General features: G+C 69.4%; 33 protein-coding genes and 1 pseudogene (1 of these 34 running past the window's edge). 20 read left to right on the top strand and 14 right to left on the bottom strand.

From position 1 onward, the window contains the following. Window positions 1-37 precede the first annotated feature (37 nt). Both G328_RS16885 and G328_RS15380 read left to right on the top strand, forming a co-directional pair. Window positions 38-151: pseudogene (locus G328_RS16885) on the top strand (hypothetical protein); the annotation flags it as partial. Between the two features lie 77 nt (window positions 152-228). Next, window positions 229-819 carry an IS30 family transposase gene (locus G328_RS15380; RefSeq protein ID WP_187325762.1) on the top strand — a complete coding sequence of 197 codons (591 nt, stop codon included), beginning with the start codon at window positions 229-231 and terminating at the stop codon, window positions 817-819. Window positions 820-853: 34 nt separating this feature from the next. Here the strand turns inward: G328_RS15380 and G328_RS0112485 are convergent, their stop codons facing one another. The 5 genes from G328_RS0112485 to G328_RS15375 all read right to left on the bottom strand — a co-directional run bounded on the left by G328_RS0112485 (window position 854) and on the right by G328_RS15375 (window position 5,795). After that, the gene (locus G328_RS0112485) at window positions 854-1,705 is read right to left on the bottom strand and encodes an ABC transporter permease (RefSeq protein ID WP_019619693.1); all 852 of its coding nucleotides are present in this window, start codon (window positions 1,703-1,705) and stop codon (window positions 854-856) included. Window positions 1,706-1,714: 9 nt separating this feature from the next. Continuing rightward, a complete protein-coding gene (locus G328_RS0112480; RefSeq protein WP_019619692.1) occupies window positions 1,715-2,641 on the bottom strand; it encodes an ABC transporter permease in 927 nt (308 codons plus the stop codon). Window position 2,642: 1 nt separating this feature from the next. Then, the gene (locus G328_RS0112475) at window positions 2,643-3,800 is read right to left on the bottom strand and encodes an ABC transporter ATP-binding protein (RefSeq protein WP_019619691.1); all 1,158 of its coding nucleotides are present in this window, start codon (window positions 3,798-3,800) and stop codon (window positions 2,643-2,645) included. Window positions 3,801-3,802: 2 nt separating this feature from the next. After that, window positions 3,803-5,071 carry an ABC transporter substrate-binding protein gene (locus G328_RS0112470; RefSeq protein ID WP_019619690.1) on the bottom strand — a complete coding sequence of 423 codons (1,269 nt, stop codon included), beginning with the start codon at window positions 5,069-5,071 and terminating at the stop codon, window positions 3,803-3,805. Window positions 5,072-5,243: 172 nt separating this feature from the next. Further along, on the bottom strand, window positions 5,244-5,795 hold the full coding sequence (locus G328_RS15375) for a TetR/AcrR family transcriptional regulator (protein ID WP_019619689.1): 552 nt from the start codon (window positions 5,793-5,795) through the stop codon (window positions 5,244-5,246). A gap of 164 nt (window positions 5,796-5,959) precedes the next feature. Between G328_RS15375 and G328_RS0112460 the strand changes: the two genes are divergently transcribed. Further along, window positions 5,960-7,228 (top strand): YibE/F family protein, encoded by a 1,269-nt coding sequence (locus tag G328_RS0112460; RefSeq protein WP_019619688.1) that lies wholly within the window; start codon window positions 5,960-5,962, stop codon window positions 7,226-7,228. A 78-nt stretch (window positions 7,229-7,306) separates the two neighbouring features. On the opposite strand, the gene G328_RS0112455 is transcribed toward G328_RS0112460, so the two are convergent. After that, a complete protein-coding gene (locus G328_RS0112455; protein ID WP_019619687.1) occupies window positions 7,307-8,392 on the bottom strand; it encodes a flavin-containing monooxygenase in 1,086 nt (361 codons plus the stop codon). Between the two features lie 191 nt (window positions 8,393-8,583). On the opposite strand from G328_RS0112455, the gene G328_RS0112450 reads away from it, so the two are divergent. After that, on the top strand, window positions 8,584-9,426 hold the full coding sequence (locus tag G328_RS0112450) for a hypothetical protein (protein ID WP_019619686.1): 843 nt from the start codon (window positions 8,584-8,586) through the stop codon (window positions 9,424-9,426). Window positions 9,427-9,639: 213 nt separating this feature from the next. On the opposite strand, the gene G328_RS0112445 is transcribed toward G328_RS0112450, so the two are convergent. Then, window positions 9,640-9,921 carry a DUF1540 domain-containing protein gene (locus tag G328_RS0112445; RefSeq protein WP_019619685.1) on the bottom strand — a complete coding sequence of 94 codons (282 nt, stop codon included), beginning with the start codon at window positions 9,919-9,921 and terminating at the stop codon, window positions 9,640-9,642. 358 nt (window positions 9,922-10,279) lie between these two features. On the opposite strand from G328_RS0112445, the gene G328_RS0112440 reads away from it, so the two are divergent. The 7 genes from G328_RS0112440 to G328_RS0112410 all read left to right on the top strand — a co-directional run bounded on the left by G328_RS0112440 (window position 10,280) and on the right by G328_RS0112410 (window position 20,350). Further along, complete coding sequence (locus tag G328_RS0112440) at window positions 10,280-12,550, top strand: ABC transporter permease subunit (RefSeq protein WP_019619684.1); 2,271 nt, start codon at window positions 10,280-10,282, stop codon at window positions 12,548-12,550. Window positions 12,551-12,560: 10 nt separating this feature from the next. Then, complete coding sequence (locus G328_RS0112435) at window positions 12,561-13,340, top strand: amino acid ABC transporter ATP-binding protein (RefSeq protein ID WP_019619683.1); 780 nt, start codon at window positions 12,561-12,563, stop codon at window positions 13,338-13,340. A 147-nt stretch (window positions 13,341-13,487) separates the two neighbouring features. Further along, a complete protein-coding gene (locus G328_RS0112430) occupies window positions 13,488-16,067 on the top strand; it encodes an esterase-like activity of phytase family protein (RefSeq protein WP_019619682.1) in 2,580 nt (859 codons plus the stop codon). Window positions 16,068-16,232: 165 nt separating this feature from the next. Beyond that, on the top strand, window positions 16,233-17,153 hold the full coding sequence (gene efeU / locus G328_RS0112425; RefSeq protein WP_019619681.1) for an iron uptake transporter permease EfeU: 921 nt from the start codon (window positions 16,233-16,235) through the stop codon (window positions 17,151-17,153). A gap of 48 nt (window positions 17,154-17,201) precedes the next feature. Continuing rightward, a complete protein-coding gene (efeO, locus tag G328_RS0112420; RefSeq protein ID WP_019619680.1) occupies window positions 17,202-18,413 on the top strand; it encodes an iron uptake system protein EfeO in 1,212 nt (403 codons plus the stop codon). Window positions 18,414-18,482: 69 nt separating this feature from the next. Continuing rightward, window positions 18,483-19,778, top strand: coding sequence for an iron uptake transporter deferrochelatase/peroxidase subunit (efeB, locus tag G328_RS0112415; RefSeq protein WP_019619679.1), 1,296 nt, complete (start codon window positions 18,483-18,485; stop codon window positions 19,776-19,778). 44 nt (window positions 19,779-19,822) lie between these two features. Next, window positions 19,823-20,350: an aminoacyl-tRNA deacylase gene (locus tag G328_RS0112410; protein ID WP_019619678.1), complete on the top strand. Its 528-nt coding sequence runs from the start codon at window positions 19,823-19,825 to the stop codon at window positions 20,348-20,350. A 31-nt stretch (window positions 20,351-20,381) separates the two neighbouring features. Here G328_RS0112410 and G328_RS15370 read toward each other — a convergent pair whose 3' ends face one another. The 6 genes from G328_RS15370 to G328_RS0112380 form a co-directional block, all read right to left on the bottom strand. Continuing rightward, window positions 20,382-21,401 carry an LLM class flavin-dependent oxidoreductase gene (locus G328_RS15370; protein WP_019619677.1) on the bottom strand — a complete coding sequence of 340 codons (1,020 nt, stop codon included), beginning with the start codon at window positions 21,399-21,401 and terminating at the stop codon, window positions 20,382-20,384. Continuing rightward, complete coding sequence (locus G328_RS0112400) at window positions 21,398-22,243, bottom strand: ABC transporter ATP-binding protein (protein ID WP_051082916.1); 846 nt, start codon at window positions 22,241-22,243, stop codon at window positions 21,398-21,400. The genes G328_RS15370 and G328_RS0112400 overlap by 4 nt, the downstream gene beginning before the upstream one ends. Then, complete coding sequence (locus G328_RS0112395; RefSeq protein ID WP_019619675.1) at window positions 22,243-23,298, bottom strand: FecCD family ABC transporter permease; 1,056 nt, start codon at window positions 23,296-23,298, stop codon at window positions 22,243-22,245. Before G328_RS0112395 ends, G328_RS0112400 begins: the two co-directional genes overlap by 1 nt. Continuing rightward, complete coding sequence (locus G328_RS0112390) at window positions 23,295-24,428, bottom strand: FecCD family ABC transporter permease (protein ID WP_019619674.1); 1,134 nt, start codon at window positions 24,426-24,428, stop codon at window positions 23,295-23,297. The genes G328_RS0112395 and G328_RS0112390 overlap by 4 nt, the downstream gene beginning before the upstream one ends. A gap of 100 nt (window positions 24,429-24,528) precedes the next feature. Beyond that, a complete protein-coding gene (fepB, locus tag G328_RS0112385) occupies window positions 24,529-25,557 on the bottom strand; it encodes a Fe2+-enterobactin ABC transporter substrate-binding protein (protein WP_019619673.1) in 1,029 nt (342 codons plus the stop codon). 155 nt (window positions 25,558-25,712) lie between these two features. After that, complete coding sequence (locus G328_RS0112380) at window positions 25,713-27,005, bottom strand: enterochelin esterase domain-containing protein (protein ID WP_019619672.1); 1,293 nt, start codon at window positions 27,003-27,005, stop codon at window positions 25,713-25,715. Window positions 27,006-27,151: 146 nt separating this feature from the next. Between G328_RS0112380 and G328_RS0112375 the strand changes: the two genes are divergently transcribed. Next, window positions 27,152-27,784: a class I SAM-dependent methyltransferase gene (locus G328_RS0112375; protein WP_051082915.1), complete on the top strand. Its 633-nt coding sequence runs from the start codon at window positions 27,152-27,154 to the stop codon at window positions 27,782-27,784. 92 nt (window positions 27,785-27,876) lie between these two features. Here the strand turns inward: G328_RS0112375 and hrpA are convergent, their stop codons facing one another. Then, on the bottom strand, window positions 27,877-31,818 hold the full coding sequence (hrpA, locus tag G328_RS0112370) for an ATP-dependent RNA helicase HrpA (protein WP_026339878.1): 3,942 nt from the start codon (window positions 31,816-31,818) through the stop codon (window positions 27,877-27,879). A gap of 87 nt (window positions 31,819-31,905) precedes the next feature. Here hrpA and G328_RS0112365 point away from each other — a divergent pair, with 87 nt between their 5' ends. The 8 genes from G328_RS0112365 to G328_RS0112330 form a co-directional block, all read left to right on the top strand. Continuing rightward, window positions 31,906-33,639: a dolichyl-phosphate-mannose--protein mannosyltransferase gene (locus G328_RS0112365; protein ID WP_019619669.1), complete on the top strand. Its 1,734-nt coding sequence runs from the start codon at window positions 31,906-31,908 to the stop codon at window positions 33,637-33,639. A 3-nt stretch (window positions 33,640-33,642) separates the two neighbouring features. Further along, window positions 33,643-34,491, top strand: coding sequence for a 16S rRNA (cytidine(1402)-2'-O)-methyltransferase (gene rsmI / locus G328_RS0112360; RefSeq protein WP_019619668.1), 849 nt, complete (start codon window positions 33,643-33,645; stop codon window positions 34,489-34,491). A gap of 10 nt (window positions 34,492-34,501) precedes the next feature. After that, window positions 34,502-36,061 (top strand): methionine--tRNA ligase, encoded by a 1,560-nt coding sequence (gene metG / locus G328_RS0112355; protein ID WP_019619667.1) that lies wholly within the window; start codon window positions 34,502-34,504, stop codon window positions 36,059-36,061. A 5-nt stretch (window positions 36,062-36,066) separates the two neighbouring features. Next, entirely contained in the window at window positions 36,067-37,014 is a 948-nt protein-coding gene (locus tag G328_RS0112350; protein WP_019619666.1) for a TatD family hydrolase, read from the top strand. After that, complete coding sequence (gene rsmA / locus G328_RS0112345) at window positions 37,007-37,846, top strand: 16S rRNA (adenine(1518)-N(6)/adenine(1519)-N(6))-dimethyltransferase RsmA (RefSeq protein WP_019619665.1); 840 nt, start codon at window positions 37,007-37,009, stop codon at window positions 37,844-37,846. The genes G328_RS0112350 and rsmA overlap by 8 nt, the downstream gene beginning before the upstream one ends. A 25-nt stretch (window positions 37,847-37,871) precedes the next feature. Then, complete coding sequence (locus G328_RS0112340) at window positions 37,872-38,819, top strand: 4-(cytidine 5'-diphospho)-2-C-methyl-D-erythritol kinase (RefSeq protein WP_019619664.1); 948 nt, start codon at window positions 37,872-37,874, stop codon at window positions 38,817-38,819. Window positions 38,820-38,842: 23 nt separating this feature from the next. Continuing rightward, window positions 38,843-39,907 carry a glutathione S-transferase family protein gene (locus G328_RS0112335; protein WP_019619663.1) on the top strand — a complete coding sequence of 355 codons (1,065 nt, stop codon included), beginning with the start codon at window positions 38,843-38,845 and terminating at the stop codon, window positions 39,905-39,907. A 94-nt stretch (window positions 39,908-40,001) separates the two neighbouring features. Next, window positions 40,002-40,975, top strand: partial view of a dynamin family protein gene (locus G328_RS0112330; protein WP_019619662.1) — the 5' portion only. 886 nt of this gene lie beyond the right edge of the window; only the first 974 of its 1,860 coding nucleotides appear in the window; it begins with the start codon at window positions 40,002-40,004; its stop codon lies off the right edge, out of view.

The following is a 40,975-nucleotide window of genomic DNA, read 5'->3' as shown; positions in this document are numbered from 1 at the left end:
CCAAACCGCGGCCAGGTGGCGGCGGAAGTATGTCGGGATGACCGCTATCGAGTTGCGCGACTACGCCCCGTTCACGATCGAGCACGACGAGATCGGGCGGGGCTTGTCGTTCGAAGAACGCGTCGTGATCCAGGCCGGGATCCGGGACGGGCGCACTCAGTCCCGGATCGCGGCCGATATCGGCCGGGACCGGTCCGTGGTGGGTTACGGCAGGACCTGGCGAAACAGTTGTCGCTGGGCCGCACCCACCGCAAGTCGCGCTCGTCCACGGACCTGCGGGGACGAGCGGTGTATGCGGACGCGTTCAAGATCAGTGAACGCCCGCCCGAGGTCGACGACCGTGCCGTGCCGGGACATTGGGAAGGCGATCTGATTGTCGGGCCAGGGAGCAAGTCCGCGATTGGCACGCTCGTGGAACGCACGACCCGGTTCGTGATCTTGCTACACCTGCCGAACGGGCACACCGCGGCTCAGGTCGCAACGCAAATGCTCCGGCAGATGCGGCATCTGCCGGAGCATTTACGTCGATCGATCATGTGGGACCGAGGAACCGAGTTAGCGGAGTACCGGCGGATCGAAACCGAGCTGGTCGAGGCCGTGTATTTCGCGGATCCGCACTCGCCCTGGCAGCGCGGATCGAACGAGAACACGAACCGGTTGTTACGGCATTGGTTCAAAAAGGGCAGCGACCTGTCCGGGTACACGCAGCAGGATCTGGACGTGGTCGCGCGCAAACTCAACACGCGACCCCGCCCGACCCTGGACTACGACACCCCAGCCAAACGCCTCAACCAGCTCCTTGTTGCATCCACCGGTTGACACCGCCACGCTCAAAACAGCAACTTCAGACCACTCAACTGGTACTAGTAGAGGCGAGGGCGCGGGCCGTTCGGCGCTTGCGCAGCCACGGCACGACCTGGCCGATGACGACGACGAGTACCGCGATGAGGAACATCGCCGAGCCGATCACGTTCGCCTCGGCCGGGATGCCTCGGGCCGCGGCGACGTACACGAACTTCGGGAACGTCTCGACCGTGCCCGAGTTGAAGTTCGTGATGATGAAGTCGTCGAAGCTCATCGCGAACGACAGCAGGCCCGCCGCGAGGATGCCCGGAATGAGCTGGGGGAGCGTCACCCGCAGGAACACCTGCGCAGGCGAACCGTAGAGATCGCGCCCCGCCTCCTCGATCGCCGGGTTCAGCGTCGCGATGCGCGCCCGAATCGTCACGATCACGAACGACATACAGAACACCGAGTGGGCGATCACGATCGTCCAGAACCCGAGCTCGAGCCCAACATTGAGGAAGAACGCGAGCAGGGAAGCGCCGAGCACGACGTCGGGCGTCGTGAGCGGCAGGTAGATGAGAAAGCCCGTCGCGTCGCGGAACTTGAACGCATACCGGTCGAGCCCGTACGCGAGCAGCGTGCCGAGCACGAGCGCGATAAGCGTCGCGACGAGGCCGATCTGCAGCGACACCCCGACCGACTGGCACACGCCCGGCGCGCCGCAGGGGTTCGCCCAGTTCTCGAGCGTGAACCCGCGCCACGTGAGGTTCGTGCGCGCCGGCTCGTTGAACGAGAACATGAAGATGTAGGCGATCGGCAGCAGCAGGTAGAGGAATGCGGCACCGCCGAGCACCGGAATCGCCCAGCGCCCGATCGCCGCGCCGATTCGCGCGCCAGTTCCGTGAGTATTCGTAGCCATCGCCGCCTCCTACACGAGATCCCGGGTGCCGAAGCGCCGCACGTAAAGCGTAACGAGCAGCAGAATCGAGAGCATGAGGATGAACGACAGCGCGGCCGCGCCGGGGTAGTCGAGCACCCGCATGAACCGCGACTCGATCACCTGGCCGATCATCGTCGTGTTCCGGTTGTTGCCGAGGATCGCGGCGCTCACGTAGTCGCCCGCGGCGGGGATGAACGTGAGCAGCGTGCCCGCGAGCACGCCCGGCACTGACAGCGGGAACGTCACGGTGCGGAACACCGTCGAGCCGTTCGCGTAGAGGTCGCGGCCCGCCTCGAGCAGCCGGCCGTCGAGCGCCTGCAGGTTCGCGAAGATCGGCAGCACCATGAACGGCAGGAAGTTGTACGTGAGGCCCGCGACCACGGCGAAACTCGTCGCGGTGAGTGTCGCCTCCTGCGGCATGAGGTGCAGCACCTTCAGCGTCTGCACGACGAACCCCTCGTCGGCGAGCACCTGCCGCCACGCCTGCGTGCGCAGCACGAACGACGTGAAGAACGGCGCGATGAGCAGCACGAGCAGGATGCCCTGGAGCAGCCCGTGCCCGCGCAGCCGCACCGCGATGAGGTAGGCCATGGGGTACCCGATGACGAGGCAGAGTACGGTCGCAATCAGCGCGAAGCCGAACGAGCGAATGAGCTCTGGCCAGTAATCGCCGAGCACGATCGCGTAGTTGCCGAACTCGAGGGCCGGCGCGAACTGCCCGATGTCGGCGCCCGGCGGCTTCACGTATAGCGAGGTCGCGAGCAGCGTGAAGACCGGCACGACGAAGAAGACGAGCAGGAACAGGATGCCCGGGGTAACGAGGCCGTACCCCGCGCGTCGGGGCCGGGGCGGGCGCACCTGCCCGCCGGAGCGCACCGCGATTGCGGTGGTGGAGTCGGGGTCGGTGCGAGCCACGTTACGCTCCCTCGCCCGCTTCGGCGTCTTCGCGCCCGTCGAGTCCGAACGCGTGCTCGGGGCTCCACGAGAGCGTGACGGCGTCGCCCGGGCGCAGCGTCGCGGCACCCCGATTCTGCGCGAACACCGAGAAGTTGCCGAGGCCCGGCACCTCGACGCGGTACTCGTTCGACATGCCGGCGAACGCAGTGTCGGTGACGGTGCCCGCGAGTGTGTTCTCACCCGTCGGCGCCGCGTGGTCGCCGGGGCGGGCCTCGAGAATGTCGAGCTTCTCGGGTCGGATGCCGACGAGCACGTCGCCCGAGTCGGCGGCCGCGCGCGCCGGGTCGAGCAGCAGGCGGTGACCCGCCGCATCCACCTCGAGGTGCTCGCCGTGCCGGCCGACGACACGGCCTGGCATGAGGTTCGAGCGGCCGAGGAAGTTCGCGACGAACGCGGTGCGCGGCAGATCGTAGAGCGTCTGCGGGGCGCCGAGCTGCTCGATGCGGCCCGCGTTCATGACCGCGACGGTGTCGGCCATCGACATCGCTTCCTCCTGGTCGTGCGTGACGTGCACGAAGGTGAGGCCGACGTCGGTCTGAATGCGCTTCAGCTCGGTCTGCATTTGCCGCCGCAGCTTCATATCGAGGGCGCCGAGCGGCTCGTCGAGCAGCAGAATCTCGGGTTTGTTCACGAGCGCCCGCGCGAGCGCGACGCGCTGCTGCTGTCCGCCCGAGAGTTGGCCCGGTTTGCGGTCGGCGAGGTGGGCGAGCTCGACGAGCTCGAGGAACTCCTGCGCGCGCGCCTTCCAGTCGCCGATCCGGCGACGCTTCAGCCCGAACGCGACGTTCTCGAGCACCGACATGTGCGGGAACAGAGCGTACGACTGGAACACCGTGTTCACGGGCCGCTTGTGGGCCGGCAGGTCGGTGATCTCGTCGTCGCCGATGCGAATCGAACCGGCCGACGGCGCATCCAGGCCCGCGACCATCCGCAGGGTCGTCGTTTTGCCGCAGCCCGACGGGCCGAGCAGCGCGAAGAACTCGCCGGCGGGGATGCGCAGGTCGAGCGGGTGCACCGCCGTGAAGTCGCCGTAGTGCTTCTCGAGCTGCTCGAGGTGCAGGGTCGAACCGCCGGCGTCGCGGCCGGTGTCGCGGGTGCGGGTTTCGGTCGACGTCATGGCTAGTTTCCGATCGCCTGCTGGAACATCTGGTTGTACTTCGAGTCTTCTTCGGGCGTGAGCGGCCGGATCGTCTGCGAGTTCGCGAGGTACTCCTCGGTGGGGAAGATGAGCTCGTTTTCGGCGAGCTCGGGGTCGATCTTCTCCATCTCCTCGCGCGCGCCTTCGACGGGGCAGATGTAGTTCACGTAGGCCGCGACCTCGGCGGCGACGGCGGGCTCGTAGTAGTAGTCGATCATCGTCTCGACGTTCTTCGTGTGGCTGCCACCCATCGGCACGAGGAAGTTGTCGGCCCAGAGGTCGCCGCCCGACTCTGGCAGCGCGAAGTCCCAGCGGTCGCCGTTCTCGAAGTTGAGCTGCGTGATGTCGCCCGACCAGGCGAGCACCGCGACCGCGTCGCCCGAGATGAGGTCTTCCTTGTACGAGTTGCCCTTCACCTGGCGAATCTGGCCCGAGGCGATGTGCTTCTTCAGCACCTCGAGGGCGTCGTCGAACTCGTCGTCGCCCCAGTCGCTCGCGATGTCGACGCCGTTCGCCATGAGCAGCAGCGCCATGGTGTCGAGCATCTCGTCGAGCACGATCACGCGGCCCTTGTACTGCGGATCCCAGAGGTCGTCGAGGGTGTGCAGGCCGTTCGGCACCTGCTCCTTGTTCCAGGCGAGGCCCGTGAACCCGCCCTGCCAGGTGACCGAGTATTTGCGGCCCTCGTCGAACGTCGCGTTCATGTACTCGGGCAGCATGTTCGCCGTGACGTTCGGCATATTGTCGTGGTTAAGCTCCTGCACGTAGCCGAGGCGCATGAGGCGCGCGGCCATCCAGTCGGTGAGCGTCATGACGTCGGCGCCGATGTCCTGCCCGTTCGAGAGCTGGTTCTGGTACTTGCCGAAGTACGAGTCGTTCGAGTCGATGTCTTCCGTGTACGTCACGTCGATGCCCGACTGCTCAATGAACTTCTCGAGGGTCGGATACGTGCCGGTCGCGTCGTCGTAGTCGAGGTAGAGGGTCCAGTTCGACCAGCGCACGAGCTTCTCGGTGTCGGAGAGGTCGGTTGCGGGGCTCAGCGCCCCGCCGGTTTGGCCCCCGCCCGACGGCGTCGTGCCGCCGGTGCCGCACGCGGCGAGCAGCGAGAGGATGCCCGCGGCGCCGGCCCCGGCGAGCAGCGAGCGGCGCGTGAGGCCGGTGCCCGCGGCCTGGCGGCTCATGCGCACGAGGGAATCGATGACCGGATCACGAGGGGCGTCGGCGTCGGGAAATGCGAAGTCACGAGACATGTCGGCTCCTGGTTGCAGGACGCCTCAGGGTGCGCTCCCCGCCCTCGCCGCTGGTGGCACGAGCCGCGACGTCGGTGTCGCGGATGTGGTTCGTGCCGGGGTGAGGTTGGGATTACGGACGCCTCGGCGTCGATTCGATTGCCCCGAGACTACACCGACCGGTCGGTATATCTCAACGGTCGTCGCGCCGCAGCTGCGCGACGTAGTCGAGCATCCGCGCCGCCGTCTCGGGGCTCGTGAATTCGGAACCCTTCTCGCCATACGTGTCGATGTGGTAGGCGATGCCGTCGCCGAGGAGAATGACGGCGCGGGCCAGCGACTCGTCGCCCACGTCGTCGAGCACCATCGCGAACCACTGCTCGCGGGCGCGGCGCAACACGCGGTGCACCGTCTGCTCGTTTGTCGGGGCGAGCCGAATCAGCGCCGCCATCGTTCGCTCGAGGGGCGACCGCGTGTCGTTCGAGGTCTGCAGGTACCACTGCGCCGCAGTGAGGCCGCTGCGGGGGAGTCCCGCGATATCGGCGGCGACGAGGTCGGTGAACCGCTCGCAGAGGGCGTCGATCAGCGCGGCCTTTGACGGGAAGTGGTGGAGCAGCCCACCCTTCGAAGCACCCGCGCGCTTCGCGACGGCGTCGAGCGTCGCGCCCCGTTCGCCGAGCTCGAGCACGAGCTCGCGGTAGGTGTCGATGAACTCGACGCGACGATTCGTGGCCTTCGGTGGCATGACCGTTCCTTCCTGGCGACGACCGCGCGACGACGTTGGGGCGCGGTTGCGACGAGTGTACCGGCCGGTCGGTTCTTCGCTATCGTTCGGGTTCCCGCCAGCCGGTCCACGGCCCCGCGGCGAGGCAATGCCAGCCCGCGCTCGTGCGGCCCTAGGATCGCCGCATGGGCACCTCCCACACGCACGTGCACACGACGGGTGAGCAGGCGACCGCCGCATCCCGCGCCTCGACCATCACCCTCGGCGCGATCGCCGTGGCGCTGCTGCTTGCGACGATCGTCGGTGTCGTCGCCCTCTGGCCGAGCGCTTCCCAGGTGCCGCGCGCGCAGCTGCTCGCCCCGGGCGTCGAGCTGCTCGAGGCGACCGTCGACGACGTGCCCACCGACCCGCAGAGCGCGATCGTCACCGCGACCGGCGTATCCGACCCCATCGCCGGCGAGTCGATCCAGGTGCAGGTGACCGCCGATGTGCTGAGCGGGATGCGCGCGGGCGACCGGATTCGCGTGCTCTCGTTCACCGGTGCGGCCGACCCCGGTGCTGCTGACCCCGGCGCCGTCGACGAGGGCGCCGCCGACCCCGCTGCGACCGACGCCCCGACGGCGCAGGCGCCCACCGGGCAGACGTACGCCTACTTCGACCACGAGCGAAAGCTGCCGCTCGGCATCCTCTTTCTGCTCTACCTGCTCGTCGTTGCGCTCGTGGCCCGCGGCCGCGGGCTGCGCGCAGTGCTCGGCCTGAGCGCTGGCGTCGCCGTGGTCGCGTGGTTCCTCGTGCCGGCGCTGCTCTCGGGCGCGAACCCGACCCTCGTCGCGCTCGTCGCCGCGGGAGCGATGATCTTCCCGAGCGTGTACGTCGCGCACGGCATCTCGATTCGCACGACCACCGCCGTCATCGGCACGTGCGCGGGCATCGGGTTCACGCTGCTGCTCGCGTTGCTCGCGAGCGGGCCAGCCGGTATGACCGGCGCCGACGATGAGAACGCGCAGCACCTCTTCACGACGCAGCCGGGCATTTCGCTCAGCGGGCTGTTCCTCACCGGTGTCATCATCTCCAGCCTCGGTGCGCTCAACGACGTCACGATCACGCAGGCGTCGGCGACGTGGGAGCTGCGCGCCGCGATGCCGGGGGAGTCGCGGTGGAAGGTGTTCGCCGCGGCGATGCGCATCGGTCGCGACCACATCGCCTCGACCGTCTACACGCTCGCGTACGCGTACATCGGGTCGGCCCTGCCCATCCTGCTCGTCGCCGCGACGATCGATCGCGGGTTCCTCGACACGATCACGTCGGGCGAGATCGGCGCCGAGGTGTTCCGCACGCTCGTCGCGTCGATCGGGCTCGTGCTCGCGATTCCGCTCACGACCGGGATCGCGGCGATGCTCGCGAGCACCGTGGAGCGCCGCCCCCGCTTCGACGCCGACCGCGCCGTCTGGTGACCCCGCGCATCCCCTCTCGCCCACCCCTCAAACCCTCAGTCCACTCAACTGAGGGAAATCTCAACTGAGGGAAGCCGGTTAGGTGGCGAGGGCCTGGATGGGGGCCCGGGCGGGGATGCGCGCGAGGGCCGCGAGGGCGGCACGGCGGCCCGCCCGGGTCGCGCCGACCGTCGAGGCCGAGGCGCCGTAGCCGACGAGCAGCACTCGCGGATCGCGCACCACCTTGACGACGTCGCGCGTCTTGATGCCGCCGCCGGGCTCGCGCAGCCGCAGCGGCGCGAGGTGATCGAGGTCGGCGCGGAACCCAGTCGCCCACAGGATCGCGTCGACCGGCATGACGCGGCCGTTCGCGAACTCCACGGCGTCGGGGCGGATGCGCGCAATCGGCCCGTCCGACACCAACCGGCCGCGATCGCGCGCGGCAAGATACTCGGGCCAGGGCGGGATGCCCGTGTTCCGCACGACCGAGTGGGGCACGAGGCCTGCGCTCGCGCGGGCATCCACCCGCTGCTCGACCGCGACGCCCCAGCGCTCGTCGAACGGGTCGTCGACCCAGTCGGGGTCGCGCCGCGTTGACCACACCGTCTCGGCACCCGCCTGCTCGAGCATGAGAATGAACTGCACGGCGCTGAGCCCGCCCCCGACGACGGCGACGAGCTGCCCACGAAACTCCTCGGCATCCCAGAAGTCGACGGTGCGCAGCTGTCGGCCGCGGAACGACTCGATGCCGGGTACGTGCGGCACGAACGGCTTGGTCCACGTGCCGGCCGCCGAGATCACGATGCGGGTACGCCAGCTCCGTTTGCCAGCGCGCACGATGAGTGGCGCATCCTCGCCGGGCCCCTCGGGCTCGACGGTGTCGACGCGCACCGGCCGCTCGACCGGCAGCCCGAACTCGCGCTCATAGCGCTCGAAGTAGTCGGCGACGAGCTCGCTCGCCGGGGTCGACGAGTCGACCTCGCCGAGCGGCAGGCCGGGGAGGTCGTGGATGCCGTGGGCGCGCCCCAGCGTGAGCGCGGGCCAGCGATGGCGCCAGGCCCCACCGGGGCCGGGGTTGCGGTCGAGCACGATGAAATCGCGCCAGGGGCGCAGGCCCCGGCGCTGCAGCCAGTACGCAGCGGTGAGGCCGGCTTGGCCCGCACCGATCACGACGACCTCGAACACGACGACTCCTCGGCGCTCGCAATACCCCGCGAGCGATACTTCCTGACGGGCAATGATTTCATGAGAAGTAACGCAACGGCGGTCGGATTATGCCCGGAGCGAGCTGCGCGACGTCACCGGCATCGCGCGGGCCGGTCGGCGTAGGTTAGGCTGTACTAACTAACTTGTCCCAGGGTCAGCGAAGGATACGCATGAAGAACGTCTCGGAGTCTACGCAGACAAAGCAACTGCTCGACAACCGGGCGATCTCACTCACCCACCGCATTCTCACCGGCGCAGGCAGCGCGACGATCGTCGCGTACAGCGCCGAAGAGCAGCCCCACCTGCACGCAGTTGCGCACGGCCTCGCGAGCGACGGCACCCTCGTCGTCGCCGCGAACCTCGAGCACCCCGACGTGCACTCGGCGTTCCGCACCGGCGAGCAAGAAGAGGTGCGCGTTGACTTCATGAAGGAGTCGCCCGAGTTCGATGTGCGCATCATCTCGGCGACGAGCCACCTGCTTGGCATTCTCGACTGGCTGACGATGGCCGAGGCCGATGTCGCGTTCCGCGATGTCCTGCTCCCCGCCCACATCGTCGACCTCGCCTCGCAGCCCGGCGGCCGCCTCGGCATCGTGACGACCGACCGCGTCGTCACGCACACGAGCAACGGCATCACGGCCGTGCCGTTCGCGGAGCTGCAGGCCCGCCACCGCACCTGCGACGCACTCTTCGCGCAGCGCGTCGACGACATCTCGACCGAGCTCTGCCTCATGGCCGACGACGACCGCCTCGGCATGTTCGCCGCTGGCCTCGCCGAGGGATGGTTCGACGGCGTCACGCTCTCGCGACGCGAGACGACCGACCCGTGCGCGCCGGTCATGAACCGCACGTTCGTCGTTGACGTCGACCAGTCGGGCCTCACGCTCATGCACGTCGGTGTCGACGACACACTCGTGCTCTTCGCGCCGTTCGACGAGACGGCGCGCACCGAGGCCGAGCTGCGCACGAAGATCTCGTCGCTCCTCGACATTGACATCACGGCCGCCGCGTAGTCTTTCCGCTCGTTCGCGAATTCGCGGGCCGCCACCGCGTATTCGGTGAGAACTGAATATCGCCAGCAGAACCCCCGCAGAAAGAATTCAGGTAACGCTTACCTATATTTCGGGTCGAATTGCGGCGAATTTTGTGATGCAACGCGAGAACGCGCCGAGCGGTGTGCTCGACGCGTTCTCGAAACGGATACGCGGGGCGATACCCCGGGCGCGTTACGCGACCTCGTAGCTCGCGCAGTTCGCGGTGTCGCCCGTGATGGCGACGGCGGCAGCGGTGCACATGAGGTCGGTGTTGTGCACGCACTCGAGGCGCTGGCAGGCGCTCACGTGCGAGTCGGCGACGGGCAGGCCGCCGCGGGCGTCGAGGGTGATGAAGGTCGCGCAGCTGGCGGTGTCACCGGTGCCGCCGACCGTGATGCCAGCCGCCGTGCAGCCGCCGTTGTTGTAGGAGCAGGCGGTTGCGCTGCAGGTCTGAATCGCGGTGAGTTGCGTCATTGGAATCGCCTTCCATGCAAGTGCGCGAATCGGATATCTCGCGCCGAATACTGAAAAGCTATGCCCATTCTTTTTGCAATTCCAGCTAGGTAAGGCTGCCCTGGTATTTGAATGCGCCGTCCGTCGGCTAGACAAACTCGCTCAAAGTCGCAGCCGTCGTGCCCCGGCGCCGTGCGGGTCACGATCGGCGCTCGATGCCGCGTATCCCTCCACCGGGCGCGCGCGACCGCCTAGGATTGCACCGTGAATTCCCAGTGAGTGATCAACAACTTCACAACCTGGGGTCAACGAAGACCAGAGGAAGACAATGAAATCGTTCCAGCAACGACTTGACAGGTGGCGTCACCATCGGAATCCGGTGCTTTCGACCCTCGCGGTACTGCTCGTACTGCTGCTCACGGTCGGCACTGCGGCGGGTGCCGCGCAGGCGATCACCGGCACGAACGCCCAGTCGGTCGACGAGCCGAGCGCCGTCGAGGGCCAGACGTTCGTCATCGCCACCGACACGACGTGGGCGCCGTTCGAGTTCGAACAGGGCGGCGAGCTCGTCGGCATCGACATGGATCTGATCAACGCCATCGCCGAAGACCAGGGCTTCGACGTCGACATTCAGGTGCTCGGCTTCGACGGCGCACTGCAGGCGGTGCAGTCGGGCCAGGCCGATGCGGTCATGGCCGGCATGAGCATCACGGATGAGCGCAAGCAGTCGTTCGACTTCTCGAACCCCTACTTCGACTCGGGCATTCAGATGGCCGTCGCCGAGGGCGACGATTCGATCGCGGGCTACGAAGACCTCGAGGGCAAGACGGTCTCGGCGAAGACCGGCACTGAGGGCTACGACTTCGCGGAGCAGCTTGCGGAAGACTACGACTTCGAGGTCACGGGCTTCCAGGACGCGGCCGACGCGTACAACGACGTCACGTCGGGCAACTCGGTTGCCGTGTTCGACGACTACCCGATCCTCGCCTACGCGATCGCGACCGGGAACTCGGGCCTGAAGACGGCCACCGACCAGGAGAAGGCCTCGAGCTACGGCATGGGCGTGCAGAAGGGCCAGAACCCCGAGCTCGTCACCGCCTTCAACGAGGGCCTGAAGAACGTTATCGAAGACGGCACCTACCAGGACATCCTCGACGAGTACCTCGGCGAGAACGCGCCCGACGCGGCGACGATCGGCAACGGTGCGGCCGCGCTCGGCAACGAGCAGCTCAACCCCGGCGAGCCGGGCGAGCTGCCCGACAACCCGAACTTCGCGACCGACACCCCCGTCGAGAACGGCAAGTTCACAGTCGCGACCGACACGACCTTCGCCCCGTTCGAGTTTGAGTACAACGGCGAGATGGTCGGCATCGACATGGACCTGCTCAAGGCAATCGCCGCGAACCAGGGCTTTGAGGTCGAGATTCAGTCGATCGGCTTCGACGGCGCGCTCGCCGCGGTGAACTCGGGCCAGGCCGACGCGATCATGGCCGGCATGAGCATCACCGAGGAGCGCAAGCAGACGTTTGACTTCTCTGACCCGTACTTCGAGTCGGGCGTGCAGATGGCCGTCTCGGAAGACAGCGACATCTCGTCGTACGCCGACCTCGAGGGGCAGACCGTCGCGGTGAAGACCGGTACCGAGGGCTACGCCTTCGCCGAGGAGCTCTCGAAGGAAGTTGGCTTCGAGCTCAACTCGTTCCAGGACTCGGCCGACATGTACAACGACGTCGCGACCGGCAACTCGGTCGCGGCCTTCGAGGATGCGCCGGTGCTGCAGTACGGCATCGCGTCGGGCAACGTTCCGCTGAAGATCGTGACCGACCCCGAGCCGGGCGCCGACTACGGCGTCGCCGTGCAGAAGGGCCAGAACGCCGAGTTCATCGAGATGTTCAACGCGGGCCTGCAGGAAGCGATGGAGTCGGGCGCCTACCAGCAGATCCTCGACCGTTACCTCGCGAGCGAGCAGGAATCCTCGGGCACGTCGTTCTTCGAGCTCGTCGCTGCCGCCATGCCGTCGCTGCTGCAAGGTCTCGGCTTCACGATGTGGGCGACGCTGCTGTCGATCGTCTTCGCGATGATCCTCGGTGTTGTCTTCGGCATCCTGAAGCTCTCGGGCAACTGGCTGTTGCGCGGCCTCGCTGGCGCGTACGTGAACATCTTCCGTGGCACCCCGGTGATCGTGCAGGCGTTCTTCTTCTACTTCGGTGTGCCGGCCTTCTTCCAGCAGTTCCTGGGGCAGAACGTCACGCTCGACGCGCTCACGGCCGGTGTCATCACGCTCTCGCTCAACGCGGGTGCGTACATCACCGAGATCGTGCGAGGCAGCGTGCAGGCGGTTGACCCGGGCCAGATGGAGGCGGCGCGTTCGCTCGGCCTCGGCTGGGGCCCGTCGATGCGTCGCGTCGTGATGCCGCAGGCGTTCAAGATCATGACGCCGAACCTCATCAACCAGTTCATCATCACGCTGAAGGACACGTCGCTGCTCTCGGTGCTCGGTTTCGCCGAGCTCACCTACCAGGGCCGCATCGTGATCGCCTCGACGTTCCGCTCGTTCGAGATCTGGATCGTCGTCGCGTTCATGTACTTCATCGTCATCTGGCTGCTCACGGTGCTGAGCAACTGGGTCGACCGCAAGCTCAACAAGTAAGGCGACACTCATGACTAACAACGATTCGCTCTACACGAAGCCCGTGACGACGGCCGACGTGCCGCCCATTCAGGTGCACGACCTGCACAAGTCGTTCGGCAGCAACGAGGTGCTCAAGGGCATCGACCTCGAGATCGAGAACGGCGAGGTTGTCGCCGTCATCGGCCCCTCGGGGTCGGGCAAGTCGACGCTGCTGCGCTGCCTCAACCGGCTCGAAGACGTCACGAGCGGCGAGGTGCACATCACGAGCGAGAACATCGCGACCGCGAAGGGCGCCGCGCTCGACCGCGTGCGCCAGCGCATCGGCATGGTGTTCCAGCACTTCAACCTGTTCCCGAACATGACCGTGCTCGACAACGTCGCGCTCGCGCCGACCGAGCTGAAGAAGATGTCGCGCGCCGATGCCCGCAAGCGCGCGAAGGAACTGCTCGAGCGCGTCGGCCTTGCCGACAAGGCGGATGCGCGCCCCGCGCAGCTGTCGGGCGGCCAGAAGCAGCGCGTCGCGATCGCTCGGGCGCTCGCGATGAGCCCGCAGATCATGCTGTTCGACGAGGCGACCTCGGCGCTCGACCCCGAGATGGTGGGGGAGGTGCTGCAGGTTATTCGTGACCTCGCCGCATCCGGCATGACCATGGTGCTCGTGACCCACGAGATGGGCTTCGCCCGCGAGGTTGCCGACCGCGTCGTGTTCATGGCCGAAGGCAAGGTCGTCGAGCAGGGCGACCCGAAGGTGCTCTTCGACTCGCCGAAGGAGGCCCGCACGCAGGACTTCCTCTCGAAGGTGCTCTAGGTGCTCTAAGGGCTCGGATACGCGCGAGGGCCGGTGGTGGGGCGACACCCGCCGCCGGCCCTCGGCGTTTACCCGGAGGTCGCATCGCGTTTCCCTCGGGCGACAACAGTGACCGGCGACACTCGTTGATCTTCGCAAAGGAGCCCCATGCGCATCCGTCGCATCGCTCCGGTCGCCGCACTCGCCGCCACGGGCCTCGCCCTGAGCTGCTTTGCTGCCGCCGGACCCGCCCTCGCCGCCGACTCGGCGTTCACGCGTACCGCCACGTATCCCGTCTACCTCAACGTGCCCGAGGGCGTCGACCCGGCCGACGAGACCGTCGCCGAGATCTCGACGATCACGCCCGACGGCCAGACGATGATCTACACCGACGCGCTCGGCCAGCGCATCGGGTTCGTCGACGTGAGCGACCCGAACGCGCCCGTCGGCACCGGCACCGTCTCGCTCGCCGAGCTCGGCCACGCCGATGACCAGCCCACCTCGGTGGCGGCGATCGGCGACTACGTGCTCGTCGTGATCGACGAGACGGGCGGCGACTTCGAGCACCCGAAGGGTCGCGTCGACGTGCTCCGCGTGAGCGACCGCGAGCGCGTCGCCTCGATCGATCTCGAGGGGCAGCCCGACTCGATCGCGATCTCGGGCGACGGCCAGTACGCCGCCATCGCGATCGAGAACCAGCGCGATGAGGAGCGTGAGGACGTCGACGGTGGCCTCCCGCAGCTCCCCGCGGGCTTCGTGTCGGTCATCGACCTCACGGGCGACGCCGCCGAGTGGCAGGCCGAGCGCATCGACCTCGTCGACGAGTCGGGGGCGCCGATCGAGGTCATGGCCGCCGCCGGTCTCGACACGCCAGAAGACCCCGAGCCCGAGTACGTCTCGATCAACGACGAGAACGTGCTCGCCGTGACGCTACAGGAAAACAACGGCGTCGCGATCATCGACCTTGCGACCCGCACCGTCACCGACGCGTGGAGCACGGGCAACGTCACCGCATCGGGCTTCGACACCGAGGACGACGCGGTTATCGATGCCTCGGGCTCGATCGAGGAGACGCCACGCGAGCCCGACGCGATCGGTTGGATCGACAACGACACGCTCGCGACCGCGAACGAGGGCGACTGGAAGGGCGGCACCCGCGGCTGGACCGTGTTCGGCATCGACGGCACCGTGCAGTGGGACGCCGGCAACTCGTTCGAGCAGCTCGCGATTCGCCACGGCCTCTACAACGACGACCGCGCCGGCAAGAAGGGCCCGGAGCCCGAGGGGCTCGCGATCGCCGAGTACAACGGCGTGAACTACGCGTTCGTCGCCTCGGAGCGCTCGAACTTCGTCGCCGTCTACAACGTGAACGACCCCGCGAACCCCGAGTTCGAGCAGCTGCTGTTCTCGACGAACGGCCCCGAGGGCATCCTGCCCGTGCCCGAGCGTGGCCTGCTGCTCGTCTCGAGCGAGGAAGACGACGCGGGCGCCGGCGTGCGCAGCGCGATCAACATCTACCAGCTTGGCGACGAGACGCCGTCGCAGCCGAGCATCATCTCGGCCGATGACGCCGACGGTCAGGCCATCGGCTGGTCGGCACTCGGCGCGCTCGCGGCTGACCCGAGCGACGCGAACATCATCTACTCGGCGACCGACGCCGCCCTCGCGAACAACCGCATCTACACGATCGACGTCTCGGCGCAGCCCGCGGTGATCACGGATGCGGTCGAGGTGCGTAAGGACGGCGAGGTCACCTCGTACGACATCGAGGGGCTCGCGGCGAAGGACGACGGCGGCTTCTGGCTCGCCTCGGAGGGCGCGACCGGCGCCGAGAACCTCCTCGTCGAGCTCGACGCTGACCTCAACGTCGTGCGCGAGGTCGCCCTGCCCGAGGACGTCTCGAGCCACATCGGCAAGTGGGGCCTCGAGGGCGTCGACGTCACGACCGACGCGAACGGTGACGACCTCGTCTACTTCGCCGTGCAGCGCCCGCTCTGGGTCGACCCGGCGGCCTCGCCGCTCGAGCCGCTCGAGGGCGAAAACACGACCCGCATCGGGCAGTACAACACCGCGACCGAGGAGTTCGCCTGGTTCGGCTACGAGCTCGAGTCGACCGACACCGAGGGCGACTGGATGGGCCTTTCGGAACTCACGGTCGTTGACGAGAACACCCTCGCGGTGATCGAGCGCGACAAGCTGAACGGCCCGAACGCCGCGATCAAGCGGGTCTCGACCGTCGAGATCCCCTCGGCCGGCGAGATCGCAGCCGCTGACGGCGCCGTAATTCCGGTCGAGAAGGAGCTCGCGATCGACGTGCTGCCCGAGCTCGAGGCAACGAACGGCTGGACGCAGGAGAAGCTCGAGGGCTTCACGATCGCGGCCGACGGCCAGCTCTACGCCGTCACCGACAACGACGGCCTCGAGGACGCGACCGGCGAGACGGTGTTCTTGCGACTCGGGACCGCCGATGAGGCCTTCGGTGCGACGTCGCCGACCGAGCCGACCGACGGCGCGGAGCCGACCGACACGGCCGCGCCGACTGACACCGCTGCGCCGACTGACGACGCGACGCCGACCGAGACCGGCGCACCGACCGAAACCGGTGCATCCGGTTCGGCTGACGATGCGGACGGCAGCCTCGCGACCACCGGTGCCGACGCTGGCACCCTGACGCTGCTCGGCGTACTCGCCGCAGGCGCCATCGCCGCGGGCTCGGCGCTCGTGCTGCGCCGCCGCAACCGGGCGTAGCGCGCCCGAGCACCAAGTGGCCGCCCCGACTCTCGTGGTCGGGGCGGCCACTTTCGCGTTTTCGCCCTCCACGATCACGCCTCGCGTGTTCTATAGTTCCTAAGGTGAGGCTTACCTGAGTTGGGCACGGCTGCCTCCGCGTGACAGATAGACCTACCGCCACCAATGCTCGGAGCATTCCTCATCGGCCTTCGTGAGGGCCTCGAAGCCGCCCTCGTCGTCGGCATCCTGCTCGCCTATGTGCGCCGCATCGGCCGCCGCGACCTCGTTCGTCCCATCGCCATCGGCGTCGGCATCGCGATCGCCATCAGCCTCGCGGTCGGCGCGATTCTCACGTTCGGCGCCTACGGGCTTTCGTTCCAGGCGCAGGAGATCATCGGCGGCTCGCTCTCGCTCGTCGCGGTGGCGATGGTGACCGGCATGGTGTTCTGGATGGGCGCCTCGGCCGCGAATATGAAGGCCGACCTCGAACACGAAATCGATGCGCGCATCGATCGGGGCTCGGGCTGGGGATTCGTCGTGCTCGCCGTCGTGTCGGTGGGCCGCGAGGGCCTCGAGACCGCGCTGTTCGTCTGGTCGACGACCCGCGGCACGGGCGACAACGCCTGGTACACCGGCTTCGGCTCGGCGGTGCTCGGCATCGTGGCGGCCGTCGCGATCGCGTGGCTGCTCATGCGCGGCATGCTCCGCGTCGACCTCTCGAAGTTCTTCCTCATCACGGGCGTCGTGCTCGTCGTGCTCGCGGGCGGCGTGCTCGCGTACGCGATCGGCGACCTGCAGGAGGCCGCGGTCATCGCCGGACCGTACCTGGCCGCCCCCGACGGTGCGCCCGCCTGGCTCGCCGGCTGGTACGGGCAGGAGGCCTGGGCCTTCCAGCTGTCGGGGAGCATCCCGCCCGACGGCCTCGCCGCCTCGCTGCTCAAGGGCACGATCGGCTTCGTGCCCGACATGTCGAAGCTCTCGGTGCTCGCCTGGGCGATCTACCTCGCCGTCACGATGACGCTGTTCGCCCGCCAGTACCGCCGCAACCGCGCCCGCCGCGCCGCCCGCACCGCCGCGAAGGCGACCGCGCCCGAGGCCGCGTAACCGCCCGCATCCTTCCCTCCTCCCCACTCAGAGCAGAACAGGAACCCCATGCCCAAATCACGAATCGGGCTCGTGCCCGGCATCGCGGCGCTCGCGCTCGTGCTCACCGGCTGCGTGCCGAACGCCGGCACCGACGGCGCCGGTGAGGCGATCACCGTCTCAAGCACCGAGACCGAGTGCACGGTCGGCGCGGCCGAGGCGACCGCCGGCACGCTCACGTTCAACGTCACCAACGACGGCGACCGCGTCACTGAGTTCTACCTGCTCGCCGACGACGGCCTGCGCATCGTCGGCGAGGTCGAGAACATCGCCCCCGGCACCGAGCGAACCCTCACCGTGACGGCGCAGCCCGGCAGCTACTTCACCGCCTGCAAACCCGGCATGATCGGCGAGAACGTCGGGCAGACCGAGTTCACCGTCTCGGGCGAGCGCGTCGAGCTGACGGGCGACGAGGCCGAGCAACAGCAGACCGCGATCGACAACTACAAGGCGTACGTGCGCGACCAGGTGTCACAGCTCGTGCCCGCCGCCGAGGAGTTCGTTGCCGCCTACGTCGCGGGCGACGACGAGACCGCGCGCGACCTGTTCGCGAGCACTCGCGTCTACTACGAGCGCATCGAGCCGACCGCCGAGGCCTTCGGCGACCTCGACCCGAAGATCGACTACCGCGAGGTGGATGCGCGCGAGGAGGGCCTCGACTGGACCGGCTTCCACCGAATCGAGAAGGACCTCTGGCCGCCCGCCGACGGTGACCTCAACTCCGACGACACCGACGCGCTCGACGGCTGGGCGCCGTCGACCGACGCCGAGCGTCAGGAGCTCGGCGACCAGCTGCTCGCCGACATCGGTGAGCTGAACGACCTCGTGACCTCCGACGACTTCGAGCTGCAGCTCGGCGACATCTCGAACGGCGCGATCGGGCTGCTCGACGAGGTCGCGACCGGCAAGATCAGCGGTGAGGAAGACTGGTGGTCGGGTACCGACCTCACCGATTTCCAGGCGAACGTCGAGGGCGCCGAGGTCGCGTACGGCATTGTGCGCGACATGGCGCTCGCGCAGGGCGACGAGGGTGAACAGCTCGTCGCCGACATCGACGCCGGCTTCGAAGAGCTGAACGCCGAGCTCGCCGAGTACGGGTCGATCGACGAGGGGTTCACGAACTACCAGGACCTCACTGACGAGCAGATTAAGGGGCTCAGCGACAAGGTCTCGGCGCTCGCCGAACCGCTGTCGCAGCTCACGGCGCTGCTGCTCGGCTAGTGTGCTCGCTGGGCCGGGACAGCAGCCCCGGCCCAGCCCGCATCGCCCACCACCACCACGAATCACCGAATGCCCCACGACGACCAGGATCCCGAACCGCCAGCCGCCCACGGCGTCAGCCGCCGCGGGCTGTTCGGCGCGCTCGCGGCGGGCGGCGCGATGGGGCTGCTCGCGGCGGGTGCGGGCGCGCGACTCGGCGCCACGATCGCCGACCAATCGCAGCCCGCCGCGTCGACGTATCCGTTCTTCGGTGAGCATCCGGCCGGCATCACGACCCCCATGCAAGACCGGGTGCACTTCGCCGCCTTTGACCTCGACGCCGACGCGAGCCGCGACGACCTCATCGACCTCCTGCAGAGGTGGAGCTACGCCGCCTCGCGGCTGCAGCTCGGGCTCGACGTGTCGGCATCGGGCGCCGTCGGCGGCTCGGAATACGCGCCGCCCGACGACACCGGCGAAGCGCTCGGGCTGCCGCCGTCAGGGCTCACGATCACGATTGGGTTTGGGCCTGGGATATTCGAAGACGCCGACGGGAACGACCGGTTCGGCGTGAAGTCGCAGCGCCCCGACGCGCTTGCGCCGCTGCCCGCGTTCGCCGGCGACGACCTCTCGGCCGCGATCTCGGGTGGCGACCTCGCGGTGCAGGCGTGCGCCGACGACCCGCAGGTTGCGGTGCACGCGATTCGCAACCTCACGCGCATGGCGTTCGGCACCGCGACCCTGCGCTGGAGCGCTCTCGGCTTCGGCCGCACCGCCTCGACGAGCCGGGCGCAGGCCACGCCGCGCAACCTGTTCGGCTTCAAAGACGGTACGAGCAACATCATGGTCGAAGACACGCAGGCGTCGAACGATCACGTCTGGGTGCAGCCCGGCGACGGCCCCGACTGGCTCACGGGCGGCTCGTACATGATCATGCGGCGCATTCGCATGATCATCGAGTCGTGGGATCGCGTGCAGCTCGGCGAGCAGGAGCAGATCTTCGGGCGCGACAAGGGCGAGGGGGCGCCGCTCTCCGGTGGTGACGAGTTCACTGCCCCGAACTTCGCCGCGACCGACGCCGCGGGCGCACCGCTCATCGACGTGAAATCGCACGTGCACCTCGCGCATCCCGAACAGAACTCGGGCACGCGCATCCTGCGCCGTGCATACAACTACGTCGACGGCAACGACGAGCTCGGGCGGCTCGACGCGGGGCTCCTGTTCATCTGTTTTCAGCGCGACCCGCAGCAGTTCATCGACATTCAGCGGAACCTCTCGCGCGACCTGCTCAACGAGTACATTCGCCACGTCGCGAGCGGGGTGTGGGCCGTGCCGCCGGTCCTCACCGAGGGGAGCTACGCCGGCGCCGCGCTCTTCGGCGACTGACGGCGCCCGGGAATACTCGGGCGGGCTCGGGCGTCGACTTCACTATGACCTCTGCGCCGAACCCTGCCCTCGACCGCAACCCCGATCTCGACCCAGCGAACAACCCGGCGGTCGCCGCCGTTGCCGCCTCGGGCGTCCGCCACGAGGTGCGCGAGCACGGCCGCGCGTCGTCGCTCGCGGAGGCGGCACGGATGCGCGGGGTCACGCCGCGCCAGATCGTGAAGTCGATGGTCGTGAAAGACGGCACGGGGGAGTACCACGTCGTGCTCGTGCCGGGCGACCGCGTGATCTCGTGGCCGAAGCTGCGGGGCGTGCTCGGCGTGAACAAGGCGGCGATGCCGTCGGCCGAGGAGGCGAAGGCCGTCACCGGCTTCGCCCGCGGCACGATCACCCCGTTTGGCACCGCGACGCCGCTCGACGTTGTCGCCGACGCGCTCGTCGAACCGGGCCCGATCACGGTTGGCGGCGGCGCACACTCTGTGGCGATCTATCTCGACGGCGACGACCTGCTCGCGCACTTTGGCGCGACGCGCGTCGACATCACTGACCCCGACCCGGCCTTCGCCGAGTGAGCCCCGTCCGTAGCGGGCCCCGCCGCGGGAGCTAACCGAGCAGCTCGCGAACGCGGGGGAGCACCTCGTCGACGGTGCGCTCGAGGCTTTCCCAGCCGCCGAACGGCAACGCGATGAAGCCGGGCACACCCGCATCGTGGAGGAACTCCGCGATGCGCTCGGACGCGTCGGCTGGCGTTCCCGTCGCGACGAAGTGGCGGGCGCCGGCCCCGTCGGCGGAGGGCAGAGGCGCTGGGCCGCCCTCACGCACCGAGACGATGACGCCGGGATGCGGGCCGACCGCGCCCGCTGGTCGACCCGCGGCCTCGGCACGCCGCGCGAGGTCGTCGGCGACCGCCCGCGCCGCCCGCGCGTCGGGCGTCGCCGCGAACACCGCATCCGCCCAGCGCGCGGCGAACTCGAGCAGCTGCGGCGAGCCACCCGCGGTCAGCATCGGCAGGCTCGGGCGCCCGGGCAGCGTGAGCGGCCCGGCGACGCCCGCGGCGACCTGCGCCGCGCCCGCGGTGAGCCCCGCCACGCGCACGAACTCGCCGGTTCCCGCGTCGGCGACGAGCGCCGCATCGTCGAAGCCGGCCCAGAGCTCGTGTAGCACCTCGAGCGCGGCGTGTGCGGCCGCGAGGCGCGCCTGCGCGTCGCCGTCGAGCTCGACGCCGAAGTTGCCGTGGCCCGCGAGCGACCACACGGCGTTCCAGCCCGCGCGACCGCCGCTCAACGCGTCGAACGAGCGCAGCTCCCGCGCGAGCTGATACGGGCGCGAAAACGTCGTCGAGCAGGTGGGGAACAGCCGGATGCGCTCGGTCGCGCCCGCGATGACGCTCATGAGCGTGAGCGGGTCGGGGCCGACGAACTCGGGGCCGCGGCCCACGCGGTCGAGCGGGAGCTCGGGCACGTCGGGCTTGAGGAGGTAGTCCCAGCCCGCGTCCTCGGCGCGCCGGGCGACCGCGACCGCGCCGGCGCCCGCGACGTACTCGCGGGCCCGCTCCGGCGCATCCCGCCACGCGTCACCGCGAAGCCAGGTCGGCGAAAGCGAGAGCCCCGCGAGCGGCGTCACACGCGCGCCTTGACGCTCTCAATCGGAATCACGAGGGGCCGCTTCGATACCGGGTCGTCGATGATGTGCGAGGTGATGCCGAACACGTCCTCGAGCAGGCGTTCCGTCAGCACCTCGCGGGCCGGGCCGTGCTCGACGATCTCGCCCGAGCGCATCACGATGAGGTTGTCGGCGTACCGTGCCGCGAGCGTGAGCTCGTGCAGCACGACGACGATCGTGCGGCCCTCCTCGCGGTTGAGGCGCTGGCAGAGCTCGAGCACCTCGAGCTGGTTCGCGATGTCGAGGTAGGTCGTCGGCTCGTCGAGCAGCATGACCGGCGGGTCCTGGGCGAGCAGCAGCGAGATCCACACGCGTTGGCGCTGCCCGCCCGAGAGCTCGTCGACGGGCCGGTCGACGAGGTCGAGCAGGTCGGTCGCCCGCAGCGCGCGCTCGACGGCGGCCTCGTCGTCGACGGTCCACTGCTGCAGCAGGTTCTGATGCGGGTAGCGGCCGCGTGCCGTGAGATCGCCAACCGTGATGCCGTAGGGCGCGTTCGACTGCTGGGGGAGCAGTCCGAGGCGGCGCGCGAACTCCTTCGCCGGCAGCCGGTGCGCATCCTTCCCGTCGAGGTACACGTGCCCCTGCTTCGGGGCGAGCAGCCGCGAGAGGGCGCGGAGCATCGTCGATTTGCCGCACGCGTTCGGGCCGATGATGATCGTCACCTTGCCCTCGGGAATCTCGACGTTGAGGTGCTCCGAGACGAGGCGTTCCTCGTACGAGAGCGAGAGGTCGTCGCCTCGGAGGATAGGGGTTGCGGCAGACACGGTGGGGTGGAGTCCTTCGTTGGGTGTGGGATGCGACATCAGAGTTGCTTCGAACGCGTGAGAAGCCAGGCGAGGTAGACGCCGCCGATGAGGCCCGTGACCTGCCCGATCGGGAGGTTGACGCTGACCGGGAGCACGGCGGTGACGACGTGCGCGATCATGAGCAGGCACGAGCCCATTGCGGCGGCGCTGAACACTGAGAATGTCTTCGAGCGGGTGAGCAGCTTCGCGAGCTGCGGCGAGGCGAGCGCGATGAACGTGATCGGCCCGACGGCGCTTGTCGCGACGCCCGCGAGGATGACGGCGAGGAGCATGAGGATGCGCCGGGTGTGCTCGGCGTGCACGCCGAGCTGGCGGGCCATGTCGTCACCCATCTCGAGCAGCGTCGCGCGCTGCGCCGCGAGGGCCACGAGCGGCACGACGATGAGCGTCACGATGAAGGCCGGGAGTGCCTGCGCCCACTTGATGTCGTCGAGCGAGCCCGAGATCCACACGTTCGCGGTGAAGGCGTTGTCGACGTCGCCGCGCACGATCATGAGGCTGTTCAGTGACGAGAGGAGCGCACCGACGCCGATACCGATGAGCACGAGGCGGAACCCGCCCGTGACGCCACCCTTCAGCGAGAGCAGGTAGATCGCGAGCGCCGTGCCGACGCCGCCGATGAGCGCGCCGATCGTCACCTGAATCGGGCCAGCCTGGAAGAAGATGATCTGGCTGATCGCGCCCGTCGCGGCGCCCGTCGTGAGTCCGATGATGTCGGGGGAGCCGAGCGCGTTGTGCGACACCGACTGGAACACGGCGCCCGAGACCCCGAGCGCGGCGCCCGCCGCGAGCGCCGCGAGCACGCGGGGGAACCGGATGTTCTGCACGACCGAGTTGTGCTTGCGCTCCTCCGACAACCCGAACATCGAGGGCAGCAGGTCGTCGAGCGGCACGCCGACCTTGCCGAGCGTCATCGCGAGCGACGCGAGGGCGAGCGCGATGAGCAGGAGGATGAGGGTGACCGTGACCGCGCGCGGGTGGACGAGCAGGGATGCGTGCGACAGGCGCACGGGGCGCCCGCTGACGAGGCGGGCCGGGGTCGTTTGGCTCATAGCTGGGCGATCTTCCGTCGGCGCACGATGGCGATGAAGGTCGGCGCGCCGATGAGCGACACCATGATGCCGACGCCGATCTCGCCCGAGGGCACGATGAGTCGGCCCGCGAGGTCGGCGACGAGCACGACCGCGGCGGCGATGAGCGCGGTCGCGGGAATCAGCCTGCGGTGGTTGAGGCCGACGAGGAGCCGCCCGACAAACGGGGCTGTGAGCCCGACGAAGCTGATGGGGCCGGCGGCGGCGGTCGCCGAGCCGCACATGACGATGATCGAGAGCGCGGCGAACGAGAGTACGACCGTCGGGTTCGCGCCGAGTGCGCGGCTGAGGTCTTGGCCGAGCACGCTTGCGTCGAGCGCGCCCGACAGCGCGAAGGCGATGAGGAAACCGACGAGCACGGCGCCGCCCGTGGGGAGCAGCAGCTCGACGCCGCGGCCCTCGAGCGAGCCGACGGTCCAGGTGCGGAACCGGTCGAAGACGTCGGTGTCGACGTTGACGAGAATGATGCGGGTGCTCGCGAGCAGTACGACGTTGACCGCCGCTCCCGCGAGCACGAGCCGCACGGGGCTCGCGCCCTTGTGCACGCCGCCGAGCACGTAGACGGCGGCGCCCGTGAGCCCGGCGCCGAGGAACCCGAAGACCATCGACGCCGTGAGCGTGCCGAAGCCGAAGTAGGCGATCGCGACCGCGACCGTAAAGGTGACGCCGGCGTTCACGCCCAGCAGGCCAGGCTCGGCGAGCGGGTTGCGGGTAATCGCCTGCATGACGACGCCCGCGGCGCCGAGCGCGACACCGATGATGATCGCGAGCACGGTGCGGGGCATGCGCACCTCGCGCACGAGCAGGTGGCTCGTGTTCGTCGCGTCAAAGTCGAAGTAGGCGTTCCAGGCGTCGGCGAACGAGACGTCGACCGTGCCGACGACGAGCGAGACGGGGAAAAGCCCGACGACGAGCACGCCGATCAGCAGGAGCCAGCGGCCCGGATGCTTCGTGGCAGCACCGCTGCCGGGCGCGCTGCGGCGGGTTCGGGCGAGCGGGCTCGTGCGGCCTGCGTCGTGGTTGGCCGGGCCCTGGGCGGCCGGGCCTTGGCCGTCTGGGTTCGGTGCGTCGGAATCTTGTGTGGACACCACGGCACGGGGCACCGCCTCATTGGCGGTGCCCCGTGCGGCGGTTGTGCGGTGCGAGTTCGTAGCTCTGCGTTTCTCTTCGCGGGTACGGTGCTCGGCGCCGCTACTCGGTGCCGAAGTTTTCGAGCACGCCGTCGACGATCTCGGTGGCCGAGTAGTAGTCGATGCGGAACGAGTTCTCGCCGAGGCCGTAGACCTGGCCGTTCTGCACGCTCGGCAGGTTCGCGAGCACGGTGTCGTCAAGGAACGCCTGCGCGCCCTCGTTGCCCTGAGCAAGGATGAACGTCGTGTCGGCGGTCAGCTCGGTGAGGTTCTCGTAGCTCGCCCAGACGAAGTCGTTGCGCAGGTTGTCCTGGTTGTGCCACTCGGGGTTCGGGTCTTCAATCGTGAAGCCGAGTTCGTTCAGGAGCTCCGCGTGCGGGCCGCCGTCGCGAGCGATCGGGTTGTTCTCGCCGGGGCCGTTGAACGAGATAACGTTCGCCTCGCCTTCGGGCACGGTGATCTGCTCCTTCACCTCGGCGACGTGCTCCTCAAAGCCGCTGATCGTCTCTTCCGCGGCCTCGGTCAGGCCGGTCGCCTCGGCGAGCTCGAGCGTCAGTTCCTGCCAGGTCTCCCCGCCGTAGTCGACAACGATGGTCGGGGCGATGTCCTGGAAGTCGGCGAGGTTGTCGACCGCCGAGTCGGCACCGCTCGCGGCGACGACGATGAGGTCGGGGTCGGCCGCGATGAGCGCCTCGAGGTCGACCTCGCCCGCGGGCCACAGGGTCTCGACGCCGGCCGACTCAGCCACGTCGGCCCACTGCGGGAAGAACTGGCCGTTTCCGGCCGCGCCCGACGACGTGACGGGCGCGCCGAACGAAAGGAGCGAGCCGGTGATCGTCACCGCGGTCGACGCGATGTTCGTCGGCTGCTCGGGAATCTCAGTGGTCGTGCCGTCCGCGTTCTCGAACGTGATGGGGAACTCTGCGCTCGACGCGCCGCCCTCGGCACCCTCGGTCGACCCCTCGGTCGAGCCCGCCTCGCCGTCTGCGCTCGCGCATCCGGTCAGTGCGAGCGCGGTCACCGCGACGCCGACGAGCGCGGCGCGCAGGCGCCCCGAAATTCCTTTGGTGTGCTTCGCACCAGTTGTCACTGTGCATCCCTTCGTAGTGATCCGCGCCACCCCGGCGCAGTCGCACGTCACCGTGGCGAGGCTCAGGAAGCTCGCATAGATAGGTGAGGCTTACCTACTTTATTCGTACAGTGTTGAATTCAGCAACCGGGTCGGCGGCCGGGTGGGTGCCGGTTTCAGCGAGTGGAACGCGCGAGGACGGCGCAGATCGCGTCGGGCAGCGTGCGGCGCCACCAGGCGACGTCGTGGCCGCCCGTCACCGCGTCGCCGGGCGTCTCGACGAGCCGATCGAGCGCCCGCAGAAACTCGCGCGCGTGGAGTACTGCGCCTTGCAGCAGCCACTCCGTGTGGCCGACCTGCACGGCGCACGGGGCGGTGTCGCGCGCGGCGCCGAGCTCCGCGAACCAGGCGCCGGGACTCTGGTGCGGCGGTTCGAGCGTCGGCCACCACAGCGACGGTGACTGGCCGACCGCGGCACGCACGAGTTCGGGGAACCGCACCGCCGCGAGCATCGAGAACAGGCCGCCGAGGCTCTGGCCCGCGGGGACGAGTCCGCCGTCGTGGCCCGGCACGACGGCCTCGAGCACGCGGCGAATGCGCGCGAGCAGCTCGCCCTGCTTCCGCGCATCCGCGGGGTAGTCGAGCTGCCGTGAGCGGGGGCCAGCCGAAGGGAGGTAGACGAGGTGTACGGGCGGGCAGTCGCCCGAGGCGATGCGGGCCGCGAGCGCGCCGACGAGCAGGTCGTCGTCGAGCCACACCTCGCCGTCGAGCAGCAGCACCGCGGGGCTCGCGGCAGACGCATTCGGATGGCTGCGCACCGTCACCGTGACACGTTCGCCGCTCACCGGCAACGTCAGGAGGCGCTGCTCCTGGCGCCAGTCGGCGTAGGGGGCCGTCTCTGGCTCTCGGGGCGCCCGTTCGAGTGCGACAATGCTGTGCGGCGCGTGCGGCACGAGCTTGTTCGGCCGCTGGTTCGGGTTGCGTGGGTCGCTCGTGAGCACGCCCGCCTGGCCGAGCACTTCGCGCATCGTCAGCCGACCCTCGGCCTCCTCGAAGGGGGAGTCGGGAGTGAGGAAGTGGTACGAGCACAGCCAATCGGCGGGCATGCGCACCGAGATCGTCGCGAGGTCGCTGTTCACGACCCGGTGCATCCGGCCCTCGGCGGGGGCAAAGACGTCGGTGAGCTTGTTGGCGACGAGGTAGACGTGGGGCGCCGGGCCGAAGTATGCGAAGGTGACGACGCGGTGATCGGGCCCGTCGGCAGGCTCGATGAGGGGAGCGCCGCCCGCTTCGAGTTCGGCGAGGAACTCCTCGACGAGGGTGTCGCGCGCGGCGGCATCCGCGGCCTCGAGCGCGGCCGTGAGTTCGCGGATGCGCGGCGACTCGACGATCGGAAGCGGCCAGGGCCGCGGCGCGTGCGGCGGGGTCGTCCGTCGAAGGTGAGCGTCGAGGTCCGTATCAATATCCACGCCCGCACCCTACCCTCCCCAAACCCCAGTTGAGTGGTCGATTTTTGCTGTTCTGAGGCCTCAGAACAGCAAAAATCGACCCCTCAACTGCGGATAACTGGGGGGGTACTCGACCGGGGTACTCGGGCGTGCGGGATACTAGGGGAATGCCTGCTCCCCAAGAAAATGTCTGGCTCGCCGCCGTGCGGGCAAACCCCGACCACGCGCAGAATTACGCGAAGCGCTGGCGCACCTTCGTCGAGCTGGGTCGCGATATCTACGGCGAAGCTCGGCTGATCGACGCGATGGCCGAGCGCGGCAGCCGCATCCTCGACGCTGGCTGCGGAACCGGGCGCATCGGCGGGTGGCTCGCCGAGCGCGGGCACGAGGTCACCGGCGTCGACCTCGACGAGTACCTCATCTCGGTCGCGCGCGAAGACTATCCGCAGGCGCGCTGGGAGGTCGGCAACCTCGCGTCGTTCTCGATCGACGACGAGTACGGCGACCTGCAGGAGTTCGACCTCATCGTGTCGGCCGGCAACGTCATGACGTTCCTCGCCGAATCGGAGCGGCTGCCCGCGCTCGAACGACTGCGCGGCCACCTCGCCCCGAACGGCCGGCTCGTCGTCGGCTTCGGCGCGGGGCGAGGATACGAGTTTGTCGATTTCGCGGCCGACGCGTTCACAGCGGGGCTGGTGCTTGAGCAGCACTATTCGACGTGGCAGCTGCACGCCCCGGCCGAGGATTTCCTCGTCGCCGTGCTCACGCGCACCCCGGACGCCCCCGAACAAGACGAATAAAAAACACCAGTTGAGTGGTTGATTTTTGCTGTTTTGAGGCCTCAAAACAGCAAAAATCAACCACTCAACTGGTGGGGTTCAACTGGAGGGGTTTAGCTGGGAGTGCCGGCGAGGAGCTTGCGGAGGCGCTTGAGGGAGGCCGGCTGTGCCGTGCCGAGCTGCTGCGCGAACAGGCTCACACGGAACTCCTCGAGGAGCCAGCGCGCCGCCACGAGCTGCTCCGGCGCATCCACCGCGAGCGGCAGCTCGCCGCCCGCGTCGCGGTAGAGCTGCAGCGCCTGCTCGAGCTCGAGCGCACCCGACCGCTCGGTCGCCGCGCTCACGCTGAGCCGCTCGACCCGCGCGGCGGCCGCGCGCAGATAGCGCGGCAGGTGCCGCAGCTGGTCGAGGCCCGTGCGCGACACGAACCCGTCAAACACGAGGGCATCGAGCTGCCCGCGCACGTCGGTGAGCGTCGCGAGGTACGCCATCGCGTTCGTCGACTTCACCACCTTCAGCGCCGCGCGCTGGCTCGTGAGAATCTCGGCGACGAGCCGCACGACGTCAAACATCGCGTCAACGAGCCCGGCGTTGAACCGCTCGCGCAGCGCATTGAACGCCGCCCGCGTGCGCACGGGCGCGCCCACCTCGGCGACCGCCCGGTCGGCGAGCGCGACGACCGCGTCGGCAAGTAGCTGCTCGGTCGAGTGGTAGGGGCTCGCGGCGAGCGCGAGTTTCTCCTGTGAGGTGAGGTGCGCGAGCACGTACGTCGCCGGCGATGGCACCGAGCGGGCGAGCAGGGCGGCGACGGCCCGCGGATGCTCCCGGGCCTGGTCGGCGCTCGTCGTCGCGAGCGTGAGGTCGAGCTTGCTCGTGGCCGGATGCGCCGGGTCGCGCAGCTGCAGCGTCGGCCACGCGCGAATCACGCCGTGCTTTCGGCGGATCTCGAACGTCTCGGGCAGGTCGCGCTCGGGCCACGCGGTGAGGTCGCGCTGCTCGGCCACGGCGTCACCGCCGGCACTCGTGCCAGCACCGCCAGCACCGCCGGAACCCCGACCATCCACGCCCCGACCACCCGCGCCGTTCGAGACACTGCCTCGCCGCGACCCACCGCGCCCGCCGGGCACCGCCGGCCCCGCGCTCGCGCGCACGAGCGCCGCCTCGGTCTCGCGCTTGAGCCGCTGCTGCAGCGCGATGAGGTTCGACCCCTCGCCGAGCTCGCGGCCGCGATCGTCGAGCACGAGGAAGCGCATCCGCAGGTGGGCGGGCACGCGCTCGGGCTCGAACTCGCTGGCGTCGAAGCGGATGCCCCCGAGCCGCTGCAGGTGCCCGTGCAGTACCTCGGTGAGCGGCCCCGCGACGTCGTCGCCACGGTCGGGCCGCACCTCGCCGACCTCGGCGAGCAGCTTCGCCGCCCAGTCGGCGGCGGGCACGAAGTTGCGGCGCGTCGCCTTCGGCAGGGTGCGCAGCAGCGCCGTCACGAGCTCGGCCCGGAGCCCCGGCACCTGCCAGTCGAACCCGTCGGGCGTGAGCATCGCGAGCAGCTGCACCGGCACGACGGCCGTTACGCCGTCGTCGGGCGCCTGCGGGTCGAACTTGTAGCGCAGCCGCAGCTGCTGCTCGCCCTGCCGCCAGGTGCGGGGATACGCGTCGGCATCCTCGCCCGCGGCCTCGTCGTCGAGCAGGTCGGCGCGGCGCAGGTCGAGCAGCTTCGGCGAGCGCTCCTCTTCGGCCCGCCACCACTTGTCGAACGTCGGCTGCGAGACCACCTCGGCGGGGAGCCGCTCGTCGAAGAAGTCGAACTGCACCTCGGTGTCGTCGTGGCGCGAGCGGGTGCGGGTGCGCTCCTCGATCTCGCCGATTTCGCGCAGCAGCTGCTGGTTGCGGCGTACGAAGCGGTAGCGGCCGGTCCAGTCGCCCTCGACGAGCGCGTGCCGAATAAAGAGGTCGCGGCTCCAGGCGGGGTCGATTTTCGCGAACCCGACGCGGCGCCCGGTCACGATCGGCACGCCGTAGAGCGTCACGGTCTCGAGCGCGACCGCCTGCCCCTGCTTGCGTTCCCAGTGCGGCTCAGAATGCTGCCGCTTCGCGAGGTCGCCCGCGAGCGCCTCGGCCCATTCGGGCTGGATCTTCGCGACCGTGCGGGCGAACAGCTGCGAGGTCTCGACGAGCTCGGCCGCCATCACGGCCTCGGGGTTCGAACCCTTGAGCCCCGACCCCGGGAATACCCGAAAGCGCGTGTTGCGTGCCCCACGGTAGTCGCGCCGCTGCCGGTCGTAGACACCGATGTGGCTGAGCAGTCCGGCGAGCAGTGCGCGGTGCACGGCGTCGGCGTTCGCGCCCGGCTCGGCCCCCGCATCCGGCCTCCGGATGCGCAGCCCGAGCGGCTTTGCGAGCTCGCGCAGCTGCCGAAACAGGTCTTGCCACTCGCGCAGCCGCACGTAGTTGAGGAACTCCGCCTTGCAGAGGCGACGGAACGCTGACGAGCCGAGCTCGCGCTGCTGTTCTTCGAGGTAGTGCCACAGGCGCAGCAGCGACATGAAGTCGCTCGTCGGGTCGCGGAAGCGGGCGTGCAGCTGGTCGGCCTGCGCGCGACGCTCGAGCGGGCGTTCGCGGATGTCCTGCACCGTGAGGCCCGCGACGATGATGAGCACGTCGCGGGCGACGTCGAGGTGCTTCGCCTCGATCACCATGCGCGCGAAGCGCGGTTCGATCGGCAGGGTGGCGAGCTGTCGGCCGATCTTCGTGAGCTGCGGCACACCGCCCCGGCCCGAACGAATTGCGCCGAGTTCGCGCAGCAGGTCGACGCCGTCGCGCACGCCGCGCGGGTCGGGCGGGGTGAGGAACGGGAAGTCTTCAATCGCGCCGAGTCCGAGCTCGAGCATCTGCAGCAGCACGCTCGCGAGGTTCGTGCGCAGAATCTCGGGGTCGGTGAATTCGGGCCGCCGCTCGAAGTCGTCCTCAGAGTAGAGCCGAATCGCGATGCCGTCGCGCGTGCGGCCGGAGCGCCCCGAGCGCTGGTTCGCCGACGCCTGCGAGATCGCCTCGATCGGCAGCCGCTGCACCTTCGCGCGCACCGAGTAGCGCGAGATGCGCGCGAGGCCGGCATCGATGACGTAGGCGATGCCCGGCACCGTGAGCGAGGTCTCGGCGACGTTCGTCGCGAGCACGACGCGGCGGCGCGTGTCCGGGCGCCCACTCGGCTCGAATACGCGGTGCTGATCGTGGGCGCTGAGGCGCCCGTAGAGGGGGAGGATCTCGGTCGCGTCGAGCTCGCGGCTGCTGAGGGATGCGCGGATCGACTCCTCGGCCTCGCGAATCTCGCGCTCGCCGGGGAGGAACACGAGCACGTCGCCGGGGCGCTCGGCGGCGAGCTCGCGCAGCGCGGCGACGATGCCCTCGCCGAGGTCGCGGTCGTCGGCGACCGACTCCGCGTCGTCGGCATCGCCGTCGGCGTCGAGGTCCGCCTCGCCGACGAGGGGCCGGTAGCGCACCTCGACGGGATACGTTCGGCCCGACACCTCGATCACCGGAGCGTCGTCGAAGTGCTTCGAGAACGACTCGGGGTCGATCGTCGCCGAGGTGATGATCACCTTGAGGTCGGGGCGCTCGGGAAGCAGTCGCTTGAGGTACCCGAGCAGGAAGTCGATGTTGAGCGAGCGCTCGTGCGCCTCGTCGATGATGATCGTGTCGTAGCGCCGCAGCAGCCGGTCGCGCCGCAGCTCGCCGAGCAGGATGCCGTCGGTCATGAGCTTGATGCGGGTCGACTCGCTCGAGGCATCGGTGAACCGCACCTGGTAGCCGACGAGGTCGCCGACCTCGGAGCCGAGCTCCTCGGCGATGCGTTCGGCGATCGTGCGAGCCGCGATGCGTCGCGGCTGCGTGTGGCCGATCGCCTCGCGGCCGAGCTCGAGGCAGATCTTCGGCAGCTGCGTCGTCTTGCCCGAGCCGGTCTCGCCCGCGACGATGACGACCTGGTGGTCGCGGATGGCGGCCGCGATCTCCTCGCGTCGCTGCGACACAGGGAGCTCGGGTGGGAAATGCATGGCGACCATCGGCGGCCAAGTCTAGTTCGCGCGCGAGCGGCGCCGCGGCCAGCCAACACCAATGGGCGCGCATGACGCATCCCCTACGATGTCAGGGTGACTGCCCCGACGACTGCTCGACTCGACGGCGCCAGCAGTTCGGCGAAGCCCACCGGGTCTTGGGCCGACGACCTCTGGCAGCGGTGGACCGCGACCCCCGAGCTCCGGCGGCGAACCGAGTGGACCATCCTCGGGCTCGTGACGCTCGTCGCGGTGCTCGTGCGCTTCGTGCGCCTCGGGCAGCCCGACCGCATCGTGTTCGACGAGATCTACTACGTGCCCGACGGGTGGACGATCACGAACAACGGCTACGAGTCGGAGTGGCCCGAGAATAAGGATGAGCTCTGGGCCTCGGGCCAGCAGGGCGCCTACCTCGACCAGGCCGAGTACGTCGTGCATCCGCCCCTCGGCAAGTACCTCATCGGCATCTTCATGCACCTGTTCGGGGCCGAGCACGTGTGGGCCTGGCGCTTCGGCGTGGCGCTGTTCGGCGCGGCCGCGGTGCCGCTCCTCTACTTCGTCGGCAAGAAGCTCTTCGGCTCGATCGCGCTCGGCGCGATCGCGGCCGGGATGCTCGCGATCGACGGCCACGCGATCGCGATGAGCCGCACGGGCATCCTCGACATCTTCGTGATGTTCTTCGTGCTGCTCGGGTTCCTGTTCCTGCTCTACGACCGCGACGACCAGAACCGCAAGCTCTCGGCCTGGGTGGCTGACTGGCGTCGGCGCGAACACGCGATCGATCCCTCGGTGCCGCTCACGAGCACGCCGAGCCGGTGGCGCACGACGATCCACCCGCCGAAGAGCCGGCCGACCGGGCCCGACTGGGGCCCCGTGCTCTGGCGTCGGCCGTGGTTCGTCGCGATGGCGTTCTCGCTCGCGCTCGCGACGAGCGTGAAGTGGTCGGGCCTCTACTACCTCGCGCTGTTCTGCGTGCTCTCGATCGGGCTCGACGCGTACGCACGCAAGCGTGAGGGCATCACGCTGTGGCTCTCGGCCGCCGTGCTGAAGCAGGGCCCCGCGTCGTTCCTCCTCGCGATTCCGCTCACGCTCGTCACGTACGTCGTGAGCTACGGCGGCTGGTTCCTCACGGGCCGCGGCTACAACGGCATTGTCGAGTCGGGCGTGTGGCAAGACGGCCGCTTCTTCGACGAGTCCACGGCGACCTGGCGCGACGGGTCGCTCTTCGACTGGCTGCGGCTCTCGTTCTCCCACTTCGTCGACTACCAGCAGCAGGTCTACGAGTTCCACTCCCGGCTCGCGGCGGGGCACTCATACAACTCGGCACCCTACGAATGGCCGTTCCTGCTGCGCCCCACCGCGTTCCAGTACACGTACATCGACCCGGCCGACGACCCGAGCTGCCACGCGAATCAGTGCGTCGAGGCGGTCACCTCGCTCTCGAACCCGCTGCTCTACTGGCTCGGCACGATCGCGATCGTGTTCCTCATCATGATGCTGTTCGTGAAGCCGCGCTGGCCGTACGTCGCGATCCTCGTCTCGTACGCCGCTGGGTATCTGCCGTGGCTGCTCACTGGCCGCACGTCGGTGTACCACTTCTACGTCATCGTCTGGCTGCCGTTCATGTTCCTCGCGGCCGCGCTCGCGCTGCAGACGGTGGCGGGCGACGCCGACGATCCGCGCAAGCAGCGAACGCTCGCGGTGAACCTCGTCACGGGATTCTTCGTGCTCGCGATCCTCGTGTCGATTTTCTTCTACCCGGTATGGACCGGCCTGCAGATTCCCGACTGGTACTTCAACCTCACCCACTGGCTGCCGGGCTGGTACTAGGCCATGCTCATCCTCGCGGGAACCCCGATCGGCAATCTCGGCGACGCGTCGGCGCGGCTGCTCGAGACGCTGCGCACCGCCGACGTCGTCGCGTGCGAAGACACGCGCACGACGGGCCGCCTGCTGCAGCTCCTCGAGATCGACGCGCGGCCGCGGCTCATCGCGGTGCACGAACACAACGAGCAGGATGCGGCGGTCGAGCTCGCGCGCCTCGCCGAGTCGCAGACGGTCGTGCTCGTGTCAGACGCGGGCATGCCGGCGATCTCCGACCCCGGGTACCGCGTCGTGCGGGCGTGCGCCGAGGCGGGCGTTGACGTGACGAGCGTGCCGGGGCCGTCGGCGGTCATCACGGCCCTCGCGGTCGCGGGCCTGCCGACCGACCGGTTCGCGTTCGAGGGGTTCGTGCCGCGCAAACAGTCGGATCGTGCCCGGCTCGTCGCGGCGCTCACCGACGAGGCCCGCACGACGGTGCACTACGAGTCGCCGCACCGGCTCGCGGCGACCCTCGCCGACTTTGCGGCCGCGTGGCCAGAGCGTCGCGTCGCGGTGTGTCGCGAGCTCACGAAGCTCCACGAGGAGGTCGTGCGCGGCACGTGTGCCGAGGTCGCGGCCTGGGCCGAAGGAGGAGTTCGCGGCGAGATCGTCATCGTCCTCGAGGGCGCGGCCCCGAAGGTTGTCGACCTCGCGGGGGCGGCCGACGAGGTGCGGGCCCTCGCCGACGGCGGGATGCGCCTAAAAGATGCGGCGGCGCAGGTCGCGGAGCGCACGGGGCTGCGCAAGCGGGAGCTCTACGACGCCGCGCTCGCCCAGCACATCTCGCCGCGTGACTCCGACAGCCCCGCGACCCACTAAACTGGCGCCTATGTCTTCTGGCGAATCGTTCTACGTCACCACGCCCATCTTCTACGTGAATGACGTGCCGCACATCGGGCACGCGTACGCCGAGGTCGCGGCCGACGTACTGGCCCGCTGGCACCGTCAGCGCGGCGACGACACCTGGTTCCTCACCGGCACCGACGAGCACGGGCAAAAGATCATGCGCTCCGCCGTCGCGAACGACATGACGCCGCGCGAGTGGGCCGACAAGCTCGTCGACGGCGCGTGGAAGCCCATGCTCGAGACGCTCAACCTCTCGAACGACGACTTCATTCGCACCACCGAGGAGCGTCACGAGACGCGCGTGCAGAAGTTTCTCACGCACCTCAACGAGTCGGGCTACATCTACGAAGACGAGTTCGAGGCGCTCTACTGCGTTGGGTGCGAGGAGTTCAAGCCCGAGAACGAGATCGTCGACGGCGAGGGGCAGTACGAGGGCGAGAAGGTCTGCATGATCCACTCGAAGCCCCTCGAACTGCTCAGCGAGCGCAACTACTTCTTCAAGCTCAGCGATTTCCAGCAGCGCCTGCTCGACTATTACGAGGCGAACCCCGACTTCGTGCAGCCGCAGTCGGCCCGCAACGAGGTCATGAGCTTCGTGCGAAGCGGCCTTCACGACCTCTCGATCTCGCGCACGAGCTTCGACTGGGGCGTGCGGGTGCCGTGGGACGACGCGCACATCGTCTACGTGTGGGTGGATGCGCTGCTCAACTACATCACGGCGATCGGCTATGGCGACGACGACGGCACCTTCGAGCGCCGCTGGCCCGCGAACCACATCGTCGGCAAGGACATCATTCGCTTCCACGCCGTGATCTGGCCGGCCATGCTCATGGCGGCCGGCATCGAGCCGCCCCAGCGCGTGTTCGCGACCGGCTGGCTGCTCGTCGGCGGCGAGAAGATGTCGAAGTCGAAGCTCACGGGCATCGAGCCGCGTGAGATCACCGACACCTTCGGCGCCGATGCGTTCCGCTACTACTTCATGCGCGCGATCCACCTCGGCCAAGACGGCTCGTTCTCGTGGGAAGACCTCCACGCGCGCTACAACTCGGAGCTCGCGAACGGCCTCGGCAACCTCGCGTCGCGCGTCGTCGCGATGGTGAAGAAGTACTTCGACGGCGAGATCCCCACCGAGCTCGTCGACCACACCGACGACCGGGCGCTCCTCGCGATCGCCGAGGGCGTCATCGCGGGCGCCGAGGCGGCGGTCGACCGCTTCGCGATCGACCAGTCGATCGCCGAGATCTGGAAGCTCGTCGACGCCCTCAACCAGTACATCACCGACCAGGCGCCCTGGCAGCTCGCGAAGGACGAGTCGCTGCGCGGCCGCCTTGGCAGCGTGCTCGCGACCGCGATTCGGGGCCTTGGCGCCCTCGCGGTGCTGCTCAACCCGATCATCCCCGTCGCGGCCGAGAAGCTCTGGGCGGCGATCGGCGGCACCGGCGCGCTCGCCGACGTGCGGCCCGCCGACGCGCTCGCGTGGCAGTCCTCGGGGCGTGTGGGCGAGCTCGCGGCGCTGTTCCCGCGCATCGACCAGGCCGACTAGCCCGCATGGCAGCCTCGACCTCGACCCCCTCGCAGCACCCGCGCAAGCGCGACGCGACGGCCGAGCACGGCCAGCGCCGCGACCTGCGGTACCCCGAGGTGCCCGAGCCACTCGGCGTCGCCTGCTATGACAACCACACGCACCTCGAGATCGAAGACGGCGAGGTCGGGCTCGAGCTCGACGAGCACCTCGAGCTCGCGGCGCGGGCCGGGGTCGCGGGGGCGATTACGGTCGGCGGCGACGTGCCCTCGAGCCGGTGGCAGGTCGCCGCGGCGAACGCGCACGAGCGGCTGCTCGCGGCGGTCGCGATTCACCCGAACGAGGCGCCGAACTACGCGGCGGCCGGTGAGCTGGATGCGGGGCTCAACGAGATCGCGCGGCTCGCGGCCGACCCCCGGGTCGCCGCAGTCGGTGAGACGGGGCTCGACTACTTCCGCACCGAGGGCGAGACCGCGCTGCGGGCGCAGCTCGAGTCGTTCGAGGCGCACATCGAGATCGCGAAGCGCTTCCGACTTCCGATGCAGATTCACGACCGCGACGCGCACGACGATGTCGTCGCGACGCTGCGTCGAGTCGGCGCGCCCGAGGGCACGGTGTTCCACTGCTTCTCGGGCGACACGGAGCTCGCACGCATCGCGGCCGACGAGGGCTGGTTCTGCTCGTTCGCCGGAAACGTGACCTTCAAGAACGCGCAGCAGCTGCGCGACGCGCTCGCGGTCCTCCCACGCGAGCTCGTGCTTGTCGAGACCGACGCGCCGTTCCTCACGCCCGTGCCGCTGCGCGGGCGCCCGAACGCGCCCTACCTGATTCCCGTCACGCTGCGGTTCATGGCCGACGAACTCGGCGTCGACGCCGACGAGTTCGCGGCGCAGGTGAGCGAGAACACGCTCGGCCTCTACGGGCCGTTCGGCACGGACGAGCGCGAGGCCTGGCTCGAGGCTCGTCGTGGTTGACGTGAGGCTCCTCGGCCCCGCCCAGATTCGGGAGCTCGCCGAGCGACTCGACCTGCAGCCGACCAAGAAACTCGGCCAGAACTTCGTGCATGACCACGGCACCGTGCGCCGCATTGTCGCGACCGCGGGCGTGGAGGCGGGGGAGCACGTCGTCGAAGTCGGGCCTGGCCTCGGCTCGCTCACCCTCGCGCTCCTCGAGGCCGGTGCGCGCGTGACCGCGATCGAGATCGACCCGCGGCTCGCCGAGCAGCTGCCACGCACGGTCGCCGAGCTCGCCCCGGGGGCCGAGCTCGAGGTGGTCGAATCGGATGCGCTGCGCGTCGAGTCGGTCGCGGGCGAACCGATCGCGCTCGTCGCGAATCTTCCCTACAACGTCTCGGTGCCCGTGCTGCTGCACCTGCTCGAGCGCGTGCCGTCGCTGCGCCGCGGGGTGCTCATGGTGCAGCGCGAGGTGGGGGAGCGCATCGCCGCTGGCCCCGGCTCGAAGGTCTACGGGGCCCCGAGCGTCAAGGCCGCCTGGTACGGCGAGTGGCGCACGGCGGGCCTCGTCGGCCGCAAGGTGTTCTGGCCCGTGCCGAACGTCGACTCGATCCTCATCGAGTACCGCGCGCACCCCGAGCCCCTCGGCGACGAATCGCTGCGGCGACGCCTGTTCGAGCTCGTCGACGCCGCGTTCGGGCAGCGCCGCAAGATGCTCCGCCAGGCGCTCGCGCCCGCGTTCGGCGGATCATCGCAGGACGCCTCGGCCGCACTCGAGCGCGCGGGGCTCGCGCCGACGGCGCGCGGCGAGGAGCTCTCGGCCGCCGACTACCTTCGCCTCGCGAGCGTCTAGGCTCGCCCTCTCGTAGGCTGTCGCCATGACCGATCCCCGCCGAGTGATCGCGACCGCCCCCGGGAAGGTCAATCTCACGCTCGGGGTCGGGGAGGCCGCGAACGACGGCAGTCACGCGCTCGCAACCCTGTGCATGGCGCTCGACCTGCTTGACGAGGTCGAGGTGCGCGCGGCCGACACCCTGCATATCCGGGTGGGGCGGATCCGGGTTGGCGCGTCGTCGGTCGCGACCGACACCGTCGCGACCGATGACCGCAACTCGGCGGCGCGGGCGGCGAAGCTCCTCGCCGAGTTCGCGGGTCTCGAACCCAGGGCTGCGATCACGATCCGCAAGCGCGTTCCGGTCGGCGGTGGGATGGGCGGAGCCTCGGCCGACGCCGCGGCCACACTGCTCGCGCTCGACGCGCTCTGGCAGACGAACCTCACCCGCGAAGATCTCGCCGACCTCGGCGCACGGCTCGGCGCCGACGTGCCGTTTGCGCTGCTCGGTGGCGTCGCCGTCGGCACGGGCCGGGGCACGGAACTCACGCCCGCGCTCGCCGGCGGCTCGTTCGAGTGGGTGCTCCGTATCAGCGACGAGGGGATGCCGACGCCGGCCGTGTATCGCGCGCTCGACGCGCATCGCGAGCGCCACGCGCCGCACCTCACGACCAGCGCAATCCCCGTCGTGCCGCAGGCGGCGCTCCTCGCGCTGCGCGCCGGCGACCCCGCCGCGCTCGCCGACGCGATGACGAACGACCTGCAGGCCCCGGCGCTGCGGTCGCGGGGCGACCTCGCCGCGGCGCTCGAATTTGGGGAGGCCAAGGGCGCGCTCGTCGGCATCGTCGCGGGATCGGGGCCGACCCTCGCGTTCCTTACCGCGGATGCGGCGTCGGCGGATGCGCTCGCGGCCGCGTTCACGGCGCGCGGCGACACGGCGGTGCGGGCGTCGGGCCCGGCCCCGGGCGCGCGGCTCGGGCAGCGCATCCGTTGAGATACGGCACGTAGGCTGCCTACATGGCCGACGAGTACTCGACAAAGGGCGCGTACACCCACCTCGGTGAGGAGTACCAGCGCGACACGAACTACATTGGGGATCGCATCACGCGCGACGCGCGCCCCGTCGGCGCCGACGTGCCGACCTGGCCCGTCGAGGCGGGCCGCTACCGGCTCGTTGTCTCGCGGGCGTGCCCGTGGGCAAACCGGGCAACCATCGTGCGCCGACTCCTCGGGCTCGAAGACGCGATCTCGATGGCCGTCTGCGGCCCGACCCACGACGTGCGCTCGTGGACCTTCGACAAGGACCCGGGCGGGCGCGACCCGGTGCTCGGCTACGAGCGCCTGCAGGAGGCCTACTTCGCGCGCTTCCCGGGCTACGAGAAGGGCATCACCGTGCCCGCAATCGTCGAGGAGGCGACCGGGCAGGTCGTGACGAACGACTTCCCCTGGATCACCCTCGACTTCTCGACCGAGTGGGGCGAGTTCCACCGCGACGGTGCGCCCGACCTCTACCCCGAGCCGCTGCGCGACGAGATGGACGCCGTCATGCGGCACATCTACACCGAGATCAACAACGGCGTGTACCGGTGCGGGTTCGCGGGCAGCCAGGACGCGTACGACTCGGCCTACGACCGCCTGTTCGCCGCGCTCGACATCGTGAGCGAGCGGCTCGAGACCCGGCGCTACCTCATGGGCGACCACGTCACCGAGGCCGACGTGCGCCTCTTCACGACGCTCGCCCGCTTCGACGCCGTCTATCACGGCCACTTCAAGTGCAATCGGTCGAAGCTCAGCGAGCTGCCCACCCTGTGGGCGTACGCGCGCGACCTGTTCCAGACCCCCGGATTCGGCGACACGATCGACTTCGTCGACATCAAGCGCCACTACTACGAGGTGCATGAGGACATCAATCCGACGCAGATCGTGCCGAAGGGGCCGGGGCTCGCCAACTGGCTCACGCCGCACCACCGCGAGGAACTCGGCGGTTCGCCCTTCGGCGACGGCACCCCTCCCGGCGAGGTGCGCGAGCCCCTCGAGCCCGGCCACACGATCGACGAACTCATCGCGGCCGAGACGGCGTGAGCGATCGCGCGGCGGCGCGCGTAGCCGCAAGTAGTACGTCCGGTGCATCGGGTGGTGGTGGCCTGGCCGGGGCCCAGACGCTAGCGTGGAGCGCATGACGACGACTGCATCGCCGCAACGGCCCGCGAAACCCGCGAACCCGGCGACGGTCGCGTTCCGCGGGATCGGGCAGGCGGCAAAGGCGCACGGGCTCGGCGAGCAGTTCGCGACGATCGCCCGGATGGTGAAGAACGCCCAGGGCGTACGGCCGTCGGTCGTCGTCGTGGGCGAGATGAATCGCGGCAAATCGACCCTCATCAACGCGCTCCTCGCGGCCCCAGGCCTCGCGCCCACCGCGCCGATCGAGACGACGGCGCTAGCCGTGAGCTATATGCCCGCGACGAAGGACTTCCCACAGGGCACCGCCGAGCTCGAGTTCGCGTCGGAGCCCCAGCGTCGGCGCATTCCCGCCCAGCAGCTGCCGGGCTGGGTGCAGGTCGACTCGCCGATCTTCATCAACGCCGACGAGCAGCCTCTGCAGGCGACGCTCTCGGTGCGCCCCGGCTACGTGCCGAACGCAACCCTCGTCGACACACCTGGCTCGGGCGGGCTCAGCGAGGCGTACGCGATGCGGGCGATTCAGCGGTCGCAGAACGCGAGCGTCCTCCTCCTCGTCACCGACGCCTCGGGCCGCATCACGGCCCCCGCCCTCGAGTTCCTCGTGCGCTGCAGCGCAACGGTTGACCAGATCGTGCTCGCCGTGACGAAGATCGACCTCTACCGCGGCAACTGGCAGGCGGTGCTTGAAGAGAATCGTGCGATCCTCGCGCAGCGCGAACCCCGCCTTGGGAATATCCCGATCGTCGGCGTCTCGGGTGCGTGGGGCGAGCGTGCCGCGGCCGAGCCCGATGACGCGAAGCGCGCGCGGCTGCTCGACATGAGCGGCATCCCGAACCTCGCGGCGACGCTCCGCGACCCGCTGAAGTTTGCTGGCCAGCTCCCGACGCTCAACGCGCTCCGCCGCGGCGCCGACCTGCTGCGGCAGCCCCTCATCGCGCTCGAGACCGAGCGCGAGGCCCTCGGCGGTGT

This window comes from [Zimmermannella] faecalis ATCC 13722 (assembly GCF_000381765.1).
GTDB lineage: Bacteria > Actinomycetota > Actinomycetes > Actinomycetales > Microbacteriaceae > Gulosibacter > Gulosibacter faecalis.
The sequence above is the reverse complement of the archived record's forward strand: the minus strand, read 5'-3'. Positions and strand labels throughout refer to the sequence as shown.

Bases quoted from the DNA above. Each gene is read 5' to 3' on its own strand.
- G328_RS0112485 (WP_019619693.1), bottom strand. From the start codon at position 1,705: ATGGCTACGAATACTCACGGAACTGGCGCGCGAATCGGCGCGGCGATC.
- G328_RS0112475 (WP_019619691.1), bottom strand. From the start codon at position 3,800: ATGACGTCGACCGAAACCCGCACCCGCGACACCGGCCGCGACGCCGGC.
- G328_RS0112470 (WP_019619690.1), bottom strand. From the start codon at position 5,071: ATGTCTCGTGACTTCGCATTTCCCGACGCCGACGCCCCTCGTGATCCG.
- G328_RS15375 (WP_019619689.1), bottom strand. From the start codon at position 5,795: ATGCCACCGAAGGCCACGAATCGTCGCGTCGAGTTCATCGACACCTAC.
- G328_RS0112460 (WP_019619688.1), top strand. From the start codon at position 5,960: ATGGGCACCTCCCACACGCACGTGCACACGACGGGTGAGCAGGCGACC.
- G328_RS0112450 (WP_019619686.1), top strand. From the start codon at position 8,584: ATGAAGAACGTCTCGGAGTCTACGCAGACAAAGCAACTGCTCGACAAC.
- G328_RS0112445 (WP_019619685.1), bottom strand. From the start codon at position 9,921: ATGACGCAACTCACCGCGATTCAGACCTGCAGCGCAACCGCCTGCTCC.
- G328_RS0112435 (WP_019619683.1), top strand. From the start codon at position 12,561: ATGACTAACAACGATTCGCTCTACACGAAGCCCGTGACGACGGCCGAC.
- G328_RS0112430 (WP_019619682.1), top strand. From the start codon at position 13,488: ATGCGCATCCGTCGCATCGCTCCGGTCGCCGCACTCGCCGCCACGGGC.
- efeU (WP_019619681.1), top strand. From the start codon at position 16,233: ATGCTCGGAGCATTCCTCATCGGCCTTCGTGAGGGCCTCGAAGCCGCC.
- efeO (WP_019619680.1), top strand. From the start codon at position 17,202: ATGCCCAAATCACGAATCGGGCTCGTGCCCGGCATCGCGGCGCTCGCG.
- efeB (WP_019619679.1), top strand. From the start codon at position 18,483: ATGCCCCACGACGACCAGGATCCCGAACCGCCAGCCGCCCACGGCGTC.
- G328_RS0112410 (WP_019619678.1), top strand. From the start codon at position 19,823: ATGACCTCTGCGCCGAACCCTGCCCTCGACCGCAACCCCGATCTCGAC.
- G328_RS0112400 (WP_051082916.1), bottom strand. From the start codon at position 22,243: ATGTCGCATCCCACACCCAACGAAGGACTCCACCCCACCGTGTCTGCC.
- G328_RS0112395 (WP_019619675.1), bottom strand. From the start codon at position 23,298: ATGAGCCAAACGACCCCGGCCCGCCTCGTCAGCGGGCGCCCCGTGCGC.
- G328_RS0112375 (WP_051082915.1), top strand. From the start codon at position 27,152: ATGCCTGCTCCCCAAGAAAATGTCTGGCTCGCCGCCGTGCGGGCAAAC.
- hrpA (WP_026339878.1), bottom strand. From the start codon at position 31,818: ATGGTCGCCATGCATTTCCCACCCGAGCTCCCTGTGTCGCAGCGACGC.
- rsmI (WP_019619668.1), top strand. From the start codon at position 33,643: ATGCTCATCCTCGCGGGAACCCCGATCGGCAATCTCGGCGACGCGTCG.
- metG (WP_019619667.1), top strand. From the start codon at position 34,502: ATGTCTTCTGGCGAATCGTTCTACGTCACCACGCCCATCTTCTACGTG.
- G328_RS0112350 (WP_019619666.1), top strand. From the start codon at position 36,067: ATGGCAGCCTCGACCTCGACCCCCTCGCAGCACCCGCGCAAGCGCGAC.
- G328_RS0112340 (WP_019619664.1), top strand. From the start codon at position 37,872: ATGACCGATCCCCGCCGAGTGATCGCGACCGCCCCCGGGAAGGTCAAT.
- G328_RS0112335 (WP_019619663.1), top strand. From the start codon at position 38,843: ATGGCCGACGAGTACTCGACAAAGGGCGCGTACACCCACCTCGGTGAG.